The sequence below is a fragment of the Flavobacterium cutihirudinis genome, from assembly GCF_003385895.1.
Taxonomy (GTDB): domain Bacteria; phylum Bacteroidota; class Bacteroidia; order Flavobacteriales; family Flavobacteriaceae; genus Flavobacterium; species Flavobacterium cutihirudinis.
The window spans coordinates 953,725-1,011,395 of sequence record NZ_QRDQ01000008.1 but is presented as its reverse complement, the minus strand read 5'-3'; the positions used below and the strand labels follow the sequence as shown (position 1 = coordinate 1,011,395).

Annotated in this window: 45 protein-coding genes and 1 tRNA gene (2 of these 46 only partly in view); 21 read left to right on the top strand and 25 right to left on the bottom strand. The window is 33.1% G+C overall.

The features are described from left to right. From BD847_RS10090 to rpe, 6 genes are all read left to right on the top strand, one after another. Positions 1-622 carry the 3' end of a TonB-dependent receptor gene (locus tag BD847_RS10090; RefSeq protein WP_115888138.1) on the top strand. 2,162 nt of this gene lie to the left of the window's left edge, so the window shows 622 of its 2,784 coding nt (coding positions 2,163-2,784); its start codon lies beyond the left edge, outside the window; its stop codon occupies positions 620-622. Between the two features lie 16 nt (positions 623-638). After that, the gene (locus BD847_RS10085) at positions 639-1,817 is read left to right on the top strand and encodes a DUF4249 domain-containing protein (protein ID WP_115888137.1); all 1,179 of its coding nucleotides are present in this window, start codon (positions 639-641) and stop codon (positions 1,815-1,817) included. Between the two features lie 51 nt (positions 1,818-1,868). Beyond that, complete coding sequence (locus tag BD847_RS10080) at positions 1,869-3,044, top strand: DUF4249 domain-containing protein (protein WP_115888136.1); 1,176 nt, start codon at positions 1,869-1,871, stop codon at positions 3,042-3,044. Beyond that, entirely contained in the window at positions 3,032-4,756 is a 1,725-nt protein-coding gene (locus BD847_RS10075) for a hypothetical protein (protein ID WP_115888135.1), read from the top strand. Before BD847_RS10080 ends, BD847_RS10075 begins: the two co-directional genes overlap by 13 nt. A 155-nt stretch (positions 4,757-4,911) precedes the next feature. Next, a complete protein-coding gene (locus BD847_RS10070) occupies positions 4,912-5,775 on the top strand; it encodes a sigma-70 family RNA polymerase sigma factor (RefSeq protein ID WP_007804760.1) in 864 nt (287 codons plus the stop codon). A 310-nt stretch (positions 5,776-6,085) separates the two neighbouring features. Further along, a complete protein-coding gene (gene rpe, locus BD847_RS10065) occupies positions 6,086-6,748 on the top strand; it encodes a ribulose-phosphate 3-epimerase (protein ID WP_115888134.1) in 663 nt (220 codons plus the stop codon). Here the strand turns inward: rpe and BD847_RS10060 are convergent. Next, a complete protein-coding gene (locus tag BD847_RS10060) occupies positions 6,725-7,513 on the bottom strand; it encodes a DNA/RNA non-specific endonuclease (protein ID WP_115888133.1) in 789 nt (262 codons plus the stop codon). The two genes, rpe and BD847_RS10060, sit on opposite strands and share 24 nt — an antisense overlap. A 95-nt stretch (positions 7,514-7,608) precedes the next feature. Next, positions 7,609-9,792 (bottom strand): carboxy terminal-processing peptidase, encoded by a 2,184-nt coding sequence (locus tag BD847_RS10055; protein WP_115888132.1) that lies wholly within the window; start codon positions 9,790-9,792, stop codon positions 7,609-7,611. Positions 9,793-10,004: 212 nt separating this feature from the next. On the opposite strand from BD847_RS10055, the gene surE reads away from it, so the two are divergent. The 5 genes from surE to BD847_RS10030 all read left to right on the top strand — a co-directional run bounded on the left by surE (position 10,005) and on the right by BD847_RS10030 (position 14,802). Continuing rightward, on the top strand, positions 10,005-10,784 hold the full coding sequence (gene surE, locus BD847_RS10050) for a 5'/3'-nucleotidase SurE (protein WP_115888131.1): 780 nt from the start codon (positions 10,005-10,007) through the stop codon (positions 10,782-10,784). Beyond that, entirely contained in the window at positions 10,777-11,049 is a 273-nt protein-coding gene (locus BD847_RS10045) for a hypothetical protein (protein WP_115888130.1), read from the top strand. Before surE ends, BD847_RS10045 begins: the two co-directional genes overlap by 8 nt. A 64-nt stretch (positions 11,050-11,113) precedes the next feature. Beyond that, positions 11,114-12,232, top strand: coding sequence for a lipid-A-disaccharide synthase (gene lpxB / locus BD847_RS10040; RefSeq protein WP_115888129.1), 1,119 nt, complete (start codon positions 11,114-11,116; stop codon positions 12,230-12,232). A gap of 10 nt (positions 12,233-12,242) precedes the next feature. Continuing rightward, positions 12,243-12,728, top strand: coding sequence for a C40 family peptidase (locus BD847_RS10035; RefSeq protein ID WP_115888128.1), 486 nt, complete (start codon positions 12,243-12,245; stop codon positions 12,726-12,728). A gap of 40 nt (positions 12,729-12,768) precedes the next feature. After that, positions 12,769-14,802, top strand: coding sequence for a ComEC/Rec2 family competence protein (locus BD847_RS10030; protein WP_115888127.1), 2,034 nt, complete (start codon positions 12,769-12,771; stop codon positions 14,800-14,802). A gap of 21 nt (positions 14,803-14,823) precedes the next feature. Here the strand turns inward: BD847_RS10030 and BD847_RS10025 are convergent, their stop codons facing one another. From BD847_RS10025 to BD847_RS10005, 5 genes are all read right to left on the bottom strand, one after another. Then, positions 14,824-15,279, bottom strand: coding sequence for a thioredoxin domain-containing protein (locus BD847_RS10025; protein WP_115888126.1), 456 nt, complete (start codon positions 15,277-15,279; stop codon positions 14,824-14,826). A gap of 220 nt (positions 15,280-15,499) precedes the next feature. Then, entirely contained in the window at positions 15,500-15,967 is a 468-nt protein-coding gene (locus BD847_RS10020) for a thioredoxin family protein (protein WP_115888125.1), read from the bottom strand. Between the two features lie 52 nt (positions 15,968-16,019). Next, positions 16,020-17,504 (bottom strand): peptide MFS transporter, encoded by a 1,485-nt coding sequence (locus BD847_RS10015; RefSeq protein ID WP_115888124.1) that lies wholly within the window; start codon positions 17,502-17,504, stop codon positions 16,020-16,022. Positions 17,505-17,600: 96 nt separating this feature from the next. Further along, positions 17,601-19,277, bottom strand: coding sequence for a peptide MFS transporter (locus BD847_RS10010; RefSeq protein WP_115888123.1), 1,677 nt, complete (start codon positions 19,275-19,277; stop codon positions 17,601-17,603). Between the two features lie 36 nt (positions 19,278-19,313). After that, positions 19,314-21,485, bottom strand: coding sequence for a S9 family peptidase (locus BD847_RS10005; RefSeq protein ID WP_115888122.1), 2,172 nt, complete (start codon positions 21,483-21,485; stop codon positions 19,314-19,316). 180 nt (positions 21,486-21,665) lie between these two features. On the opposite strand from BD847_RS10005, the gene BD847_RS10000 reads away from it, so the two are divergent. Together BD847_RS10000 and BD847_RS09995 are read left to right on the top strand one after the other, a co-directional pair. Further along, a complete protein-coding gene (locus BD847_RS10000) occupies positions 21,666-22,979 on the top strand; it encodes a hydroxymethylglutaryl-CoA reductase, degradative (RefSeq protein WP_115888121.1) in 1,314 nt (437 codons plus the stop codon). 106 nt (positions 22,980-23,085) lie between these two features. After that, positions 23,086-23,994, top strand: a complete 909-nt coding sequence (locus BD847_RS09995; RefSeq protein WP_115888120.1) for a GYDIA family GHMP kinase — start codon at positions 23,086-23,088, stop codon at positions 23,992-23,994. Positions 23,995-24,000: 6 nt separating this feature from the next. Here BD847_RS09995 and BD847_RS09990 read toward each other — a convergent pair whose 3' ends face one another. From BD847_RS09990 to BD847_RS09960, 7 genes are all read right to left on the bottom strand, one after another. Continuing rightward, positions 24,001-24,444 (bottom strand): hypothetical protein, encoded by a 444-nt coding sequence (locus BD847_RS09990; RefSeq protein WP_115888119.1) that lies wholly within the window; start codon positions 24,442-24,444, stop codon positions 24,001-24,003. Between the two features lie 325 nt (positions 24,445-24,769). Next, on the bottom strand, positions 24,770-26,869 hold the full coding sequence (locus BD847_RS09985) for a peptidylprolyl isomerase (protein ID WP_115888118.1): 2,100 nt from the start codon (positions 26,867-26,869) through the stop codon (positions 24,770-24,772). 108 nt (positions 26,870-26,977) lie between these two features. Beyond that, positions 26,978-28,237 carry a hemolysin family protein gene (locus BD847_RS09980; protein ID WP_115888117.1) on the bottom strand — a complete coding sequence of 420 codons (1,260 nt, stop codon included), beginning with the start codon at positions 28,235-28,237 and terminating at the stop codon, positions 26,978-26,980. A 3-nt stretch (positions 28,238-28,240) separates the two neighbouring features. Beyond that, positions 28,241-28,435 (bottom strand): hypothetical protein, encoded by a 195-nt coding sequence (locus BD847_RS09975; RefSeq protein ID WP_115888355.1) that lies wholly within the window; start codon positions 28,433-28,435, stop codon positions 28,241-28,243. Between the two features lie 10 nt (positions 28,436-28,445). Continuing rightward, on the bottom strand, positions 28,446-28,997 hold the full coding sequence (gene lptC, locus BD847_RS09970; RefSeq protein WP_115888116.1) for an LPS export ABC transporter periplasmic protein LptC: 552 nt from the start codon (positions 28,995-28,997) through the stop codon (positions 28,446-28,448). A 50-nt stretch (positions 28,998-29,047) separates the two neighbouring features. Beyond that, the gene (locus BD847_RS09965; RefSeq protein ID WP_115888115.1) at positions 29,048-30,277 is read right to left on the bottom strand and encodes a hypothetical protein; all 1,230 of its coding nucleotides are present in this window, start codon (positions 30,275-30,277) and stop codon (positions 29,048-29,050) included. Continuing rightward, positions 30,274-31,005, bottom strand: coding sequence for a type III pantothenate kinase (locus BD847_RS09960; RefSeq protein ID WP_115888354.1), 732 nt, complete (start codon positions 31,003-31,005; stop codon positions 30,274-30,276). Before BD847_RS09960 ends, BD847_RS09965 begins: the two co-directional genes overlap by 4 nt. A 99-nt stretch (positions 31,006-31,104) precedes the next feature. Between BD847_RS09960 and BD847_RS09955 the strand changes: the two genes are divergently transcribed. The 3 genes from BD847_RS09955 (at position 31,105) to BD847_RS09945 (ending at position 33,223) form a co-directional block, all read left to right on the top strand. Continuing rightward, positions 31,105-31,177: transfer RNA gene (locus BD847_RS09955), tRNA-Phe, on the top strand. Between the two features lie 313 nt (positions 31,178-31,490). Continuing rightward, on the top strand, positions 31,491-32,984 hold the full coding sequence (locus BD847_RS09950; protein WP_115888114.1) for an MFS transporter: 1,494 nt from the start codon (positions 31,491-31,493) through the stop codon (positions 32,982-32,984). Positions 32,985-32,998: 14 nt separating this feature from the next. Continuing rightward, the gene (locus tag BD847_RS09945; RefSeq protein WP_115888113.1) at positions 32,999-33,223 is read left to right on the top strand and encodes a DUF6814 family protein; all 225 of its coding nucleotides are present in this window, start codon (positions 32,999-33,001) and stop codon (positions 33,221-33,223) included. A 147-nt stretch (positions 33,224-33,370) separates the two neighbouring features. On the opposite strand, the gene BD847_RS09940 is transcribed toward BD847_RS09945, so the two are convergent. From BD847_RS09940 to BD847_RS09890, 11 genes are all read right to left on the bottom strand, one after another. After that, positions 33,371-36,247, bottom strand: a complete 2,877-nt coding sequence (locus tag BD847_RS09940; RefSeq protein ID WP_115888112.1) for an alpha-amylase family glycosyl hydrolase — start codon at positions 36,245-36,247, stop codon at positions 33,371-33,373. 190 nt (positions 36,248-36,437) lie between these two features. Beyond that, complete coding sequence (locus tag BD847_RS09935; RefSeq protein WP_115888111.1) at positions 36,438-37,736, bottom strand: HlyD family secretion protein; 1,299 nt, start codon at positions 37,734-37,736, stop codon at positions 36,438-36,440. Between the two features lie 22 nt (positions 37,737-37,758). Further along, on the bottom strand, positions 37,759-39,954 hold the full coding sequence (locus BD847_RS09930) for a peptidase domain-containing ABC transporter (protein WP_394336443.1): 2,196 nt from the start codon (positions 39,952-39,954) through the stop codon (positions 37,759-37,761). Then, positions 39,951-41,540, bottom strand: a complete 1,590-nt coding sequence (locus tag BD847_RS09925; RefSeq protein ID WP_115888109.1) for a vitamin K epoxide reductase family protein — start codon at positions 41,538-41,540, stop codon at positions 39,951-39,953. Before BD847_RS09925 ends, BD847_RS09930 begins: the two co-directional genes overlap by 4 nt. Further along, positions 41,537-42,919 carry a DUF6734 family protein gene (locus BD847_RS09920; RefSeq protein WP_115888108.1) on the bottom strand — a complete coding sequence of 461 codons (1,383 nt, stop codon included), beginning with the start codon at positions 42,917-42,919 and terminating at the stop codon, positions 41,537-41,539. The genes BD847_RS09925 and BD847_RS09920 overlap by 4 nt, the downstream gene beginning before the upstream one ends. 5 nt (positions 42,920-42,924) lie before the next feature. After that, the gene (locus BD847_RS09915) at positions 42,925-44,094 is read right to left on the bottom strand and encodes a DUF6625 family protein (protein WP_115888107.1); all 1,170 of its coding nucleotides are present in this window, start codon (positions 44,092-44,094) and stop codon (positions 42,925-42,927) included. A gap of 90 nt (positions 44,095-44,184) precedes the next feature. Continuing rightward, positions 44,185-44,385 (bottom strand): hypothetical protein, encoded by a 201-nt coding sequence (locus tag BD847_RS09910; RefSeq protein WP_115888106.1) that lies wholly within the window; start codon positions 44,383-44,385, stop codon positions 44,185-44,187. A gap of 94 nt (positions 44,386-44,479) precedes the next feature. Then, the gene (locus BD847_RS09905) at positions 44,480-44,680 is read right to left on the bottom strand and encodes a hypothetical protein (RefSeq protein ID WP_115888105.1); all 201 of its coding nucleotides are present in this window, start codon (positions 44,678-44,680) and stop codon (positions 44,480-44,482) included. Positions 44,681-45,145: 465 nt separating this feature from the next. Further along, positions 45,146-45,961 (bottom strand): SusE domain-containing protein, encoded by an 816-nt coding sequence (locus tag BD847_RS09900; protein ID WP_115888104.1) that lies wholly within the window; start codon positions 45,959-45,961, stop codon positions 45,146-45,148. A gap of 24 nt (positions 45,962-45,985) precedes the next feature. Further along, the gene (locus tag BD847_RS09895) at positions 45,986-47,593 is read right to left on the bottom strand and encodes a RagB/SusD family nutrient uptake outer membrane protein (protein WP_115888353.1); all 1,608 of its coding nucleotides are present in this window, start codon (positions 47,591-47,593) and stop codon (positions 45,986-45,988) included. Positions 47,594-47,630: 37 nt separating this feature from the next. Continuing rightward, a complete protein-coding gene (locus tag BD847_RS09890) occupies positions 47,631-50,612 on the bottom strand; it encodes a SusC/RagA family TonB-linked outer membrane protein (RefSeq protein WP_115888103.1) in 2,982 nt (993 codons plus the stop codon). A 235-nt stretch (positions 50,613-50,847) separates the two neighbouring features. Here BD847_RS09890 and BD847_RS09885 point away from each other — a divergent pair, with 235 nt between their 5' ends. The 5 genes from BD847_RS09885 to BD847_RS09865 form a co-directional block, all read left to right on the top strand. Continuing rightward, the gene (locus BD847_RS09885; RefSeq protein WP_026726869.1) at positions 50,848-51,879 is read left to right on the top strand and encodes a LacI family DNA-binding transcriptional regulator; all 1,032 of its coding nucleotides are present in this window, start codon (positions 50,848-50,850) and stop codon (positions 51,877-51,879) included. Between the two features lie 177 nt (positions 51,880-52,056). After that, positions 52,057-53,574: an MFS transporter gene (locus tag BD847_RS09880; RefSeq protein ID WP_115888102.1), complete on the top strand. Its 1,518-nt coding sequence runs from the start codon at positions 52,057-52,059 to the stop codon at positions 53,572-53,574. Continuing rightward, positions 53,567-54,226 (top strand): beta-phosphoglucomutase, encoded by a 660-nt coding sequence (pgmB, locus tag BD847_RS09875; protein ID WP_115888101.1) that lies wholly within the window; start codon positions 53,567-53,569, stop codon positions 54,224-54,226. The genes BD847_RS09880 and pgmB overlap by 8 nt, the downstream gene beginning before the upstream one ends. A gap of 45 nt (positions 54,227-54,271) precedes the next feature. Beyond that, entirely contained in the window at positions 54,272-56,575 is a 2,304-nt protein-coding gene (locus tag BD847_RS09870; protein WP_115888100.1) for a glycoside hydrolase family 65 protein, read from the top strand. Positions 56,576-56,603: 28 nt separating this feature from the next. Then, a protein-coding gene (locus BD847_RS09865) for a glycoside hydrolase family 97 protein (RefSeq protein ID WP_115888099.1) crosses the window boundary here: on the top strand, positions 56,604-57,671 show its 5' portion. 1,047 nt of this gene lie beyond the right edge of the window; the window shows 1,068 of its 2,115 coding nt (coding positions 1-1,068); the start codon lies at positions 56,604-56,606; its stop codon lies beyond the right edge, outside the window.

Here is a 57,671-nt window from a genome sequence, read left to right as displayed (position 1 = left end):
AAACATCCTTGATTACAAAGTTGGTGCTCAGCTTTTATTAAACGAAAATGTTGAAACCGAATTGCTTCAAGGTGAAGGAAAAGCATACGGAGTTGAATTGTTATTAAAGAAAACTACAGGAAGACTTAACGGTTGGATTGGATACACGTATTCTCGTACTTTAATCAAACTTGATAGTCAGTTTAGTTCAGAAACTGTAAATAATGGTAATTTCTTTCCGGCAAATTTTGATAAACCACATGATTTAAGTGCTATTTTAAATTATAAATTTACAAGACGTTACAGTCTTTCGACTAACTTCTTATATCAAACGGGAAGACCAATTACATATCCTATTGGAACATTCCAATATGGAAATGCAGAATACACTTTATATAGTGACCGAAATGCTTATAGAATTCCAGATTACATCCGTTTAGATATTGGAGTAAATATTGAAGGAAATCACAAAATAAAAAAATTAGCGCACAGCTTCTGGAACATTTCTATTTATAATGTATTAGGAAGAAACAACCCTTATTCAATTTATTTTGTAACTGAACCTGATGGAAAAATAAAAGGATACAAAACTTCTATTTTCTCTATACCTGTACCTAGTATCACTTATAATTTTAAATTCTAATTTAAAAAGTAACGCTTTGAAAGACTTTAATTTAAAAAACATTATTCTTTTTCTGGGTCTGGCTGTTACATTTAATAGCTGTACAGAACCTTTTCCTCTAATTACTAATAATTATGAAGAGGCTTTGGTGGTTGATGCGACAATTACAAACGAACTGAAAAACCAGGTAATCAAATTAACTAAAACAAGTAGATTTGAAGATGAAGGAGTTACGATAGAAACCGGAGCTGAAGTTTATATAACAGATGATACAGGCACTAAATATGAATTTGAAGAAAATGATGATAAATATTCTTCATTAGTAGAATTTCAGGCTGTAGCAGGCAAAAAATACCAATTGCATGTTAATACACGCGACGGCAGATCTTTTGAATCTTCTCCGGAAACACTTACGACTGTAAATCCCATGGAAAGTGTAACTGCAGCTGCCGAAACAAAGGATGATATATTAGGAATAGGCATTCGAATTAAAAGTTTTGATGCCAGTGGAAAATCAACTTATTACAGATTCGAATACGAAGAAACCTATAAAGTTGTTGCTCCTAAATGGGTAAACACAAAAGCAACATTGGGACCTGATGGTAATCTGATATTTTCTCAGAATACAACTGATACCAAAATTTGTTATGGCGGTAAAAAGAGCTCTGATCTGATGCTCGCAAATAATAATGATCTATCTGAAGATCGTATTAATTACCTGATTCGCTTTATTAATTCACAGGATTATATCACAACAACAAGATATAGTATTTTGGTAAGGCAGTATGTAGAATCTTTAAATGCTTATACCTATTATAATACTTTAAAGAAAATGTCGAGTTCTGAAAGTATTTTATCACCAAATCAACCAGGACTTTTGGTTGGGAATGTAAAATCAATAAAAAATCCCGGCAACAAAGTCGTAGGTTATTTTGATGTAGCTTCGGTTTCAACAGAAAGGATTTATTTTAATCATGAAGATATATTCCCACATAAGCCATCACCGCCTTATGTTACAGATTGTACGCAATTTTGTTATGGAGATGAAACCCAGATCCCTGAACCTTGTACACATGCACTTCCTTATACAGATGACTTGGTCTTAAGAAAAATAACATACTTTTTAACTGGTGGTTTCTATTATTGGGTAGAAGCACCATGCGGAGATTGCACAACAATTGCATCAAGTATAAAACCGCCATTTTGGACCGATTAAAAAGTCCTTCATTATTGAAAATAAAAAAAACGATCAAGTAAAATATAAGCAGTGAAAATTCATAAAACAAAAAATATAATCCTTCTTGCTTTTCTGTCTCTATTCTTAAATGGATGTACAGAAACCTATCCGCTATTAACCAATACATATGAAGAAGCAGTCGTAATTGAAGCCACTTTAACAAATGAGTTGAAGACACAAGAAATAAAAGTAACCAAAACTTCCAGATTCGAAGATGATGGAGTTCAAAGCGAGACTGGTGCAAAAGTTAGTGTAAAAGACGATCAAAATAATGAATATTTATTCGTAGAAAATGCCGGCACATACAAATCTCAGGCACCTTTTCAGGTAGTCGCAAACAGACAATATACGTTGCAGGTTACTACAAAAGACGGAAAAATCTATCAATCGGCTACTCAAGTCTTAACAACTGTAAACCCAATTGAAAGTGTTGTTCCAGCGCTTGCAACGAATAAAGAAGGAGAAACTGGCGTTCAAATTACTGTAAACAGTTTTGACCCAACCAGTACTTCAAAATATTATCGATACGAATATGAGGAAACTTATAAAATTGTAGCGCCAAGATGGTCTTCTTTAAAAATTATAACCACAGGTCCACAATCTGTTGCATTAATAAATAATGACCCAAACACCAAAACTTGTTATTCGACAAAAAATTCACTTGATATTATTTTAGCAAATACAAATGACCTAAAAGAAGATCGTGTTGCTTTGCCAATTCGATTTATTGAGGAGGATAATTTTATCATTGGTCACCGTTACAGCATTTTGGTTAAGCAGTATATAGAAAATTTAGATTCTTACACTTTCCATAAAACATTGAAAGAAATGTCTGGATCTTCGAGTATTTTATCTCCAAAACAGCCTGGACTTATAGCAGGAAACATCAAATGTATAAATGATTCGAATGCAAAAGTAATTGGCTTTTTTAATATCGCTTCTTATTCAGAAATGAGAATCTTTTTTAACTATCAAGACTTTTTCCCAAATAAACCTGCTCCTTATTTCAACACCTGCGAAGACGTTCCGTTTTTGTTCTGCTTTGGCGGAATTGACTGCGAGGGAGAAACTATGATTTATAATATTAATCGAAATTTAATGACATACCTTTCAAACAGCGCATTAAATTATAAACTTGTAGACAGCGAATGCGGAGACTGTACAACTTTTTCATCTAACATAAAACCACCATTTTGGACAGAATAAAACAACTTATTGTATTGCTTGTATTTATAAATACACAATTCAGCAGCGCTCAAGAAAACATTTCATTAGACGAAACTGTTTTCATTCATTCAAACGCTACAACTTTTGTTTCAGGAGAGACAATGTTGTACAAAGTTTATTGTTTAAAAATATCAGACAAAACACCAAGCAATATTAGTAAAGTTGCTTATGTTGAACTTGTCGATAATACCAAAAAATCTGTTTTTAAGACTAAAGTTTTCTTAGAAAACGGAAATGGACAAGGCGATTACTTTTTCCCTACAACATTAAAAACAGGGAATTATAAGCTTATTGGTTACACCAACTGGATGCTTAACAGACCAATTACCGAATTATTCCAAATGGATATTAATATTATCAATCCTTATAAAGTAACGGAAAAGGTTGATGCAGAAAATCTATTGGCAAATGCTTCAAACCAAGCAACAGAAAACAGTTTGAAAAATGAAAATTTAGTATTAAAACTAAACAAAACGACTTTTACAAATCGTGAATTAGTTGATTTGAAAGTACAGTCTTCAAATAAAAATTTTCAAGATGGAAACTATTCTCTTTCTGTGAGAAAGGTGGATAATATCCCCGCTAAAAATCAAATCTCTGCGGTTAAATTTGCTGCATCAGGTTCTTATCCAACTGCTCTGAATGTACAAGATCAGAATACTAAAATAATTCTGCCGGAAATTCGAGGCGAAATTATCTCAGGAAAAATTACAGCAAAAAACAATAGTGACAAAGTTGGTAATATTTCAGTAGGATTGTCGATTCCTGGAAAGTCATTTGCTTTTAAAGTAGTAGAAACAGATGATAACGGAAATTTTATCTTTAACATCAATGAAGCATTCTATTCTCCAAACATAATTATTCAGATTATAAATGAAAAAGCCAATAATTATGATCTTGTAATCGATAATGCTCCCGAAATTGATTATGCTAATGTATCTTTTGACAAGAACACTAATTTATCTTATACCATAAAAGAGAATTTGTTAGAAAGATCAATTTCAAGTCAAATTGAAAATGCCTATTTCCATAAAAAAGCAGATAATATCGAGAAAGCCCCATCTTATGATGCGTTCTATTATCCGATTGCAAAAGAATACATTCTTGATGATTATACCCGATTTAAAACTTTAAAAGAAACAACAACAGAAGTTGTAGTTGACGTTTATCACAAACAGAAAGATGACAAATTATATCTTCACGTAAACGATCCGTCAATTTTTCCGCAACTTCCGGATCCAGCATTAGTTTTAGTCGACGGTTTGTATCTGGAGAATCAAAACGATCTTCTAAACTACAGCATGAAAAGTGTTTACAAAATTGAAGTTATTATTGGTCGTTATTATGTTGGATCAAAATCATTTAATGGTTTAATTAGTTTTACCACTTTTGACAAAGATTTCAAAAGTACTCAAAGTGGTTCCTGGATTGCAAAACCAACGGTTCTAAGACCACAGCCAAAAAAGGTTTACAACAAAGTAAAGTATGAAAACACAGCTGATAACGCAAGAATTCCTGATTACAGAAATCAATTATTCTGGACTCCTGAATTAGACACAAAATCAGCAACTTCTTTTTATACTTCTGATCTTTCGGGAACTTTCGAAGTTAGACTTGAAGGTTTTACTAAAGATGGAATTCCTGTTTCTCTAAAAGAAAACATAGAAGTAAAAAATACAACTTCAAATTAAAATTAACTACACTAAATAACGTAAACCTGCCTACTCAAATAGGCAGGTTTTTTTATTTTAAAAATATTTTTAAATTATTTTTAAAACAATTGTAACTTTTTTGATACTTCGTACGTATAACCATTTGTACACTTAAAAATTGAGGAGACAAAAACATGAGACAACTTAAAATCACCAAGCAGGTAACTAATCGTGAAACTGCATCGTTAGATAAATATCTACAAGAAATCGGAAAAGTTGACCTAATTACCGCTGATGAAGAGGTAGAATTAGCACAAAGAATTAAAGCAGGTGATCAAAGAGCATTAGAAAAATTAACAAAAGCCAACCTACGTTTCGTTGTATCGGTTGCTAAACAATATCAAAATCAAGGATTAACTCTTCCTGACTTAATTAATGAAGGAAACTTAGGTCTTATCAAAGCTGCACAACGTTTTGATGAAACTCGTGGATTCAAATTTATCTCATATGCCGTTTGGTGGATTCGTCAATCGATTCTTCAGGCATTAGCAGAACAATCTCGTATTGTTCGTTTACCTTTAAACAAAATTGGTTCTATCAATAAAATCAACAAAATGTATGCTTTATTAGAGCAATCTAACGAGCGTCCACCTTCTGCTGAAGAAATTGCAAAAGAACTTGACATGACTGTAAATGACGTAAAAGAGTCTATGAAAAACTCTGGTCGTCACCTATCTATGGATGCACCTCTTGTTGAAGGAGAAGATTCTAATCTTTATGACGTTTTACGTTCTGGAGAATCTCCAAACCCAGACAGAGAATTAATTCACGAATCTTTACGTACTGAAATCGAGCGTTCATTAGAAACATTGACTCCAAGAGAGGCTGATGTAGTTCGTTTGTATTTTGGTCTTGGCGACCAACACCCAATGACTTTAGAAGAAATTGGAGAAACTTTCGACTTAACTCGTGAGCGTGTACGTCAGATTAAAGAAAAAGCAATCCGCAGATTGAAACACACTTCTAGAAGTAAAATCCTTAAAACATACTTAGGATAAACAATATTTGTTTCAGGTTTAAAGTTTCAGGTTGTTTTTGTAACTTGAAGCATGAAACATGAAACCTTGTAAAGCAAACAACAGTTTGATTGACTGTTCGTTTTTTGATTGATGATTGAAACTCCGGCTGATTACCGGAGTTTTTTATTTTTATCTTTTTTTTAAACCACAGAGTACACAAAGATTTTTCGCAAAGTTCGCAAAGAAAATTATAATGGTTATTCTCTAAGTATTCAAAAGACCTCAAAGCTTTGTGTACTCTGTGGTTAAAAAAAATTATCTTTGCAAAAAAACTACACACAACTACAAAATGAAAAATACACTTATTGCTCCTTCTGTTCTTGCAGCAGATTTTGCTAATCTACAGCGTGATGTCGAAATGATCAACAACAGTCAGGCTGATTGGTTTCATATCGATATTATGGATGGCGTTTTTGTTCCGAATATTTCTTTTGGAATGCCCGTTTTAGAAGCAATTTCTAAGCATGCAAAAAAAACAATTGATGTGCATTTGATGATTGTTGATCCAGATCGCTACATTAAAACTTTTGCCGATTTAGGAGCGAATAATCTAACGGTACATTACGAAGCCTGTACACATTTACACCGAACTTTACAAGCTATTAAAGCCGAAGGAATGAAAGCCGGAGTTGCTATTAATCCGCATACGAATATCGATTTATTAGAAGATGTTATCAATGACATTGATCTAGTTTGCATTATGAGCGTTAATCCAGGTTTTGGAGGTCAATCATTTATTGAGAATACCTATGCAAAAGTTCAAAAATTAAAAGCTCTTATTACACGTAAAAATGCTTCAACTTTAATTGAAATTGACGGTGGTGTAACAAGCAAAAATGCAAAACAATTAGTAGAAGCCGGAGCCGATGTTTTAGTTGCGGGAAGCTTTGTCTTTAAAGCCGAGAATCCAACTCAAACTATTGAGGAATTAAAAGTTCTGACTGCTTTTTAAGTTTTTCAGATTCGGAAAAAAATCAATTCCGGTCATTTTTTCTAAAGTTTCAATAGAAACAACGAAATCATAAATCGATTTGTTACTGTCTTCATTCGGAACCAAAAAAGCAATTGCTTTATGCTCTTTTCCGGATTTAGCCAAAACAATTTTATAAAAATATTTAGGGACAGCAACATTTTCTGTCCCTATTTTTTTGTCTGAATCTTTCAGAATTCCACCTGTTACCACATAAATATCATTGTATTTTCCTGCCCAATAACGTGTTTTTTGCTCAATTCTATTCCAGATTCCGCTATTGAAATCGTGCTTTTGAGGCGAAATATTTGAAGTATAGAAAGTATCATTATACGCGTCTTTGTTAAACTCCATATCTCCAGCCGGACAAAGATGGCCTTTGTCATATCCTGAATTTTTATAATTCCTCCAGTCTGCAGAACCTGTAGTCACTTTTGGATCCTCAATAAAATACGGACGTTTGTAATCGTTATTTTTTAAATTTTCTTTTTTTAATTCGTAAGCAACCCATTCTGCCTGTTCGAATTTTTCATTATAGGAAAGCGTATAATATTTATGCTTTACAATTTGCCCTGTAGTTGAAGTTGGTAAATACGAAACCGTATACAAAGAATCTACAGCATTTTGAGCCGAAACCGAAGTAAAAGACGCAGGTTTTTCCTGAACCACTTCTTCTTTTTTTGAATTCTCTTTTTTACAAGAAAACAGTACAAAACCAATCAAAATCAAAACAATATAATTCTTCATCTTTAAACTTTATTACGAATTAAACTTACAAAAAAATGCTCCATAAATAATATATCTATGGAGCATTTTAATAACAAATTAATTCTCTTTTTGAATTAAGATTTTACCAGTTTATCCTTTTTCATTTTAGGAGCAACTGCATTTTTTGCATAACCTTTAGTCTGCAAATCATCTAAAACATTTAAAGCTTCTTCTACATAAACATCTTTAGATAATGCTTGGTGCCAAGCCTCTCTTTTTTCTTTTAATGTAGCATCATTATTCATTTCAAGTTCTTCATAAGGCAAAGATTTAAAAACCAGATTGTTTTTGTAATCTGCAATTGGTTTGTATTTTTTACCTTCATTTTCAACCTGTTCCTGAGTCGCTTTAAAGTTTTTGATATTCAAACTATAAGTATTCTCTTTATTTTTAACATCAATCCATTTCGCGTTATCTTCAATCAGTTTAAACTGATCATTATTTGCGATTCTGGTTTTACTGTTTGCAATTGCCTGATTGAATTTTTCGTTTGAATTCCATGTGCTGTAATCAGCTGGATCAATTTTATCCCATGGCATTGCGTTATCAATATCACGCTCACCCATTTTTAAGTAAGCATAACGATCCGGCATTACAACGTCACTATGAACTCCTTCTAATTGTGTAGAACCACCATTGATTCTATAGAATTTTTGACCTGTAATTTTCAAAGCTCCAAGATCACCATAATTGGCATTTCGTACAAACTGATTTAAATCAAGAACATTTTGTACAGTTCCTTTTCCGTAAGTTTGTTTACTTCCAATGATAACACCACGTTTGTAATCCTGAATTGCAGCAGCCAAAATTTCTGAAGCCGAAGCCGAGAAACTGTTTACCATAATTACTAACGGTCCGTCCCACTCGATTTTTTTATCTTTATCGTATAAAACTTCTTTCTTTTTACCAGCAGATTTCACCTGAACAATTGGCCCTTCTTCAATAAACAAACCTGCGATATCAACAACTGTAGAAAGAGATCCTCCACCGTCATCACGAACATCAAGTACAATTCCGTTTACATCTTCTTTTTTCAGTCTCTCAACTTCTAGAGCAATATCTTTTCCGGCATCACGGCCATCTTTATTTTCAAAATCAATGTAGAATTTAGGCAAATAAATAACTCCGTATTTCAAACCATTCTTTTCTACAATACTAGATTTAGCATACGTTTCTTCAATTTCAACTACATCTCTAATAATTGAAATTACTTTAATTGTTCCGTCAACTTTTTTAACTGTAAGCTTAACTTCAGTTCCTTTGTGACCTTTAATTTTTTTCACAACATCATCAAGACGCATTCCTACAACATCCACTGGCTCTTCGTTTCCTTGTGCCACTTTCAAAATCATATCACCCGCTTCAAGTTCTTTACCTTTCCAAGCTGGACCTCCTGAGATCAATTCATCAATTTGAGTAAAGTCGTTTTTCTTCGTTAAACGAGCTCCAATTCCTTCTAATTTCCCACTGATATTAACATCAAAACGATCTTTATCTTCAGGAGCAAAATAACTTGTATGAGGATCAAAACGTGTCATAATTGAGTTTACATATACAGAAAACCAATCTTCCTTATTTAGATCTTTCATTAAACCGAAAGTATCATCCAACGATTTTAAAGAGCTGTCACGAGTTTCTTTTTCTAATGTCTCAAAAGATTTTTCTTTATAAGCAGGATCTTTTTTCTTTTTATCCTCTTCAATTTTTTGTTTTGTTACAAGAGATGAAAGTGTAGATAATTTAATTTGTTTTCTCCATCTTTCATTGATTTCAGTAGCGTTTTTAGCGTACGGAAGATTTTCGTAATCGGCATTAAAAGTCTCATCAACAGTATAGTTGAAAGGCTGAGCTAAAATAGTTTTATAACGTTTTTTGCTTTCTTCCATACGTTTCATTAATCTGGTATAAGTCAGGTTAAAAAACGTAAGATCTTTGTTCAAAAACTGATCGTCCAATTGCAGCTCATATTGCTTAAATTCATCAATATCAGACTGCAGGAAAAACCTTTTTGAAGGATCCAGTGCATCGATATAATCTTTAAAAATCCCTTTAGAAAATTCATCGTTTATTTCAGCCGGACTGTAGTGTCCTTTTTCAATAACAAATGCCAGTAATTCTAAAAGTGTTTTGTCTCTATTTGGGTCCGGATCTATAGACTTATCAGCGTTTAATTTAAACGCAAACAAGGTCAATGATAAGCATAATACGGCTATAAGTATTTTATAATTTCTTTTCATAAACTTAATAATAGCATTCATCAAATTTTTTAATCTAAGTTACTGCAAAACTATGCCAACAAAGCCAAGTTGAATATAATTTTTTGTTAAAGATATAAAAATGTTTTTTGTTCAAAAACCCTTTAAGATTTAGTTTACAATTTTTATTTATTTGTTAGTATTCTACCAAAATCTGTTGCTACATTTGCCTAAAGAAGCCTTAATTTTGACAAAACAAAAAATCCCAACACCACATGAAAGATGAAAAACCACTAATATTAGTAACCAACGATGATGGAATTCTTGCTCCGGGAATCAGGGCATTAATAAGTGTAATGGAAACTATTGGTGAAGTTGTCGTTGTCGCTCCGGACAAACCTCAGAGCGCCATGGGGCATGCCATAACAATAAATAACACCTTATTTTTGGATAAAATTTCGAAAGAAGATGACACTGTTACCGAATATAGCTGCTCCGGAACGCCTGTTGATTGCGTAAAACTAGCCGTAAATGAGATTTTAAGAAGAAAACCAGATCTTTGCGTTTCGGGAATAAATCACGGCTCAAACTCTTCGATCAATGTCATTTATTCGGGAACTATGAGCGCCGCTGTCGAAGCCGGAATTGAAGGAATTCAGGCAATAGGATTTTCTCTTTTGGACTTTGACTGGAATGCCGATTTTGAACCAATCAAATCTTTCGTAAAAAAAATAACACTTGAAACCCTTGCCAATAAATTACCTGCTGGCGTCGTTTTAAATGTAAATTTTCCGAAACTAAAAGAAAATGAAATAAAAGGAATAAAAATTTGCCGTCAAGCGAAAGCGTATTACGCACAGAAATTTGACAAACGACAAACCCCTTTCGGAAAAGACTATTATTGGCTTACCGGAAAATTTACTAATGAAGATAAAGGTGAAGATACTGATGAATGGGCTTTGGAAAACGGATATATTTCTGTTGTTCCCGTTCAGTTTGATTTAACCGCACATCATTCAATGCAACAACTTAACACCTGGAAATTAAATGAATAAATTAGACATCCTGATTGGTTTTATTCTCGGAATCATTACTTCCCTTATCGGAAGTTATCTTTTTATAAAATTATTTACCTCATTCGATATTTCAAACGGTCTTCAAACCATAAAACAATACGGATATTTAGGAAAAGTAATTACTTTAGGAACTGTTTTAGACCTTCTTTTATTTTTGTTTCTGCTAAAGAGGAACAAAGAAATAATGGCTCGAGGAGTTGTTTTTGCTGTGATTGTATTAGCAATTTCAACTTTATTTATTTAAATCCTATCTTTGTTCTTGCAAAAATGCTGCGTTTCAAAACACAGCACATTTTAAAAAATTCAATATGAAATACTACATAATAGCTGGCGAAGCTTCCGGAGATTTACATGGTTCTAACTTAATGAAAGCTTTGTATGAAGAAGATCCTCAAGCTGAAATCAGATTTTGGGGAGGTGATTTAATGCAAAAAGCGGGCGGAACTTTAGTTAAACACTATCGCGATTTAGCTTTTATGGGATTTGTTGAAGTTATCTTCAACCTGAAAACCATTTTGAATAATATTAAAATTTGCAAAAAAGATATTTCTGAATTCAAGCCGGATGTTTTAATCTTTATTGACTATCCGGGCTTCAATATGCGTATTGCAAAATGGGCTAAAGCTTTAAATTATAGAACACACTATTATATTTCGCCACAAATTTGGGCGTGGAAAGAAAACAGAATCACAGCGATAAAGCACGACATCGACAAGATGTTTGTAATTCTTCCTTTCGAAAAAGGTTTTTACGAAGACAAACATCAATTTCCTGTTGATTTTGTTGGCCATCCGTTAATTGATGCCATTCAGAATCAGCCGCCATTTGACGAAGCTGTTTTTAGAAAAGAAAATCAATTGGGAGAAAAACCTATTATCGCTCTTTTACCAGGAAGCCGCAAACAGGAAATCACAAAGATGCTGAGTGTTATGCTAAGTGTAGTTGATGATTTTCAGGACTATGAATTTGTAATTGCCGGCGCTCCAAGTCAGGATTATGAATTTTATCAGCAGTTTATAAAAACACAAAATATTGCATTTGTTTCTAATAAAACTTACGATTTACTTCGTTCTTCAACAGCAGCTTTAGTAACTTCTGGGACCGCTACATTAGAAACAGCTCTTTTTAAAGTTCCCGAAGTGGTATGCTACAAAGGAAGTTCTATTTCTTATCAAATTGCAAAACGCATTATAACTTTAAAATATATTTCTTTGGTCAATTTAATTATGGATCAGGAAGTTGTAACCGAATTGATTCAGAACGAATGCAATAGCAAACGAATTAAGGAAGAACTTCAAAAATTACTAGAACCTCATTACCGCGAAAAACTGCTAAAAAATTACGATATTTTAGAAGCAAAATTAGGAGGAGTTGGCGCCAGTAAAAAAACCGCAAAACTAATCGTAGCCGACCTTAAACAAGCTTAATTTTTAGATTTTGAAACGAATAATCATTTTACTTCTTCTTGCCATCAGTTTTACTTCTTGTAAATCTGGTTCAAGCGCTGTAAGCAAAAAAGAAAGTAAAAAAGAAAACAGATATATTGTCAATCATTTAATCGAAACCGCAACCGATAATGTCGGCGTACGTTATAAGGCAGGAGGAACTACGAAAAACGGTTTCGACTGCTCTGGATTGGTTTATACTACTTTTGAAACCGAAAACATAAAATTACCCCGAAGCTCATTTGAACAGGCAAAAATTGGTGCAATAATACCACTAAAAGAAGCTCAAAAAGGCGATTTGATTTTCTTTAAAACCAATAAAAGCAAACAAATCAATCATGTTGGCCTTATTACAGAGGTAAATTCTTCCGAGATTAAATTTGTTCATTCTTCCACTTCAAAAGGCGTAATTATTTCCTCTACAAAAGAGCCTTATTATCAAAATTCATTTGTGCAGATCAACAGAATAATCGAGTAAAATTTATTATTTTTCTTACAAAATTTAATACTTTTGATTTATGAAAGTATTCGATTTTCCGTTGGTTAAAATTACGATTTGGTTTCTTATTGGTATTTTGGTTTTCTATTATGCTCCAATTAATATTGTAATTTCCATTTTTGCTTTCGTAATAGGAATAGTTGCATTTTTTATACTTTACCTATTAGCGAAAAGAAACAAAAAAACTATTCCACTTTTTGGAGTAACCACTTATTTTATTTCATTTTTTATCGGAGGATTAACGCTACTTCTTCACACAGATTCATTTCAAAAAACAAATTATATACATTGCGAAAAAGCCTTCCAATCTGCACAACAAATAACTTTTACGTTACGCGAAAAACTTAAAAGCAACACCTATAATGACCGATATACTGCAATAATTAATAATATCAATGGTACAAATTATTCCGGAAAAATTATAGTAAACATCTCAAAAGACAGCTTACAACCTCTTATAATTGGAAACATCTTAAAAGCTGAAACTAAATTAATTTCAAACGCTCCAAGTAAAAATCCCAACCAATTTGATTACAGTAAATACTTATCTGACAGACAAATATTTACTCAGATTTATGTCGACAAATCTCAAATCAGCATCAATAAAAATATCAAAAAAGATATTTGGTATTATTCAGATTGTTTACATCAACGGATAATTTTAAATCTTAAAAAAGCACATTTTAATGACGCCGAAATGAATGTTGCACTTGCTCTGATTTTAGGACAACAACAAGAAATCTCAAGCGAAATTATTCAGGATTATCAATATTCGGGAGCAACACATATTTTATCCGTTTCGGGATTACATGTCGGATTTATTATGTTGTTTATTAATTTTATTCTAAAACCAATTCCGAATACTAGAAAAGGTTCATTTATAAAACTTAGTTGTATAGTACTTGCTCTTACATTATTTGCAATAATTTCCGGATTGTCACCTTCTGTTTTACGATCTGTTGTTATGTTTTCCTTTGTCGCAACGGGAAATCATTTAAGAAGAAGCGGAAATATTTATCATACATTATTGGTTTCCATTTTTCTTATTTTGCTTTTTGAACCTTACTTTTTATTTGATGTTGGTTTTCAACTGAGTTATATTGCTTTGTTTTTCATTCTTTGGCTACAGCCGCTTCTAAATAAAATATGGGCGCCAAAAAACAAATTTCTAAATTATATCTGGAATGCGTTGACAGTTTCATTTGCTGCACAAATAGGTGCTTTTCCGCTTTGTTTGTATTACTTTCATCAGTTCCCAGGATTATTTTTTGTTACCAATATTGCAATAATTCCTGTTCTTGCTTTTATAATGATTGCAGGAATTATTGTAATGATTTTAGCTACTTTTATAACTCCGCCACAAATAATAATCAATGTTTTCGAAAAAAGTATTTATCTGCTCAACTACATTATTCATTATGTTGCTTCATTTAAATCGTTTGTTATACTTGATATCAGTTTTAATTTTTACTACTTGATTAGTTTTTATCTTCTGATTATTATCGCTATAATTTGGTTTCTTAAACCAAATTTCAACAAACTTGTTTTGGTTTTAATTTCAATAATTCTTGTTCAGTTTTCATTTTTGTACACTAAAAGAGAAATTGAAAATCAAAATGAATTTATTGTTTATAACGCAAAGAAAAGAACAATCATCAGTTCAAGAACCGGGCAGAAAATAACGGTTTTTACAAATGATACTCTTCTTTTACACGGCACAAAAAACAACACATTAAACTCTTACTTAATTGGAAATTACAGCCATCTTGAGTCAGTAAAAAAAGTAGAAAATCTGTTATTTTATAATGGCAGAAAAATTTTCATAATTGATAGTACCGGAATATTTAGGGACAATATTCAGCCTGATATTTTAATACTGACTCAAAGCCCAAAACTAAATATGGATCGCGTATTAGAAACACTTCATCCGAGTATTGTAATTGCCGACGCGTCAAATTCAATTTCCATTCAAAAAAGATGGAAATTGACATGTAGCAAAAAAAAGATCCCTTTTCATGCAATTGCCGAAAAGGGATTCTACAAGATAAATTAAAATAAATTAATTTAAAACTTATCATTCGCTAGGATGCAAAAGCGCATTTGATTCTGCAATCCATGCTTTCGCGCCTCCGGGTTTATACGCTATTTTACCCAAGGCGCTAAAAGTTGTTTTGTTTTTTCGCATTGAAGCACTTGCAAAACAAACCTGAGGCAGTTCTTCAACTCCAAAAGCATTTTTTAGTTTGACATTTTGTTCTTTGTCACTATCAGACGCTGAATTGTCCGACAAATCCAGTTTTACCAGAATTACATTGTCTCGCGACCAAACCGCAAAATCGGGAGTTTTGAATATTTCGTTTTGAAGATTTTCCGGTACACCTGAGGCAGTGAATAGAATTAACATTGGTTTTCTTTGTTCATTACTTATTGCAATGGCATCAGTCATGTTTGTTCTCCAAACTAAATTATTCTGCGCCTGCATAAAAAACGAACCTAAAAAGAACAGTAGGATAAGTAGTTTTTTAATCATATTATATTGGTTTTGGTTAGATTATCGAAACGAAATTAACATTATATTTTAATTATCCAATTTTTATTAATACAAAAAGTATTGAATATGTTTTTTTACTAACAAAAAAATATCAAATATACAATTTCATCATAATTCGCAGGAAATTTTCTTACTAAACAAAAAAAAGCTCCTTGTACAAAATACACAAGGAGCTTTAATTAATATGATTTTTAAGTACTTACGACTTCTTCGGATTCACAATTCCATTAGCAACCGTTAGCCATGCAGCTGGACCACCAGCAACATATCCAGTTTGACCTAATCCTTTGAAATTTACTTTTCCTTCTTTTTCCTCTGCACTGGTGAAATATATTGTTGGAAATCCCTGAATCCCGAAAGCTTGTTGCAATTCATTATTCTGATTTTTCAATTCAGGAGTTTGCGGTGTTCTTCTCGGATAATCAAGCTCAACTAACACAACATTATCTGTCGCCCATTTTTTGAATTCTGCTGTCTTTAAAACTTCGTTCTGCAATCGAATACACCAACCACACCAGTCGCTTCCAGTAAAAAACATCAACATTGGTTTATGAGTAGTATTACTCACTGTTATTGCCTCTCTAACGTCCGTATACCATTTAAGTTCCTGCGCCTGAGAAGTAAAAGCTCCAATAAAAAATAAAGCGATCAAATAAAACTTTTTCATATTCTATATTTTTCAACAAATTTAAACAAAAAAGAAATCAGAAAAACAATCTCTATTTTACTTCTTGCATTAATTTTTTGATCAACGGCATCGCAATTATGAAAGCAACACCAGCCACTACTGCATAAATAGCTAATTGATAATAACCATCAGTATAGGCAATCAACTTAGACATTAAAGTAGTTCCCGTATTTGCATTTGACATTTCAGCTCCTAATTTACCAGCAGCAAATTGCCCAAACGCACTAGACAAGAACCATAATCCCATCATCATTCCAAACAATCTTTTAGGAGACAACTTAGTAATTACAGACATTCCGATTGGACCAATACACAATTCTCCAAGTGTATACAGAAGGTATCCTAAAGCAAAAACATCTAGAGAACTTAACCCGTCTTTATTAACAAAAAATCTTGCAGCATAAAAAATAAAGAATCCCGCCGCTAATAAAAGGAATGACAAACTAAATTTAATAATCGTATTTGGCTCAATTTTTCGCTTCGCCATATATATCCACAACAATCCAACAAGTGGACTAAAGATAATTACATACATCGAATTTATACTATTATTAACTACGTTTGGATCAATATTAAAAAACAACAAATTGCTTGATAAATTGTCTTTTGCAAATAATGACAGCGAACCTCCTGATTGCTCAGAAATAGCCATGAACATAAAATATGCAAAAATAAAGATAAAAGCTGCCAACAGCTTAAGTTGCTGTTTTCCTTCTTTAATCATTATTAATTCATATATAAAATATACTAATGCCAAAATCCCTATCGTATACATAAAATACTCTGTATAATCAGAATTTATAACCATTATGTAAACAAGCGGAATTACCAGTATAGAACCAGCATAAACTGCGATTTCGTAAAGACTGCGTTTTTTAGGCGTCTGTTTTTCTAATGGAGAATTTCCTATTGGAGCAAGATGCTTTTTAGTCAAAAGAAATGTTACAACCCCAATAACCATAACAATTGCAGCAGAAAGGAAGCATAAACTCCATGAATAATTTTTCCCTAAATAAATAGGAATAGCTCCTCCTAGCATTCCGCCAATATTTATTCCCGCATAAAACAATCCGTAACCTGCGTCACGGCGTGTGTCATTTTCATGATACAATTCACCTACCATTGAAGAAACATTTGGCTTAAAAAAACCTGTTCCAATAATAGAAAGTGTTATTCCGTAATAAAAGAAATCATGCGGATTTGCAGCAATAAGCAAATTCCCCAAAATCATAACGATTCCTCCAAAAAGAAGCGACTTTTTAAAACCTAAAACTTTATCAGCAAAAATTCCCCCAATAAATGTAAAAGCATAAACGAAAGCCTGTACAGCACCATATTGAAGATTTGCTTTTCCTTCAACCAAACCTAATTGGTCTACCATGAAAACTGCTAAAACCCCTCTCATTCCGTAGAAACAAAAACGTTCCCACATTTCAACCAAAAACAAATACCACAATTGTTTTGGGTATTTGCCTTCAAAATTTTGAATTTCTTCTAAACTTAAATTCTTTTCCATTATAAATTTTCTATTTTTTAAAAGTAGATAAATAAAAAACATCATCTTTCGGTATAATCCAAAAGATGATGTCTTGTTTTATTCTATCCAATTAAATTATCTAACACCGTGCATCATTTTTTTCAATAATGGAGTCAACGCAAACAATAAAACTGCCGCAACACCAGTAAGAACAACGAATACCATAAAGAATTCGTTTAAGTTATGAATTTCAAATCCAGCAAAAATTGGATTTTGAGCACTAATTTGATGTTTATCCAACAACGCTAATTGCTCAGCAGTTGGTGTAATTGTTTTATTTAATACCGCATGAAGATCGATTCCTAATTCTTTTGCTTTAGCAAATTTATCACCAGTAGCCGGCAAAATAGATCCTAAAGTACCTCCTAATGCATATCCTGAAGCATTAGACAAGAAAAATACTCCGTAAAGTAATGAAGCAAAACGTTTTGGAGATAATTTACCTACTAATGACAAACCAATTGGAGACAAACATAACTCGGCACACGTATTTAAGAAATATAATAAAATCAACCATTTAACTAATAACAACCCTGTTGTTCCAATGTAAGAAACCTGAGTTGCAATCATGAAGAAACTTATCGAGATAATTACTAATCCTGCAGCTAATTTTACTGGCGAAATAGGTTCTTTATCTCTAGCTCTCAAGAAATCCCAAAGAATACTAAACGGAACTGCCATTACCACAACAAACATTCCATTAAAAATCTGAACCATTGAAGGTGGCATATTATAACCAAAGAAATGACGATCCGTTTGGTTATCAGCAATAAAAGTTAATGAAGAACCAGCCTGTTCAAAAGCAGCCCAGAAGAAAATGATAAAGAACGAAACGATGTAAATAACAAAGATTCTATCTCTCTCCACTTTTGTCAAAGATGTATCTGAGATAATCAAACCTGCCAATGACAATCCACTAGAATAAATTAAGGTATAGATTAAATTCTGACCTACAACATAATGGAAAAAGAATCCTAAAGCAATAAAAGCAAGACCTGCAATTGTCAAAGATTTACCAGAAAAATTAGCTGTTTGCGCTTCTCCTTCTTCAAAATCTTCGGCAACATTTTTAGATGGTAAACCTCCTAATGGTCTTCCTTCAGGAGAAACCACATATTTATTTTTCAAAAAGTAGAAAAGAACTGTTCCAATAAGCATCGCAGCAGAAGCGGCCATGAAACCCCATCTAAAAGCATGGATATCTCTAATTCCGCCAGCATCTTTTACATCTCCTAACAAAGGACAAATTGACTGCCCAAGAAAAGCACCAATATTGATACCCATGTAGAAAATAGTAAATGCCGTATCTAATTTTGTTTTTTCCTGTTTAGGATACAAACTACCAACCATACTTGAAATGTTTGGTTTGAAAAATCCGTTACCAAAAACAATAACACCTAGCGCGGTATACATAATGGTTTTTGCTAAACCTAAGTTTGATTCAAAAACACTTCCACTTGTAAACAACAGCATTTGACCAATCGCCATCAGCAATCCTCCCAATAGGATACAATTTCTGTTTCCTAAGTAGCGGTCAGCAATAAATCCTCCCAACATTGGAGTTAAATAACAAAGTCCAAGGAAACCTCCATAAATTAATGAAGCTTCTTCTTCCTTCATCAATAATGAGTTCACAAGAAATAACGTCAATAAAGCACGCATTCCATAAAAATTGAATCTCTCCCACATCTCCGTTCCAAACAATACCCAAAGCCCTTTTGGATGCGCAGTTTTTACTTGAGTTTCTCCCATATTATTCCGTATTTGTTATTAGGTTATAAAGTTGTTTTATAGATTTTCTTTGATAAAGTTAGTCATTTTATTATATAGCTGAACTCTCGTTTTACCGCCGTAAATTCCGTGGTTTTTATCTGGATAGATTTGAGAATCAAATTGTTTATTTGCCTGAATCAAAGCTTCCATCATTTGCATAGAATTCTGTACATGTACATTATCATCACCAGAACCGTGAATCAATAAAAACTTACCTTTCAATTTGTCAACGTGATTTATAGGAGAGTTTTGGTCGTAACCACTTGCATTTTCCTGTGGAGTCTGCATGTATCTTTCCGTATAAACACTGTCATAAAATCTCCAGTTTGTAACCGGCGCTACAGCAATTGCCATTTTGAAAACGTCGTTTCCCTGAAAGATACAGTTTGAAGCCATAAAACCACCATAGCTCCATCCGAAGATTCCAATTCTTGAAGCATCAACATAAGGATAAGCTCCAATTACTTTTGCAGCGTCGATTTGATCTTCAACTTCAAATTTTCCTAATTCTTTCTGCGTTACTTTTTTGAAATCAGCACCTTTAAAACCAGTTCCTCTTCCATCAACACAAGCTACAATATAACCTTGTTGTGTAAGCGATAAAAACCAGTAATCATCGCTGTTATTCCAATCGTTGTTTACTTGCTGTGATCCTGGACCAGAATATTGGTACATGAAAACAGGATATTTTTTAGATGGATCAAAATCTTTTGGTTTTAAAATCCATGCATTCAATTCGTTTCCTTTTGCAGTTTTTAAAACGAAGAATTCTTTTGCAGGAAGATTATACGCTTTCAATTTATCAGCAAGAGCCTGATTGTTTTCGATAACCTGAATTTCTTTTCCTGATTTTGCCTCGTTTAAAGTATACGTTGTAGGCTGTAAATTACTTGAGAAAGTAGTAATAAAATATTGGAAATTAGGGCTGAAAGTCGCAGCACTTGTTCCCACTTTTGAAGTTAAACGTACTTTATTTTTTCCGTCTAAACCAATTCTGTAGATATCTCTGTTGATAGAACCATTTTCAGTAGACTGATAGAAAATAGTTTTTGTTTTTTCGTCGAAACCGTAGTAAGAAACAACTTCCCAGTTTCCTTTTGTAACCTGATTTTTAAGTTTTCCAGCTTTATCATAAACATAAATATGATTAAAACCGTCTTTTTCGCTTGTCCAGATAAAACTGTTGTCTTTCAAGAAAGTCAAATTATCAGTAATATCTACATAAGCTTTATCTTTTTCATTCAAAACAACTTTTGCAGCAGCTGTAGTTCCATCTACAAATAACAAATCAAGATTATCCTGATGACGGTTTAAAACCTGAGCAGACAACACATTGTTATCATTTGTCCATTGCATTCTCGCAATATAAAAATCATTATAATTTCCTAAATCAACTTTTTTAGTAGCATTTGCAGCAGCATCATAAATATGTAAAGAAACTACTGAATTTTTCTCTCCTGCTTTAGGATATTTAAAAGTTTCAATTGTTGGATATAAATCTTTCTTGAAAATTGACATTGAAAATTCTGGAACAGCACTTTCATCAAAACGAATGTAAGCTAGTTTTTTACTGTCTTTACTCCAGTCGAATGCACGTACAAAAGCAAACTCTTCTTCATAAACCCAGTCCGTAATACCATTGATCACAGCATTTTTCTTTCCATCTGTTGTAACTGCAGTAACTTTTTTAGATGCTACATCATATACATAAAGATTATTCTCTCTCGCATATGCAATTTTAGTTCCGTCAGGAGAAAAAGTTGGTTCTTGAATTTGAAAATCAACCAATTTTGCCAAAGATTTTGAAGCGATATCGTATAAGAAATAATCTGCTGTAAAAGAGTGACGGAAAATTTTGTTAGAATGAGAAGCAATTAAGATTTTTTTCTCTGAAGCATCAAAAGTATAGCTATCGATCCCGTCTGCAAGTGCTGAGTGGTTTTTCGTATCAATTAGATTTGATACTTTTTTAAGGGTTGCAAAATCATACAAATCAATCTGCATACTTCCATTTGCTTGATCAACATTTAAAACAGTGTATTGATTTGTGTTTTTTAAAGATTGCAGCTCATCCATCCCCTTTGCACGAAATGCGCCACCATAAATGTTCTCGACAGTTATTTTTTGTTGGCCAAAAACCGTTGCCACTAAAAATAAAAGTACAACAGTAATTTTACTTGTATTCATTAGAATTATTTTAAATATAAAAAGAGCCCAATTTTAGTAAAAAAAATAAACATAATACACATTTTAAGTGTTAAATGTTAAAAAAAATAACGATTGCGTAGTTTCATCTCGCAAATAGATTGCAAAGAAAACTCTTAAAATAGTATCTTTGCTCCAACAATATTATTTAATATACTGAGAATGAACAACGCTGTTGCCGGATTTTCTAAATTATCCAAAAAAGAAAAAATCAACTGGATTGCCAATGAATATTTTTCGACTCCTGAAGAAGCACTAAATATTATAAGAAATTACTGGAATTCAGACGAAAAGCTCCAACAACTGCATGACGAATTCATCGAAAATACCATTTCAAACCTATATATTCCACTAGGAGTTGCTCCTAATTTTTTGATAAACGGAAAATACAAAACTATTCCGATGGCAATTGAGGAAAGTTCTGTAGTTGCAGCGGCATCAAAAGCAGCAAAATTCTGGTCAACACGCGGAGGTTTTAAAACCACAATAATCAATACCGAAAAAATTGGCCAAGTGCATTTTACTTTTAATGGTGACGCCGAAAAATTACAATCTTTTTTTCAGGTTATAAAACCAAAATTTTTCTCTGAAACCCAAAGCATTACCAAAAACATGCAACAGCGCGGCGGCGGTATTTTGGATATTCAGCTGAAAGACAAAAGAAATTTACTTGAAAATTACTTTCAACTTCATGCCACATTTGAAACCAAAGACAGCATGGGTGCCAATTTTATCAATTCTTGTTTGGAACAATTTGCTTCTACATTAAAAGAGGAATTTCACAATGCTCAATTATTTTCTGCAGATGATAAGCTGGAAGTAATTATGAGTATTTTATCTAATTATGTACCGCATTGTCTTGTAAGAGCCGAAGTTTCTTGCCCAATTGAAGATTTATCCGAAAAACATATTACAAATCCTCATGAATTTGCGGAGCGTTTTGTTCAAGCTGTTCAAATTGCCGAAATTGAGCCATTCAGAGCCGTAACGCACAATAAAGGAATCATGAACGGCGTTGATGCTGTAGTTTTAGCAACTGGAAACGACTTTAGAGCTATCGAGGCCGGAGTTCACGCTTATGCTTCAAGAAATGGCCAATATTCAAGTTTGTCGCATGCAAAAATCGAAAACGGAATTTTTTCTTTTTGGATGGAAATTCCATTAGCTTTAGGAACAGTTGGCGGATTAACATCTTTGCATCCCTTGGTGAAATTGTGTTTAGAAATACTTCAAAAACCTTCAGCAACAGAATTAATGGAAATTACTGCTGTTGCCGGTCTGGCACAAAATTTTGCAGCATTGCGTTCCCTAACTACAACAGGAATTCAGGAAGGTCATATGAAAATGCACTTAAACAATATCATTAATCAGTTTGAAGCAACTGATGAAGAACGCCATTTAATAAAAACTCATTTTAAGAAAACTGCCGTTTCGCATAGCGCCGTAGTTGAGTTTATCGAAAATTTAAGAAAATAAAATAAGTAAAAAATTCCAAAAATTTAAGCCTCAAATAAAATTCCAAATCCCAACTAAAATTGGAATTTGGAGTTTGAAATATTGGAATTTATCTAAAAATTGAAGTATGTCAACAACCTTTTATAGCAACGGAAAACTTTTCATCTCTGGAGAATATTTAGTTTTAGATGGTGCAGACGCCTTTGCACTACCAACAAAATTTGGACAGAATTTAGTTGTCGAAAACACAAAAGACAAAACTATTGACTGGAAAAGCTATGATTATGATAATACGCTTTGGTTTGAAAATACGATTTCATTTGATGAAATTATAAATAATAATGCTTCCGAAATTGAAACTGTAAAAACAACCTTGATTAATATTCTGCATGAAGCATACTTGTTAAACCCTGATTTTATAGACAATTCAGAAGGGTATAAAATAACTACAAACCTTACTTTTCCAAGAAACTGGGGTTTAGGAACTTCATCAACATTGATTAATAATGTAGCGCAGTGGGCAAAAATCAATGCTTTTACTTTGCTTAAAAATAGTTTTGGCGGAAGCGGTTATGATATTGCATGTGCGCAAAACGACACTCCAATTCTTTATAAAATCGAAAATAACAGCGTTCAGCCTGTAACTTTTAATCCGGATTTTACAAAGAATATTTTCTTTGTTTACCTTAATAAGAAACAAAATAGCAAAACTGCAATTCACGCATACAATAAGCACAAAGATCAGAATCTAACCAAAAGTGTTGCCGAAAACAACAAAATCACCAACGCAATTTTACACGCTAAGACACTAAAAGAGTTTGCATTTGCAGTTGAAAGACATGAAAACCATTTGAGCAACATACTTGAAATTAGCACGATCAAAGAAATCGCTTTTCCTGATTTCAATGGTACAATTAAAAGCTTGGGTGCCTGGGGTGGTGATTTTGTGATGGTATTGTCAGAAGAAAATCCAAAGGCTTATTTTCAGTCAAAAGGATATGAAACTATGCTAACTTATGAAGAGATGATCCTATAAAACACCTTAAGAATTTGCTATTTTATCCTCAATTGGATTTGATTGCAGATGGCGAATTTTTTGACTTTCCAATTCATTGGATTCAATAAGCGCATTATGAAGTCGTTCAGCCATTTTTTCAATGCTGTTGTTAATAGAATCGTAAACCAATTCCATTCTACGATGTTTTTCTTCTTTTACAGCTCTTAAAACATCTTCAACAAATACTTTATCATACTTTTCAGCTACAGAATCACGTGTATTTGTTAAGCGAATAACATAATCGTTACTTAAGATCGTCACTTTAAAGTGTTGCTCTTCATTACTTAAATAGTATTTTCCACCCAACTCATCAACATTGATGTCTGTACTGCTTACTTTTAAAAGCTCAATTATTATTCCATAAATATGATTCTCTATTTTGGAATAAACCCTAGGTTTTCTTTTAAAAATATTAAACGAAAGAAACATTAAACATCTGATTATTAAGATATATACTCATTTTTTATTCACTATTTTTAAACACAAAGGAAATCTAAATTTATTTTGTTTTACTAAAAATTTTAACAAATTAAATGTAATAATTTCAATAAGCAAAATTATTTAATCATATTCCTATTATTCCTATATAACGCACAGAAAAAGAACGAACAATATTACAAACTCCAATTTATAGGCAATACTAATTTCATCAACCTTCCTCTTTTAAAACCGATTTTAAACAGAAAATCATAGAAATAAAAAAAGCCGAAACATCTAAATGTTTCGGCTTTTATATTTTTTACTTAACTAAAAACTAGTAGTTAAATTGCAATCTGTTATCTTCAATTTTAGCATTGTTTTTCAACGCTGGTAAAATTCTGGTTCCGTCAGACGCACTTTGAGCTTTTACTTTAGCAACATACTCAGCGTGATTAGCAATTGCAGGTGCTTTTACTGTACTAATGTTTTTAACAACATATACTCCAGTATTTCCTTCAATTGGAGCAGAAACTTTGTTTGCAGCAAGTGCAAATGCATTTCCAACAACTTTAGGCTCTTGTCCAACTCCACCAGGTAAAACTGGATTATCCATAGTTACATCTGTTGCCTGTTGAACCGCTACACCAGCGCTTTTAGCAAGAGCTTCGATAGTTGAACCGTTGAATTTAGCTTTTAAGATTTCAGCTTTTTTCTTGTTTTTCAAGATAGACTCAACATATGGTCTAGCCAAACTAACAGATACTAAACCTGATTTGTTTTCGCTTTTGTATTGTGCAATTACGTGTCCGATATTTGCCAATTCAAAACGTTTTACGTCTCCAATTTTAGTTTCTTTATCGAATGCCCATCTTACGATGTTACGTTGGTTTCCTAGAGGACCAAACGCTTCATCCATAGCTTTAGCCGTTACCGGAGCAGCGATTTTTAATCCTAATTCTTTTGCTGTAGCAGCAAAATCTTTATCAGCAGCATCCATTTCGAATTTAGTTGCCAATGTAAATACTTTATCAGAAGTAGCTTCAGAAGGCTCAATTTTTTGAGCGATAGTAGCTAAACGAATTCCATCTTGTTTATCAGTAATTTTGATAACGTGGAAACCGAATGGAGTTTCAACCAATCCAACTTTTCCAATTCCGTTGTTGAATACAAAATCATTGAATGGTTTTACCATTTGGCCTTGACCAAAATACCCTAAATCACCACCTTGTTGTGCAGATGAATCATCAGAACTTGTAAAAGCAAGCATCATGAAACTATCTGGATTAGCCTGAACTTGCGCTAAAATTTCTTCAGCTTTAGCTTTAGCTTCTTCTTTAGTTCTTTTTTCTTTAGCATTTGGTGTTTGAGATCCATCATAAGCAATTAAGATGTGACTTGCTTTTGCATTTACTCCAGCTTTAAATCCTAAAGATTTAGAGATTGCAAAGTATTTTCCGTAAACATATGGTCCGTAAATCGCTCCAGCAGGCAAGCTGAATAATTTGTCAGCATCAACAGCTGGCAAAGCATTTTTAGGAACATACGTTGAATCGTAAGGAACATCAGAATTTGAGTTTACAAATTCAGCAATGTTTGTAGCATTTTTAAAACCAGCTAAAGTATCATTTTTACCAGTTTTAGCATTGTATACAACACTACCGTTTAATAATCCAGTGATTTTAGCTTTAATTTCAGCTTCGTCTTCTTTTGAAGCTTTATCTTCTACTAAAACGTATTGAATTTCACGAGTTTCATCTGCTTTGAATTTTTTCTCGTTTTTCTTCATATAATCAACAATCTCTGAATCAGAAATTTTAACATCACTATCTTTAATAGAAGAGTATAATGCTGCAGCATAACTAAAGTTTACTTTGTTAGCTTCCATTTCATACTTCAACTTTCCTTCACTAGCAGTAGTGTAAAGTCCAGATTTGATTAATGTATTATAGATTTGATACTTAGCATTCAATTCAGCATCTTTTTCTTTGCTTGAAATGTACTGAGCAGCTTCAGGATTTGATTTGAAGTATTCTTTAAACTTTGCAATATCAAAGATTCCTGCTGCATTTAAGAACATTGGGTTTTTACCAATATTTGGATCTGTTTTCAAAACTTCGATTAAGTGTTTTTCTCCAACTCTTAATCCTAATTTATCAAACTGCGCAGATAATAAAGCGACTGAAACTTCTTGATCCCAAACTCTGTTTGCAGCTTCAGTGGAAGTAATTCCTTGTCCACTTTTTTCAACATTACTAACTTTAACTCTAAAGTCTTCAAATGAAATATCTTTTCCATCGATGCTTCCTACATCTTTTGAACTTTGACTAAATGTTCCTCTTGTAAATAGATCTTGTATTATAAATGCAAATAATGCAAGTGCAATAACTCCTATCAATAAAGCGGAACGCTGTCTAATTTTTGCTAAAACTGCCATTTTTATTATCGTTAATTTTATATTCAGTTTGCGAAAATACAATTATCTAGTTAATAACAATACAACTAGCGTTTTATTTTCAACAATTTTTTTAATAATTAAAAAAAATCACTCTTTTATAGTCATTTTTACCAATTCTATTTTCTTATTTGTAGCCTCTTCTATGATGAAACTAAACTTGTCAATCACGATTTTGTCACCTTTTTGCGGGATTTCCTTCGTAGAATTCACAATAAAACCACCTAAAGTCCCATATGAATCTTCCTCCGGAATATCCAATTTGTAGGTTTCATTCAAATACTCAACATCTAATCTAGTAGAAAACAAATACTTACCCTCACCTAGTTCTTGTTCAATTAATTCTTCGTCTAAATCGTGCTCATCTTCTATCTCTCCAAAGAGCTCTTCGACAATATCTTCTATGGTAATAATTCCGGAAGTCCCGCCATATTCATCCAGAACAACAGCAACGTTTTTCCTTTTTTTGATCAAAAGATTCAAAGCGTCTTTAATCAAAATTGTTTCAGGAACAAACTCAACTGTCATCAATACTGATTTTATCGTTTTTGGTTTTTTAAACAAATCAAATGAGTGCACATAACCCACAATATCGTCAAGCGAATTCTGACTTACCACAATTTTAGAATAACCCGTTTCTATGAAAAGATCCTTAAGCTCCGTAACAGTCTGAAACAAATCAATATCTACAATTTCTGTTCTCGGTGTCATAATATCGCGTGCTTTTACACCCGAAAATTCTAATGCATTTTGAAAAATCTGAATTTCAGAATCGACTTCCTCGTCATCTTCAACAGCATTCATTTGCTCTGTTATATAATTTCCAAGTTCAATTTTGCTAAAATACAGCTGAACCTGATCGCCTTCGGTCTTAAAGAATTTTCGCAAAACGAAATCTGAAATCCAAATAAAAAAGGTCGATATATAATAGAACAGACGATAAAAAAGATACGCCGGCAGAGCAAAAAACTTAATCAGCGAATTGGCATAGATCTGAAAAAACACCTTCGGCAAAAACTCCGCAGTAAGCAAAACAATAAAGGTGGACAAAGCAGTCTGAATAACCAAACTGGTAAGGCTAGAAAAATGAAATCCTAAGTTTACAATACAACTTAGGATTAAATCGCCCATGTAAAACCCATAAACAACCAATGCTACATTGTTACCAATAAGCATTGCAGCTATAAACTTGGAGGGATTTCCGGTAAGTTTAACGAGGATTTTTGATAGAAAGTTTTCTTGTTTCTTTTCTATCTCAAGATAAATTTTATTGGAGGAAATAAAAGCTATTTCCATTCCCGAAAAAAAGGCTGATAGTATTAAACATAGTATTATAATACTAATTTCCATTTTTTACTGTTTTTTGTTACGGTCGTCAAATCTCTTGACAAATCTTCTTCTAAAGAAAAACATAAAAATTGCCATTCCCGCGATTACAAAACTTAGCGGATAACCTTCGTTGTTTTCGTTTAATTTTGTTACTCCGTCATAGATAAAGTAGACAGCAAACAAGATGTAAACGTATTGTGTATATTTTAAATAACTCATAATATTATTTTTATTCGTTGGATTCAATTTCACCGCTGATTCGCTGTGAATTAATCACCTTAAAGTCTTTACTGAAATCTATACCTTGACCGTTTGAAACTCCTTTAGCATCTGTAAGCTTGAATTTTCTCTCGGTATAGAACCATTCATTTTTTTGGTCGAAATAAAGCTGCTCTGTCTCCAAAACCTGCCCTTCTTCTGATGTGATTCTTACTTTTCCTTGTAAATCTATTATTCCGGTAGTTTTGTACGACACAGCATAATTTGATCGGATAAAAGTTCGCTTTTGCTTTTTATCATACAATGTCACATCGATACCTTTTGGAAAATCTGTAAAAGGAAATTCGAGGTTTGAGTAATCCAGCATTTTAGGACTTTTCAGAACACCTGTAATTCGGCCAGAATCCGTATACTTAATATTTACAGTATCAGCATCACTTCCTGGAACAAATTCTGAAAAGTTTATTTTCTGAACTTCTTTAAAATTGCTTTCGCATCCAAAAAACAGCGTTACCGCCAGAACTGCAAGAATATTTATACTATATCTTTTTGGTAAATTCATTCGCCAAATGTAGTAAATTGTAATGAGCTTAAGAAAAGATAAATAACTGTCTAGTCAATTTTTCTTTTCACGAACCATCTGTCGTTGAAAGAAAAACTCACGTTCATATTAAAGTAATTTTCCTGAATTAAGCCAGCAGCTGTAGTTCCTTTTTTACCAAATTCAAGCCCAACGTTTACGTTAGAAAAAGTACCCGTAATTGGAAAACCAGCTCCAACAGTAAGTCCAACATCATTGATAGACTCATTATTAACAATCAGACCCAATTTTTCATATTTAAAACCGGCTCTGTACGTAACTCTGCTGAAATAACTTGTAAATGAAGTATAATTTGGAATATAGTAACCTCCAACAGCATATTTTGAATATTTTTCGTAACGAACATTATCTGCAGAATTATAATAATTCGCATATTCTCCATCACCCTGAAAAGCCAATGTAGTACCTACAAGCCATTTTCTAGCATGACCAATACCAGCTCCAAAAGTCAATTTGTTTGGTAATTTTAACTTCGTATCTTTTACATCCGGAAGGTACGGATCAGGATCTGAAGAAACTACAATAACACGTGTATTTGTAGAATTTAATGTGCTTCCGAAAGTATAATTTAAACTTGTATAAATATTAAGTTCTTTTGTTATTTTCTTTTGATACATCGTACCAATATTAAAATTAACACCAGACAACTCAGACAAATTCGTTTCAGTTGAGAAACTCTGAACATTGGTAATCCCTTCAACACTCTGAGTGGTAATTTTTCCGAAGTTGTACTGCATATCAGCTCCAATATTCCAGTTTGGCATAATTTTATAACCTAAACCAAAGAACACTTTATTAACTCCTCCTTTTCCTTCAAACTGACTATTTACACCATCAGTAACAGCACTATTATCGTCGACGATTTTATATCCAACAGAAGACAACGGAACCAAACCAATAGCCGCGCCAAATTTACCCATCGGAATTCCCAATGCTAAATAATCAAAAGTTGCTCGTTGCGCTTTCGAAGATTCGTTATCTGTCTTTAATGTAGATGTTCCAAAAGATCCTCCGACAGAAAAAGTAGTTTGTCCTAAACTTGCATAACTAGCAGGATTATCGATATTCAGGTGAATACTGTCCTGCTCAACGGCAACTCCTGCCATAGATCTAAACTCAAGAGTTCCTTTAAATCTTGAATCTCCAATTCCGTAAAAAGAATACGGTGATGCAGTACCTTGCTGAGCGAATGAAACGAATGAAACAAGTAGACAAGCACTTATTATAATTTTTTTAATCATTGTCGGTTTTTATATTGAAATGTTTGGTCCAAACTCTCCAGTAAGAAATTTGAATTGGCAAATATGGTATTTTTTAATCGTTTAGCCAAAAATTCTGCATCACCTCCCGTTAAAATTATTATAAAATTTGAAAAGTTTGCTTTATATTCATCGATAAAACCGTCTATCTCATAGACGAATCCGTTTACAACTCCTGAATGTATCGCCTGTGAAGTTGAATTTCCTACATATGAATCCGGCATTTCCAATTCAAGCAAAGGCAGTCTGGCTGTGAAATTATGAAGCGCTTCATATCGCAAACGAAGACCGGGAGATATTGCTCCACCTAAATAATTATCATTTTCGTCGATAAAATCGTAGGTTATGCAAGTGCCGGCATCAATAACTAATCTGTTTTGCTTAGGAAATTGCAAAGTTGCTCCCGCTGCAAGAATCATTCGGTCAATGCCTAATGTTTTTGGGGTTGCATATTTATTATGAAATGGAAAAATATCTTCATGAGTAAAAAAATGAACTTTAACGAGGTTTTCGAAACTCAAAAAGGCTTCTTTTTCAATTTTTCCCACCGAAGAAACAACCAAATCTGAACAAATTGGAAATTTATTTAAAATAGTTGTGATTTTTTTTTCGAGTTCATTTTTATCAAAAACAAAAACTTCTAAAGCGGTACCACCCTCAAAGACAGCAGCTTTAATTCGGGTATTTCCAACATCAACCGTTAAAATCATATTTACTTTTTTGTTTATGCGAAGATACGAATTGATTTTTTTAAAAAAATGTTTTGCATAAACCAAAAATGGTTATATATTTGCACCCGCAATGAGCACGGTACCTTAGCTCAGATGGTAGAGCAATGGACTGAAAATCCATGTGTCCCTGGTTCGATCCCTGGAGGTACCACGAAACCCACTCAACTGAGTGGGTTTTTTGTTTTTATACCTTTTTCGTTTTACCACAAAGAACACTAAGATTTACACAAAGGCTCACAAAGTTTTGTTTTTTAAGTTTTAAGAACCGTCGCACTTTCTACTTTGTATACTTTCAGTTATTCTAACTTTTAACTGCTTTATAATCCATATACTACTAAAAACACAAAAGTCAATAAATACATTCCTTTTGTTAAAAAAGTATTAAGTGAATAACAAATTATCTTCTATATTCGTAAAACTATATTTTTACTATTTAATTAATATTAAGTATACAAAACAGTTTTATGAGCAAAACTTCTACTAAAGGTATTTGGAAAGTTATTTCGGCTTCTTCAATGGGAACGATGATTGAATGGTACGATTTTTACATTTTTGGAAGTTTAGCAGTTGTTATCTCGACAAAATTTTTCCCGAGCGATAATCCAACCGCGGCATTTTTATCGACTTTAGCCACTTTTGCTGCTGGTTTTGTAGTACGTCCTTTTGGTGCTTTATTTTTTGGACGTCTTGGTGATATTATTGGCCGAAAATATACTTTTATGGCGACCTTATTATTAATGGGTGGCTCAACCTTTTTAATAGGCTGTATTCCGAGCTACGAGACAATTGGTTTTATGGCACCACTATTAGTATTGATCTTGCGTTTATTACAAGGACTAGCATTGGGCGGAGAATATGGCGGAGCAGCCACTTATGTTGCAGAACATTCCCCTGCCGGACAAAAAGGATATTGGACTTCGTGGATTCAGACTACAGCAACTGTCGGATTATTTATATCCTTAATGGTCATTTTGGCCACGAAAAATATTCTATCTGCAGAAGATTTTGACACTTGGGGCTGGCGTGTTCCTTTTTGGGTTTCGATTGTAATGGTTGGTGTCTCGTACTTGATCCGCAAAAATATGGATGAGTCTCCGGTTTTTGCGAAAGCGAAAAAAGAAGGAACAACAAGCACAAATCCGCTGAAAGAAAGTTTTGGAAACCGATATAATCTAAAATTTGTTTTGCTGGCTTTATTTGGTGCCACAATGGGTCAAGGTGTTGTTTGGTACACTGGGCAATTTTACGCCATGAGTTTCATGAAAACAGTTATGAATATTGACTCTTCACAAGTTGATGAATTGCTCGGAATTGCATTATTGATAGGGACTCCTTTTTTTATATTTTTTGGGTGGCTAAGTGATAAAATTGGCCGAAAACACATTATGATGGGCGGAATGTTGTTAGCAATTTTATTCTACAGACCAATCTACAAAGCAATGTACAACACAACTGACATTCTGCAGAAAACAGAAATTGCTGAAAAAACAACTCAAAAGACTGAAATTAAAAATAACGACACTGTAACTACAATTTCTAAAACCTTTACGGACGGAACTTCGTATATCGAAAAGAAAACAGATTTTACCGATAAAAAAGAATCTCAAAGCAGCATTACTGTCAAAATAAATTCTGAAGACGAATGGACGTTGATTTTTTTGGTTTTCATTCAGGTTTTATTTGTTACAATGGTTTATGGACCAATTGCAGCATTTTTGGTTGAGATGTTTCCAACGAAAATTAGATACACTTCGATGTCTCTTCCTTATCATGTTGGAAATGGGATTTTCGGAGGCCTACTACCTGCAATTTCGACCTATTTTGTAACACATGCCAAAGCGAATGAAAAACCAGAGTTTTATCTTGAAGGCCTTTGGTATCCTATTATTATCGCTTCAATCTGCTTTGTAATTGGAATGATTTATATTGACAATAAAAACAAAACGAATCACCTTTAATACCTACATATAATATGAATACAGTTAAACAAATTTTAGGTGTTTTGTGGATTATACTATCCATTGCAGCCGCTTACTTTTGTGTGTTTGAGTTTGGTCTTCCAAAATTTTTATCAGACAAACAAGATGACTTGGTTTTTGGAATTATAATTCTTTTCATTCTCACCCCATTAATCGTTTTAGGCTTGGGAACTTTTGGTTATTTTTCTTTGATTGGAGAATACAACGAGAAAAAATAACCAAAACTACTTAAATTAAAAGGGGCTGTCTATATAAAATAGACAGCCCTTTTAACTACTAACTTAACCAAATTTTAAATACCTTTTGCGACTCAGTAAACAAAAACACAGTTTTTTTGTCCTACTAAAAATCCTTCAAAACTGTATTTATTTTTTAATGAATTTCATTACCTGAATTGCATTGTTTTCGTCGTACGCTTTGACAACATACATTCCGGTACTTAAATCACTTACTCCAAACTGAAAATCTATATTTCCATTTGAATTAAAACTTTTCACCAATTGACCCGTTAACGCATACACCTGAACTTTTGATGCAGCAACATTCAATTTAAAATAATTACCTACCGGATTTGGATATAAATTAACAGAGCTTCCTTTTTCAAAATCAGGAATTGCCAAATTGGCCGTTTTGTTTCCATAAATTCTATATTCTCCAGGAGCTAAACTTATCGTAGCATTCACATCAGTAACGCTTAAAGTTGTATTATCCATTAAATTGTACCAAGTTCCTGTATATTGAAAACCTGTTGCAACATTTTTCGCCGTAACATCAAGATTGGCAATTATCAAAACATCTTTTAATTGTGTAGTTGCCAAACTACTGTTTGTTATTTTAATGTTTATTGTTAATGTATTTGCATTTGCCATTGTAGCTGTTCCTAAAAATACCGGTTCAGTTACTTTCAGGTTAATCATTTTTGACCAATCGTTATAGATTTTATTACGATTTGTATCTCCAAGCCAATTCTCAGTCCATTGTGGTTGCGGTTTAGTATCTAATTTGCAATCTCCTCCAATAGTGGTAGAAGTATCATTTATAGTTCCGTTACTACAAGTGTAAATTGAATCATCCCAACCTAATTCTCCAAAATGCCAAATCATTTTTGGACCAGGAATTAATAAAGAAACCGCTCCAACTGCAGACATTCTTGAAAGCGCAGTATTTAATGTTTTCACATTATAACTTCCTGCTGAAGCTCCATATTGCAAATTTCTGTACATTAAACGTTCTTCATCATGACTTTCAGCATAACCCATCAAACGATTTGCAGTGAAACCACGACTAGCACTTGTCATTCTTGTAATGTTACTATTTGATGCATATCCCATTGCCAATTGGCTGTACTGATCAGTCATTTTCCCCCACATCATTACTCCTTTACTTGGCGTTTCATTCACTCTATAATTTGCCCATTGTTGCTCTTCTGTATCATCATTTCCTAAATGCTCGAAAATAGTATAATGCGTTGGATCAATGCCCCATGAATAATCGGCATATTTTCTTAGAACATCTACTCTGTCTTGCTGGTAACGATTGGTACAACTTTCGTCTGAAGCAGTACAAGCTTGTGTAAAACCTTTTGTTAAATCCCAACGGAAACCATCAATTTTATACTCTTCAATCCATTGTTTGATTACGCGCTCTACATAATATTGTGTTTTTAACGACTGATGATTAAAATCTTCTCCAACACTATATGAATGTTTTGCAACAGTATTAAAATAAGGATTTTCAGCTGTAGGCGAACCAAAACCATCTCCATCAGGATCATTCATCCACATTCTTACCATTGGGTTTCTTCCAAAAGCATGATTTAATGCCACATCCAGAATTACTGCAATTCCGTTTTGATGACATAAATCAATAAACTCTTTTAATTTATCCGAAGTTCCGTAGAATTTATCTAAAGCCATATGAAAAGAAGTATTGTAACCCCAGCTTTCATTGCCTTCAAATTCCATTACCGGCATTAATTCAATTGCATTTATTTTAAGATTTTTAAAATAATCTATTTTATCAATTAGATTTTGATAACTTCTATTTGCATCAAAATCACGAACCAAAACCTCATAAACAACTAATTTATCTTTTTCCGGCTTTTCAAAATTGGTTACCTGCCAATTGTATGGTGTCTGTCCTGTTTTAAGAACAGTAACTTCAAAATTTTGTCCTGCTGGATAAGCTGGTAAATTTGGATATGAAGATGCAGGAATGTAAGGATCATCATAAGGTGACAAAACCAAAGTCGAATAAGGATCTGCTGTTTTTACCATTGAAGGCGAATTTGCAAGCGGAGTATTGTCTACAACCCAATATTGATAAGTGTTATTTGCGCCGGAAACCAAACCCGTCAACTCTAACCAAAATTTCTCTGAAGTCGGGTCTTTTTTCATTGCATAAGCTGTTGTAGGCTGCCAATTATTAAAACTTCCTGCAACATATACAAAGTCCTTTAAAGGTGCATCTAAAACCAAAGTGGCTTTTGTTGCATCTGCAGCATTATAATTTATTCCGTCAACCAAACCTGCTGGCATAGCTTCTAAAACCGTATTCGGATTTACAACAACCGAAAACTTTTTACTAATTGTTGTCGCTCCTTGAACTACTGTTAGCTCATAGCTTTTATTTTCTGTAATATTCGTGTCATTAAAACTATAGCTAGATGTACTAGCATTTGTATTGATCGTAGTTCCGTTTGCCTTTAAAGTATAACTTGCTGCACCGTTTGTATTTGTTGCCGCAACATTGAAATTAGCACCCGAAGCCAATATTGTAGTACTGTTTTCTATCGGAGAAGTCAATGTTACCTGAAAAGAACCAACTTCTACCAGAATATCCTGTGATTTTTTATCGCCAGTACCATTTTTAGCTTTTATCAAAAAACCTATCCTACCAATTCCTGTTATATTATAATAGGTAGTTGGTGTAATGGTTTTTGTATAAGTGTCTGAAGCCGCATTGTAAGTAAACTTGCTTGCATCGCTTGAAGCTTCCCATGTACCAACATTTGGTGTTCCTTTTTGGGTAGTATCATTGGTATCAAACGCCCATGCCCACATATAAAGAGCGTGATCTGTAACTCCCCAAGTTGCTTCGTTTACACTGCTTCCGTTGATTGTTATTGTTATTGAAGTGTTTTCTTCGAAAGTAGCCGGACTCACAGAATACGTAACTGTTTGCTGCTGCGCAAAAAGCATTCCGGATAACAAAAGAAAAAATGAGAGTAAAGTTTTTTTCATAGTTTAAGTTAAGATAGTTTAAAGCAAAAATTGAGATAATTAATAAAGGTATCTTATTAACTGTAAATCTACTAGAGCATTTTTGAAATTGCTTTACGACAACGTTGTAGTGTTTAAAACTTTATTTCAAATCAGCGAAATTTATTATAAAAATCACTTTTTTTAACGGTTTTATAAAGCAAATAAATATTTATCTGTGAACTAATTTTCTAAATTGATAAAATATTCGTTCAACTAGCCGAATTTCATCAGTGATGATATCGGCTGATCCTGTAAGTTCCTTATCAAATTTTATTTCTTTGTCGTAACTTGTCTTTAGCCCTTTTGGCATTATTACTTCTACAAAATAATTCCCTTCCTGATCTGTTATAGTTGACATAGTCTGAATTCTGCCTTCTAACATTCCGTATTCCTGAAAAGGAAAATTATCCAACTTTATTAGTACTTTTTGATTATGAAGAATTTTACCTGAATTCTGCAGTGGCACTTTCAAACTACCAAAATACTGCGTTTGGTTCAAAGGCAAAATTGTAGCAAAAAGCTCTCCTGTTTTTATTAGTTGATTTTCTTTCCATGAATTTTGAAATTTAAAAACCCCATCATAATTCGCCTCAAAAAGATAATTTTGCTTCCAGATATGAATATTTCTTTTTAATTCATCTAATGCCTGAAACAAGGATGCTAAATTAGTTACATCTGCTTTTTCCTGAGAAATCTCACTGGCTACAACTTGTTTTTTTGCCTGTTCTATTGCTTCTTTTTGTTGAGAAATAGAAGAACTAATTTGGTCGTAAGTCTGTTTTGCCTGCAAATTATTTGCCTTTTGAATATCAAGATCGTATTTTGAAATAACTCCTTTTTCAAACAATTGCTGTGATCTTTTGTATTGCACATCGCTTAAAGAAAGTTTTACTTTTTCAAGTTTTTGTTGCTCGTACAATGCTGATAATCTATTGCGATTTTCATTTTGAGAACTCTTTCCTGCATTTATTTCTTCAGAATAAGGATGAAGCTTCTGGTTCAGTTCGTTCTCAATATAGGCCTTATGAAATTGACCAAAAGAGGACTGAATATCACCAAGCTGTGCATTACTTATTTCCTTAAAGGGAAAATAAAACATCTGATAATCTGATGGAATGGACGAAATGATTTGATCCAATTTTAAAACATCTTTAAAGTTTGCCGAACTCTCCAAAATCGCAACGACAGTTCCTTTTTTTACCAAGGATGAATTATCTATACAAAGCTTTACAATTCTCGAATTTACTTTAGATTCTAGTCTTTCCGGTGGATGGTGCGAGGTTACTACAATTTTAGCCGATATAACATCAGGGTATTTTATAAACCAACAACCAATTATTAAAAATAAGATTATTACAAAAATAATCGAGATCCCATAACGGACAATCCAAGTTGGAGGGTTTGACAACACTTCCTGCACCGACTCAGAGCGTAATTCTATATCATCTAAAACATTTTTTGATGCCATTTTTCTTTAATTTACAGACTTTTTAATTCCCTAATTCTAACTGATTTTTAACTAATTCGTAGTAGTTTTTTTTAGCTAATATCAATTCTCTGTGAGTTCCTAATTCTACTATTTTGCCTTTTTCCAGAACTACAATCTGATCTGCATTTTTTACTGTAGACAATCGATGCGCTATAATAACTGCAGTTTTGCCCACTAAAAAATCATTCAAATTTTCCATAATTACCTTTTCATTATTTGCATCTAATGAAGAAGTTGCTTCATCAAAAAACAAATAATCAGGATTTTTATAAACTGCTCGCGCGATTAAAAGTCTTTGTTTTTGCCCTCCGGAAATACCCGCTCCTTCGTTTCCAATTTTTGTATTATAGGAAAGCGGCAAACTTTCTATAAAATCTCTAATATTGGCAGTTTCAACAGCATGCAATAGTTTTTTCTTATCGACATAATCTTCTCCAACTGCAATATTGTTTGCAATTGTGTCATTAAAAATAAATCCTTCCTGCATCACAACGCCGCATTTTCCTCGCCAGGCACTTGGTGAAATCGAGCTGAATTTCATTTTGTCAAGAAAAATTTCACCTCCGTTTGGCTCGTAAAATTTCATAAGAAGTTTTAGCAAGGTTGTTTTCCCGCTTCCGCTGGTGCCAACTATAGCTGTAGTTTTTTGTTTCGGAACAAGCAAGCTCAAATCTTCCAAAACGTAATCAGGATTTCCTGCATATCTAAATGACAAATTTTTAATACTAATGTCTGAATGCCCCAGATCATGGATTTTAGGATTCAGCACATCTTCTTCATCTTCTTTATCATGAATTTCCCCCAAACGTTCTAAGCTAATTTTTGCATCCTGAAGTGAACGGACAAAACTTACCATTTGCATTAACGGATTGTTTAACTGGCCAATGATATATTGTACAGACATCATCATCCCTAGTGTCAATTCTCCTTTAACTACTAATGTTGCCGAAAAAAAAGTTATTAATAAATCTTTGAGATGATTAATAAAATTGGAACCGACAGATTGCCATTGTTCCAGCGTTAGCGATTGCATATTAACTTTGAAAAGACGAATCTGAACAAACTCCCACCCCCAGCGTTTTTGTTTTTCGGCATTATGCATTTTGATTTCCTGCATTCCGTTTATCAGCTCAATAACTTTGGATTGTTCATTTGAAACTTGTGAAAAACGCTTATAATCAAGCTCTTTCCTTTTCTTTAGGAAAAATAAAATCCAGGCAAGATATATGATACTACCAATTAAAAACACCAAAAATAACTGAAGATTATAAAACGCAAGCACAAAACTAAAGATGACCAAATTCAACAAAGAAAACATTACATTGAGCGAACTCCCTGTTAGCAATTGCTCAATTCGTCTATTATCGCCTATGCGTTGCATTATATCACCAGTCATACGACTATCAAAATAGCTAATTGGCAATTTCATTAGTTTTATAAAAAAATCCGAAACAAGCGAAATATGAATTCTTGTACTTAGATGGAGCATGATCCATGAGCGAAGTACTTCAATTGCTGTTTGTCCGGCAAAAAGCATTAATTGCGCTAAAAGAATTAAATAAATAAAATTCAGATCCTGAGTCTGAATTCCAACATCAACAATACTTTGAGTCAGGAACGGAAATAATAAAGAAAAGAGACTTGCTGCTGCTAACCCAATTACAAGCTGAATTACTAAACTTTTATAGCGAAATAAGTATTTGGTTAAATAACTGAAACTCTTTCTGGAATTCTCTGTTTCCCATTCGTTCGCATAAAATTCCGGAGTGGTTTCTAATAAAAGTGCAATTCCTTCTTCTGTTTTTTCATGTGCATTTTTACCAATCCAAAACTTGATAAATTCTTCTTTGGAGTACGTTATCAAACCATGACTCGGGTCTGAAACATATACGATGTCTTTTTTTATTTTATAAACAACCACAAAGTGTTGATTATTCCAGTGTACAATGCACGGCAAAGGCATTTCTTTTTGTAGCATTTCAAAATTAACTTTTACACCAAGAGTACGAAATCCCAGTGCTTCTCCGGCATCGCTCAATCCCAGGAGGCTACTGCCCTCTCTTGTTGTTTCAGAAAAATTTCGTATTTGCTGTAGTTCAATTACTTTACCGTAATATTTTGCAATAATGCGTAAACAAGTAGGGCCGCAATCTTTGGCATCCGGCTGTTTGTAAAAAGGGAATATAAATGCTTTCAAAATACTAAGGTTTTCTCTTTTATTAAATTATCAATAAAAAAATTGAGTTCTTGAACTTCATATTCTTTGGGCAGCAATTTCCCATTTAAGATGATTGCGGGAGTATGTAAAATTTTATTTTCGAGACACCAATTATATTGTTGTTGTATTGTTTCTATTCCTGTTTCAGTCTGACCGAATTCCCACTTTGATTTCCAGTTTTCTAAACTCATTCGTTTCACATGCCAGTCATTTAATAATGCTACCACTTTGTCATATTCTCCGCTGAGATACAGGCTCATTGCCTGTTTATAAATAATATTATAAGGATTATTTAAATTCTCTGCATTTATATTAAAAACAAGTTTCATTTTTAAATGCTCAGAATTTTTACTCCATAATTTCATCAGGTTTTCATAGACTTTATGACAATGCATACAAGATGCGCTAAGCACTGCATTTAATGCTATTGGCGCATTATCATGACCTATTACAATTGTATCCAGTTTTTCTAACGCAGTTTCATTTACACTTGTATCAGCATCAGCTAAAGCTTTAAAAACAGCATATTTTCTCTTTAGTTGATTGTATTTTAATTCGATATTTTTATTTGATAAATCACTCTTTATCAAACTTTTAATTTTTATCCAAACAAAATTCATCAAAGCAAAAACGAATAAAAACAGGCTTATTTTTTTTATATCTGATACATTTAAAATAAAATTAAAACCATGAATCGAAACCACTACAATTTGAAGCATTAATGTAATTACAATACCTAAACATAAGATACACCATTTTTTTACTATAAAATATTGAGTAAAAACAGAATACAGTAAAATCGGAATACTCAACAATGCCAACCAATTATAAATAACTAAACTGTTTTGAAACACTGTACAGATTGAAAAAAAAGTTAATACCGAGAAATAAGCGAGCGAGACATCGCTTAACTTTAAATTACCCAGAATTTTTGCACCATTTGAGGAAAGTACTTCGCTGCAACTTGTTCTTTTTGAAGCATAACAGATTCTTGAAATTGTGGCATCATGAAATCCTAAATCTTCCCGAACTAAAAAAAGGCAAATTATCACTCCAACAAGAGAGCATAATGTATAAAAAAGCGATTCTCCAGGATTTGAAAAATTGGTTAAATAAACCTGAAATAAACCCACAACACAAAAACCCAACAAAAACAATACGGCATTTTTAGAAACCATATTACCTTGTCTGTTTTTCTTATTTTCATTTTCTTCAATAGCCACAATCATTCCATTCCATCCCGAAAGATATTCTGCCCTGGAAAGCTTTTGGACAAACCCATTCGCAAACTGAATTTCGAAATCCAGACCTCTTTTTTTTGTATACACAATTTCGCTACCTGTATGTGTACAAAAAACGGAAAGAAATGTTTGCGGTAAATTTATTAGTTCGCTTTCATCGATTCTGGCAGCAACATTTTCAATATCATAAAAATGCAACACATCTACAATTGCTATTAAACTTGGATAATCCGGATGAGATTGCAGTTCAAGGATTATTTTGTCTTCTAAATGATAGTATTTATGTTCGTGAAGGTATTTTTTTAAATAAAAGAAGTCTGTCATTTTGATGAAATTAAATCTGTTTCTTCGACCATTACTTTAAAAAAAAGTGTTTTTTCTACTAAAAAGAATCTGACTCTGTTTTGAATCAATTGAATAAAATTGGCTTTTCCATCTTCTTCTACATCCTCTTCCAAATAAGCCGTCATGTTCAGAATAAACTCTTCGTACAGAATTGGTTTCTCAAGTTCCTGCAAAATCAATTCATCAATTTCGTCAATACCAATTCGCGAAATTCCTTGTCCCAGTTCAGGAATTGCGACCGTTTTTATATTCTCATTTGAAAGTTCATCGAAAAAATTGACAACCTCAATCTCTGATAATTTAACTAATTCAAAAGCTTTATTATGGGAAACTAAATAATCAAATTCCTGCGGAAATTCTAAAGCCATAAAATTTCTTCCGACTAGATATTCATCTGAAAGTTTTTCTTTGATTTCTGATGTATTTTTTAATTTGAATTCCTTTTTCAAATCCACGTTTTTAGCCTTATCAAAAAACATATCATAATGTGAAAAATGAAAAGGAAACAATTTTCTCAAGCGTTCAAAATATTGTGGATATTCTTTAATAACATAGGTTTCGAGATTACTGCAAACACGCACACTTTTTTTATAAGTCCCTAATAAATGAAGATAAGTTTTTTGATTTGGCACTTTATCAAAATCACCAAATCCGATATAATTATTATCGTTTGGCGTATCCGAAAACAAACAGTTGACTTTCTCAGATGACTTTTTTATCATATTATAAAAGAGTACCTGTTCGAAAAAAATATTAAAATTAAATCCGTTGATCGAATTCCAGACCGAAGTATTTTGATCTACAAAATCAGATGAAGTTGCCGCATATTTCTTGAAAAACTCATAATTATGACCTCCAATTATTCCCATATTATAGGCATAATTGTTTTTGTTACTAATATAGTCCTGCATTTCAGCAGGAACATATACCAGATTCGGGTAGATGTCGTTCCACATTTCCTCATAATATTCGGTTGTGATTTCTAAATTCTGAGAAATAAAATCTCCACTCAATAATTCCTCCGAAAATGCTTTCCATATAAACACATCGCCATCAACATGCAAAAACGGTTCGTTTTGTAAGCTATATGTTTTAATTTTTGGCATTGCCCACAAACTTTTATGATAATGATTAAGCTCGTCCAAAACAACATGAACCTTATGATAAGGCAGTTGAAGCTGATTGATTAGTATATCATATCCTTTTTGATCCGTGTAAAGTTCTACCCTATAAAATTTGGCTAATTGATTAGCACTTAATATCCAACTGAGCCAATTATGAGCTTCTGAGAGCCATCCATAATTGTCATTTAATGGATTTTCAAGATTTTGCGACCAAAAGGATTGAATTATTTTCATTGAATTTATGATTTGGAGTATTTAATTAAATTCCCATCAGGCAATACCTCAGAGAAACCGTTTTTTTCGTTTTTATAATATTGTTTGGTGATCCGATTAAAAAAATATCTCTTATGAAACATCATTTTTATTAACTCAAACTGATTTTCAGAATTTTCATATCTCAGATAACATTGTTCATTTCTATTTGCATCAATAAAAATAAACCTGTTCATATAGGAATACTGACCTTTATCTAAATTTTGAATCCATCCTGAACTCAAAAATTTTGACCAGAACATATCAATTTCAAAAAGCTTCTTTTTGAGATTTGGATTGATTGTATCTGTCCATTTAGCACTGAGTCCCCAATTGGTATATTTTCTAATATTGTATTTATCTATAAAATAAGACCGGGGTATTTTTTGCCAATTTTTCGTTTTCGAAAAAACATTATTCTTATAACTGCTAAAATGATAAAGCAGCACTTCATATTCGTTTTTGTAACTTAAAATTCCATCGTCCCATTTTATATTTCCCGGTGTACCTTCGATAATAAACAAATCAAAATGTACTCTGATAGTATTTTGTTCCCGAACCAAAACATGATGAATACTTTCCGTTTTTGTTGGCACATCGAGAATATTTATTCCTGAAATTACTTCGTCATAGGCTCCGCCACATTCGTCAAAGCAATAATTCTCGTTGGATGTAAAGATGAATTCGTAGTCTTTGCTTTTTTTAAAAAGCTGATTGATTGTATCATTATTTCTAAAAAGCAAAAAATAACCGGACGGAAAAGAGTCTTTTACCGAAATCACATCAAATTCGTTCAATAACTCTTCGGTCATGAATTCTCTAATTCTACCGAAAACCAGATCTATATCGCAGACACCCCAAAAATCATAGTTTTCGATTTCGCTTTGAAAAATAACTCCGAAGGCAGGTTTAAAATCACAAATTTTATATGCATTGGTAATCTTTATATCGAGATTAAGTTTCTCTGAAGCCAACTGATTAAACTTTTCCAACGAAAATTTTATCATTTTTACATTTTTCGGAATCTCTCTTACTTTTTCATCATTAGAAAAAATAATAAAATCAACACTTGGATTGGTCGCACAGGATTTTAGAAAAAAATCAAAATACCAAGGCAGTTTTCCTAAATAACAATTTAACAGAACTATTTTATTCATTTCATCGATTAAAAAACAGACTATACTATAATGTTATTTTATAGTATAGTCTTTAATAAAACTCTAACTCAATTAAGCTTTAGATTAAGCCTAGTAGCAGATTCCAGTGTAAGGATCACCTGGATATTGTGGTTTAGGAACACATTTTAAAGCTGGTGCGCAATTAAATATTCCGTGGTTCAAATAACAAAAACTTCCTGCCGGCGATCCGCATCCTGAACCTCCCTGAATCATTCTCATTTCGTCTCTTTTTAATCCTTCAGTAATATTTTTTAAACTAATCTTTTTCATTGTAATAAATTTTTAAATTTTAGTATGTCTACTCATTAGCTTTTCGACTTCCGCTTTTTGGTTGTTTAACAGATTTTTAATTTAAATTAATAACTTAGGAACAAACAGCTGTAAATGTATCTCCTGGAAATAATGGTTTAGGAATACATTTTAGTGGTGCAGCACAATTAAAGACTGGACTATTTGGAATACAAGAATGGCCAAGACCCGCTCCGCATCCGCAGCCACCTTGTATCATGCGCATTTCTTCTCTTTTCATTCCTTCGAAGATATTCTTCAAACTAATTTTTTTCATTGTTTGATAAGTTAAACCAGCCTACTCATAAGCTTTTCGGCTTCCGCTTTTTGTTTTTAAAATCATCTTTTAGTGACATCAATTTCAGGTTCGGTCTTAGGTTGCGCAACCTGTATTTAAAAATCTTTTGATTTGCATTTGCAACTACAAACTAATCAGATAAATAAATAAAAAAACTAGGCATTTTTTAGCAGTAAAAATGCTATTGACTTCTTAAAAATATAAAAAATATCTTACCGTTTAACAGTGGTTTTTCTTCAGAACACACTATAACGTTATAGTGTTAATAAATAATAATTACAATAAAAAATTGGTTAAAAAATTAACAGTTTAAAAAATAAATACATTAATAATACAGAATAAACAATTAGCTTAATTATTTATAGCTTATCGGTGCAGTTTAAAATTTTGCATAAAAAAAGGGCTGTCTTACGACAGCCCTTTCGAATTATTTACTACTAAAAATTAATCTAATGTGATCTTTTTAGCACCATTGTCAATTGTTAAAACTCTTGGTCCTGTTGGTCCAGTATACTTAAAGTTACTATCACCATCACCAGCATTTACTAATTCATCATCGATAGTATAACCGTTTGATGAATAGAAAGTATAATTATGACTTGCATCCCAGTTACCATTACTTGTAAAGTTGTTTCCTAAGAATTCTCTAAATGCTTCTCCGCTTTTAAGAACAATAGTTACTTGGTAAACATCTGTTTTCCCAACAACTAATGGGAATTCAGTTTCTGCATCACCATCCCAAGTCCATCCTCCTGGAGTAGCAGCACCCACTAACCAGTGTGAAGTTGCTAATGGAGTATGATAAGGAGTTGCTTTAATAGTATAGAAATTAGAAAATTGTGATTCAGCCCCTGTTCCAACTGTAGATTTGATACGAATATCAACACTACTTTCTTCTTTTGAAGGAAAACCGGCATTAATTAAAGCTGCATTTAACTCAGCAACTGTCAAAGCTCTGTAACGAGATGTAGTTGTAGTTACTGCAAAAGGAGCAGCAAATTCAGTACCTGCTTTTGCAATTTCAATTGTATAATTTACAACTGTCTGCGTTCCATCATATTTTGCATCATCCCAAATTACAGTTGTTGCAACCTCTTTCTCATTTTCTTTTGTAAGAACAATGTTAAAGTCACTTTGAGGGCTAAGTAATACCGGAGCTGTAACAGGCTCAATTACTGGTCTATCTTCTACATCATCAGCATTACATGACACTGCTAAAACACCAATGAATGCGATTAAAATTTTATATATGTTTTTCATTTTATTTATTTTTTATATGGTTAGTTAGTATCCTGGGTTTTGTTTTAAAGTTGGGTTTGCTTGAATAGTACGTGACGGGATAGGCATCAAATCTCTGAAAGATTCTGTACCGCTACCATTTTTAACGCCACCTTTCCATTGCCATACTTTAGAAGATCCTGAGAATTTTCCAAAACGAATCAAATCTGTTCTTCTGTGACATTCCCAAAACAATTCTCTTGCTCTTTCATCTAAAAGAAAATCTAATGTTAATTCAGAACTTGTAATAATACCTGCTCCAGCTCTAGCTCTAATTTTATTTACATAACCTAAAGCTTTTGCTGCATCACCTGAAGAAGCTCCTCTTAGAGTTGCCTCAGCATACATTAAATATACATCTGACAATCTGTACATTGGGAAATCTGTGTCTGGCATATCAGCTCGTTGTGCAGCAGAGCCATCAGAATTTATGTTTGTAAACTTTCTAACTGCATAACCATTAGTAAATACTCCATAATCAGCGATATCTAAAGTTTGTCCATCTGTAAAGAAAGTACCTCTTTTATCAGAAACTGCATTTACATCAGGAAATAACTGAACAAATTCTGGTCTTACTCTGATACCTGACCAACCACCGTCCATTCCTTGATCTGCTCCTGCCATTTTTCCTCCAATAGATGCGTGCAAAATAAAACTCATACCTCCACCGATTGCTCTAATTGCATTTCCATCGCCAACAATTGGGAAAATAACTTCACTTTGTGCTCCGTTTCTGTTGTTATCTGCAGAAAACAAATAACGGTATGGAACCTCTGCAAATGTATATCCTGAAGCAGTAATAATGTCATTACATACAACAGCAGCTTCATTAAATCTTTCTGTTCCTGTATATACTTTAGAATTTAAATAAATCTGAGCAAGCAAAAATTTAGCAGCAGTTTTATCAACTCTTCCATATTCATTAGTTTTTGAAGGCGCCAAAGTATTATCAATATCTTTCAATTCAGACTCTACAAATGCAAAAACTTCTGCTCTTGTTTTTTGTTCTGGATAAAAGAAACCTACCGGATCATTTTCAGTTGTGATAGGCACATTTCCAAATAAATCCATCAAGTTAACATAAGAGAAAGCTCTTAAAAAACGTGCTTCAGCTCTTAAAGTGGTAACTTCAGCTTTCAAATTAGCGTCAACACCTCTTGATGCTAATTTCTCATCTGTAGTTTGTCTTAAAAATTCATTCGCAACACTAATTTCATAAAATGCTCTAGAAAAAATTCCGTACAAAAACTGGTTACTCGGACTCCATTTTTGCCCATTTATTGCAGGTAAACCATCATCAGACCAAGCCACAATTGCCTCATCTGTTGGGAATTCCTGAGTAACAAACATTAGTCGTAAATAACTACTAAAATCTCCTCCAAGACCAGCGATATCAGCTTGTCCATCACCATCATTACCTCCTACATACAAACCTGCATATAATTTCGCCATTACTTGTTTGTACGATGCCGGATCCTGAAAAAAGGTTTCAGAAAGAAACTCATCATCATCCGTTGGTGTCACGTCTAAGTCACCTGTACAAGACGTAAGTGTCATATTTAATCCTAAAATGAATAGGAGAAAATAAGATATATATTTAAATGATATTTTCATTTTGTTTATTTTTAAAATTTTGTTTTTCAATGTACTACTAGAAATTCGCATTTACTCCAAACAAGAATGTTCTGGCTCTTGGATAAACGTTATTGTCAATACCGTTGAACTTCTCTGGATCTAAACCGTCGTATTTCGTGAATACCAATACGTTTTGAACTCCTGCAGTAAATCTCAATGAAGCTGCTTTTAATAATGTTTTATCAAAAGTGTATCCAAGTACAATATTATCTAACTTGATAAATGAAGCATCTTTAACAAAATAGTTAGAATAATTACGTTGTGTACCATTTGAGTTACTTTCAGTTGTAAATCCTGTATTGTAGTAATCTGTAGTAATATTAGAAATATCACTATCTCTTCTTAAACCTGATTGTACATAACCTTTATCTGAACTTACGTTGTCGAAAATATAATTTCCTAAACTAGCTCTCCAGTTCATTGTAAAATCGAATTTTTTATAATTCAAAGTAGAATACAATCCGAAAAGATAATCAGCTGTTGGCTTATGGAATTTGTAACGATCCGCGTCTGTAATTGCTCCGTCACCATTTCTGTCTGCATAAGCTCCTTGAATTGGTCTTTTGTTAGCATCATACAATTGTTCAAAAACAAAAAATGAATTTGGTGCAAAACCTTCAGAGTGAATAAGAACCTGGTTACCTGTACCTCCCGCAATTACATCTCCTGTAATATATCCTTGGAATCCAGGAACTGTAACTCCTAAATCAGATATTTTTTGATCAATATACGTTACGTTACCAGCAAGATTCCATGTTAATTTATCAGTTTTAATGATATCTGATTGAAGACTAAACTCAACCCCTTTAGTTCTAACACTTCCAATATTGCTATATCCTTGGTTACGAATATTTGCTCCATCAGGAACAGGAATATCTGCCAAAAGATCACTAGATTTTTTATCAAAATAGTTAATAGTACCTGTTAATCTCTCATTAAAGAATCCAAAATCAACTCCTAAGTTCATCTCGGCTAAATCTTCCCATTTAATATCCTCATTATAACCTTCCGGTTTTGCAGCTCTGTATACTACACCATTAAATACATATTGTGTATTAAGTGTACCAAATGTAACTCTTCTTAAGAAATCATATGCAGGTGGAATATCTTGTTGTCCTGTAGTTCCGTAACCAACTCTTAATTTCAAACTAGATAATGTAGAATTATCTTTTAAGAATGCTTCTTCTGCTAAATTCCATGCGAATGCACCTCCAGCAAAATTACCCCATCTGTTTTCTTTAGAGAAACGTGAAGTTCCGTCTCTTCTGTAATTAACAGTTAATAAATATCTACTGTCATATCCTAAATTAACACGTCCAAAATAAGATTGTAAGTTAATGTCCGGATCAGTAGTAACGTCAGCAGGTGGATTTGGTTGTCTAACATCTCCCGAGTTAAACCCTTCACGTTGAAACAACTGATAGTTGTAACCTGCAGTAGCATCAATTTTAAACTTACCAATATCTTTAGTATAATTAAAGTATGTATTTAAGTTTTTGTTCTGACGATTGTCTGTATAATGAGTATAACCTCCGTAATTTACCCAGTTACCTTTATCAAAAGGATTAGGCTGGTATCCTAAAATACTTTCAGTACTAATTGCATTATAACCATCACTATCAAATTTATCGATACCTGCCTCAGCAACGATTCTTAAATCTTCAAAAAAGTGAAATTTATAATCTAATCTAATATTACCCCATTTTCTTGTAGAAGTTGCTCTTCTGTCTTCCTGATTTAATCTCGCAACAGGGTTTCTTGCTGGCAATAATGGTACATTACCATTTCCTTCCAACCATTCGAAGTAACCACCATATCGAGAACCTGCATCATAAACTGATTGTGTTGGATCAAATGTAATAGCAGAACTTACAACCGCACCTTCGTTTTGGAATTGGTTTTTTCCAAAAGATAAATTTCCTGTAATGTCAATTTTCAAGTGGTTATCAAACAAAACCGGGTTTAACGATAACGATGTCGTAGTTCTTTCAAAAGAAGTATTTCTTAAGATCCCAGGATTATCTACATTTCCAACAGATAAACGTACCGGTAATTTTTTGAATAAAGCACCGCTTACAGATATATTATTGTTGGTTGTTAAAGCAGTATGAAAAATTTCATCTTGCCAATTTGTATTTGCTGTACCTAATAAAGCTTTTTGAGCTGCGGTACCTTTTTCATTTACAAGAGCACGATATTGATCTGCATTTAAAACGTCTACTGTATTAGCAACTGTATTGATACCAACCTGAGAACTAAAGTTAACTTTCACGCCACCTTTTGTTCCTTTTTTAGTTGTAATTACAATTACACCATTTGCAGCACGAGAACCGTAAATTGCTGCTGCAGATGCATCTTTCAAAACAGTAAACGACTCGATATCATTAGGATCGATTGTAGACAAAATACTTGTAGAACCACTTGGAACCGCATTACTCATAGGAAGTCCATCAATAACAATTAATGGTTCATTTGAAGCACTTAATGAAGATCCTCCACGAATTCTAATATCAGCTTTTGCTCCAGGAGCTCCTCCTCCAACAACATTAACACCGGCAATACGTCCGCTGATTAAAGTTTCTGGAGTTACGTTAATTCCTTTATTAAATTCTTTAGCAGAAATTTGAGAAACAGATCCTGTTGCGTCTTTCTTCTTAACAGTACCGTAACCTACTTGTACTACAACTTCTTTAAGCTGATTTGTATCTTCTTCTAAAGAAACATTTATTGTTTTTTGTCCATTATAATCAAGGATTTGGGTTACGTATCCAATAAAAGAAACAGAAATCTTGTTACCGTTTTTTACATTAGATAATTGGTAATTACCATCAAATCCTGTTGATGTCCCACCCGGAGCACCTTGAACATTTACGTTTACTCCTGGTATTGGCTGTCCTGTTGCTTTATCAACAACAGTCCCACTTAATGTGCTTTGAGCTAACACAGTAAATGGCAACAATAGGAATAAAAATAACAACTTTTTGTAAATTGTTTTCATACTTTTTGTTTAAATTAGTTTGAGTTTTTGATTGTTAGTTAAGTTTTTAATTTTACTTCGAATTTCAAAATTATGAATTTATTAACACGCTCAACAAGAGGCAATTTTTATTGGTTTACGAAAACGTGGTAGTGTTGAAAACTTTCTATTTTTTGTAATCTTTTAAGTCAAAAATTGTCAATACCAAAAATATTAACCATCTTTATTATCAATTAGATTTTTTCCAAAAAACACCATGAAACGTAAAATAACCTTAAAACAGATAGCAAAAGAACTTGACGTATCTATTTCAACTGTCTCAAAATCACTTAGAAACAGTCTTGAAATAGGTGAAGAAACGCGTTTAAAAGTGCAAGCTTTTGCCAAGTTTTACAACTATAAGCCTAACAATATTGCTCTTAGTTTAAAAAACCGAAAAACCAAAAGTATTGGTATTATCATTCCGGAAATTGTACATCATTTTTTCTCTACCGTAATCAACGGAATTGAGCAAGTAGCCAATGAACACGGCTATAGTGTTGTGATTTGTTTATCAGATGATTCTTTCGATAAAGAGGTTTTGAATATGGAAATGTTAGCCAACGGAAGTATCGATGGTTTTATCATGTCACTTTCTAAAGAAACACAATTCAAAGGCGATTTTCATCATATTACAGAAGTCATCAATCAAGGAATGCCGGTTGTTATGTTTGACCGTGTTACCAATGATATTTTATGTGACAAAGTTATTATTGATGATAAAGCTGCTGCGTATGAAGCGGTTCAAAGCTTGATTGATAATGGAAGAAAAAAGATTGCATTGGTAACCACAGTAGATTATGTAAGTGTCGGAAAACTAAGAACCGACGGTTACGAAAAAGCGCTTTTAGACAACGGAATCCCTTTCAATGAAGATTTAATTATTAAAATTGAAGATGTTGATACTTGCGAAATTACTATTTCTGAACTTTTACATGACCGTGCTTTTGATGCTGTCTTTGCCGTAAATGAGCTTTTTGCCGTGACAATTATCAAAACGGCTTCAAAAATGGGATTAAAAATTCCTGAAGATTTGGCTGTAATTGCTTTCACTGATGGAATTATCTCAAAATACTCCACTCCAAGTATTACAACGGTAAGTCAAAGCGGTGAAAAAATGGGTAACAAAGCAGCCAAAATGCTTATTGAAAGACTAGAAGCCGAACATGACGAAGATGAAGACGAAAACGAAAATTACACTACTGAGGTTATTGAAACTCATTTAATAAAAAGAGAATCTACTGACTAAATTTCTTAAAATCAACCTATTCTAAAGCCATAAAAAATATTTATGGCTTTTTTATTAGCATAAATAAAAAAATAATTAATACTTTTACGCCCGTCAAGGCTTTTACTTTTACTTCGAAAAAAACAGTAAGTTTTGATAAGCAAAGCGCTTATCGTATAATTTTTTCAAATTACGATAATGGAAAAGCGTAAATTAAGTTTCTGGGAAATTTGGAACATGAGTTTCGGTTTCTTAGGAATACAATTTGGTTTTGCACTGCAAAACGCAAATACTTCAAGAATTTTTGAAACCCTTGGTGCTAAAATAGATGAAATCCCAATTTTGTGGATTGCTGCGCCTGTTTCTGGTTTAATTATTCAGCCCGTTATTGGTTATTTCAGTGACAGAACCTGGACTCGTTTAGGAAGACGTCGCCCCTATTTTTTAATTGGAGCTATTTTGTCTTCAATTGCATTATTCATTATGCCCAACTCTCCTACTTTATGGATTGCTGCTGGAACTTTATGGATAATGGATGCGTCGATAAATGTTTCAATGGAACCGTTTCGCGCGTTTGTAGGCGATAATTTGCCAGACGAACAGCGTGCATTAGGTTTTGTGATGCAGAGTTTTTTCATTGGTACAGGCGCCGTTGTAGGTTCTGTTCTACCCTATCTTTTCACAAATGTCTTTGATGTTAGCAATGTTGCTCCAAAAGGAATTATTCCGGATGCCGTAAAATGGTCGTTCTATATTGGCGGAATTGTTTTTCTGCTTTCTGTTTTATGGACTGTTTTCAAAACAACCGAATATACTCCAGAAGAACTTCATGCATTCGAAGCTAACAGCAAAAAAGATGTTGAAGACAGTACTGTTTCAGAGACCGAATCTGGAGTTTCTACAAAAAAACAATTGCTTTTAGGAGTATTGTTTGCTGGTATTGGAGGATTAATTTCATTTTTAATTTTCGAAAACAGCCTTGCTAAAGAGCTATATATTCTTTTTGTAGGCTTGATTTTTATGGGCGTTTTATTTGTAATTGCATCACAATTACGAACTAAAAAAGTTCAGAATGGCTTTACCATCATCATGACCGATTTATTGAACATGCCAAGAACAATGCAAAAATTGGCTTGGGTTCAGTTTTTCTCTTGGTTTGCCTTATTTTCTATGTGGATTTATACCACACAAGCTGTTACACAACACATTTTTGGCACTACAGACACCACTTCAAAAGTATACAATGATGCTGCCGACTGGGTTTCTGTTTTATTTACAGTTTATAACGGAGTTGCGGCAGCCGTAGCTTTCTTATTACCAGTTATTGCAAAAAAAGTAGGCGTTAGAGCAACACATTTATTAGCATTATGTGCTGGAGGTGTTGGTTTAATTTCAATTTATTTTATTGGTGATAAACAGCTGCTTATCCTTCCAATGTTGGGAGTTGGTATCGCTTGGGCAAGTATTTTATCAATGCCTTATGCTATGTTATCTGGAGCTTTGCCTGCAGCTAAAATGGGATATTATATGGGCGTTTTTAATTTTTTCGTCGTAATTCCACAAATTGTAGCTGCTACGATATTAGGATTTGTAATTAAACAATTCTTTAATAATGAACCTATTTATGCTCTAATAATTGGAGGTGTATCAATGATTTTCGCAGGATTATTGACGCTGAGAGTAAATAGTAAAACTAAAATTGAAATCCATGAATAATAAAAAAGCATTCATCTTCGATCTTGATGGAGTGATCGTTGATACCGCTAAATACCACTTTTTAGCTTGGCAGAAAATTGCCAAATCATTAAATATAAATTTTACGCTTGAAGACAACGAACTTTTAAAAGGTGTAAGCCGAGTTCGTTCTCTAGATATTATACTTGGATTAGGCAATGTTCAGGCTTCTCAAGAAGACAAAGACAAATGGCTGATTCAAAAAAATGAAGATTATCTATCTTATTTAGTTGACATGGATGAAAGTGAGGTTCTTCCAGGAGTTTTAAAAATTCTAAAACTATTAAAAGATAAAAACCAAGGAATTGCATTGGGCTCTGCCAGTAAAAATGCAAGACCAATTCTAGAAAAAACAGGGATTCTGTCTTACTTCGATGTTATTGTTGACGGAAATGACGTTACCAATGCAAAACCAGATCCTGAAGTTTTCTTAAAAGCGGCTCAATTATTAAACATTGATCCAAAAAATTCAATTGTATTTGAAGACTCTGTTGCCGGAATTCAGGCAGCAAATATTGCAGAAATGGTAAGTGTGGGAATTGGTGAGGAAACAATTTTGCATGAGGCTGATTTCATTTTTAAAGATTTCACTGTAATGGATGAAAACTTTATCGAATCATTAATCACAAAGTAAAATCAATCATAAATCAATCAATCACGAAAAACACTGTAAAGACAAATGAACCAAGATTATATAAAGCCAGATAACTGGTCAATTATAGAAGAAGGATTTGATGCTGAAAGGGTCAAATCGTCTGAAAGTCTTTTTAGTATCGGAAACGGTGCTATGGGACAACGCGCCAATTTTGAAGAAACATATTCTGCAGAAACTTTTCAAGGAAGTTACATTGCCGGAATTTATTATCCAGACAAAACAAAAGTGGGCTGGTGGAAAAACGGTTATCCGAAATATTTTGCCAAAGTACTTAACGCTCCAAACTGGATTGGAATTGACATTGAAATCAACGAAGAAAATCTTGATTTAAATACGTGTACCGAAGTTAGAAACTTCCGCAGAGAATTGAATATGAAAGAAGGTTGGTACAATCGTTCTTTTGAAGCAATTCTAAAAAACGGAACTGAAATTTCAGTTAATGTTCGTCGTTTTCTTTCATTAGATTTAGACGAATCGGGAATCATTAAATACGATATTACACCTTTAAATAAAGATGCAAAAATCGTTTACAAACCTTACGTTGACGCTGGTGTAACCAATGAAGATGCGAACTGGGAAGAAAAATTCTGGGAACCGCTTGAAGTTAAAAAAGGTACAAATGAAGCTTTTGTTACGGCTCAAACGTTTAAAACGCATTTTAAAGTTACGACTTTCATGCACAATACGATTTTGGCAAACGGAGAAAACATCAACGTTTCGCCATCAACAATCGATTCAACAACAGATAAAGTTCAGTACACATACGGAACTATTATTGCAAAAGGACAAACCTCATCAATTCAAAAAATTGGTGGATATACGGTTTCTTTAAACCATGAAAACACTTTGGCTGGAGCCGAAAAAGTAATCAAATCGGCAGTTGCTTTAGGTTATGACGCACTTCTTCAAAATCAAATTGAAGCTTGGGCAAAAATCTGGGAAATGTCAGATATCACAATCGAAGGTGATGTAAAAGCTCAACAAGGAATTCGTTTCAACATCTTCCAATTAAACCAAACGTATTCAGGAAAAGATTCTCGTTTGAATATTGGACCAAAAGGTTTCACCGGAGAAAAATACGGCGGATCTACTTATTGGGATACTGAAGCGTATTGTATTCCGTTTTACATGGCGACAAAAGATCAGCAGGTTGCGCGTAATTTATTGACGTACCGTTACAATCAATTAGACAAAGCGATTGAAAATGCTAAAGATAATTTAGGTTTCAAAGACGGTGCTGCATTGTACCCAATGGTTACCATGAATGGTGAAGAGTGTCACAACGAATGGGAAATCACACACGAAGAAATCCACAGAAATGGTGCGATTGCTTTTGCGATTTACAACTATTACCGTTATACTGGAGATTACTCTTATATTCCTGAAAAAGGATTAGAAGTTTTAATCGGAATTGCGCGTTTCTGGCACCAAAGAGCTTCTTTCTCAAAAGATAAAAATCAGTATGTTATTTTGGGAGTTACAGGTCCAAACGAATACGAAAACAACATCAACAATAATTTCTACACCAATTATATTGCGAAATGGTGTATTGATTTTGCAGCAGAACAAATCGAAAAAGTTGCTTCAGAATATCCTGCAGACCACAAACGCATTTTAGAAAAAGTTAGCCTTTCGGCGAATGAAATTCAGGAATGGAAAAAAGTGGCTGATGATATGTATTTCCCAATTTCAAAAGAACTTGGAATCTACTTACAGCAAGACGGTTTCTTAGACAAAGATTTAGTTCCGGTAAAAGATTTAGACAAATCACAGCGTCCAATTAACCAAAAATGGTCTTGGGATCGTGTTTTACGTTCGCCATATATCAAACAAGCAGACGTTTTACAAGGTTTTTATTTCTTCGAAGATCATTTTTCGAAAGAAGAATTAAAACGCAATTTCGAATTCTATGAATCATTTACGGTTCATGAAAGTTCGCTTTCGCCTTGCGTACACTCGATTCAAGCTGCAGCTTTAGATAAAATGGACATGGCTTATACTTTCTATTTAAGAACTTCTCGTCTGGATTTAGATGATTATAACAAAGAAGTGGAAGAAGGTTGTCATATTACCTCAATGGCCGGAACTTGGATGAGTATTGTAGAAGGTTTTGGTGGAATGCGTGTTAAAAATGACCAGCTTCATTTCTTTCCAAAAATTCCGAAAGAATGGAATGGTTATTCTTTTAAAATCAATTTCAGAAATCAAATTTTAAAAGTAGCTGTAGATCACAACGAAACAACATTTACTGTCGATGGCGAAAAAGATTTAACAATTATTGTTAACGGAAAGCCTATAATTGCAAGTAAATTTGTACAAATAAATTAAATCACAATACCCTTAAAAACTAAAAAACATGAAAAACTTATTTTTCGCAAGTTTAATCTTGTTTGCTTTTAGCTCAATTGCAGAAGCACAACAATTAAAATCACCCGAAGGAAAGTTCGTAATGGAATTTTCTCTGCAAAACGACGGAACTCCAACGTACAATTTAAAATACAAAAACAAAGAAGTTGTAAAAACAAGTAAACTTGGTCTTGAACTTAAAGATGACAAAAAATCTTTATTGAATGACTTTACAGTTGTTGATACTAAAACTTCGACTTTTGATGAAACTTGGAAACCAGTTTGGGGAGAAGTAGATCACATCAGAAATCATTACAATGAATTGGCTGTTACTTTAAACCAAAAAGGAACGGACAGACAAATCATTATCCGTTTCCGTTTATTCGAGGACGGACTTGGATTTAGATATGAATTCCCAGCACAAAAGAATCTTACTTATTTTGTAATTAAAGAAGAAAGATCTCAATTTGCAATGACTGGAGATCATACTGCTTTCTGGATTCCAGGAGATTATGACACTCAGGAATACGATTATACAAAATCTAAATTATCTGAAATTAGAGGTTTATCTCAAAAAGCATACACAGCAAACGTTTCTCAAAAATCTTTTTCACCAACAGGAGTTCAGACTTCTTTGATGTTAAAAACTGCTGACGGAATCTACATCAACTTGCACGAAGCAGCTTTGATCAACTATTCTTGTATGCACTTGAATTTAGACGATAAAAACTTGGTTTTCGAATCTTGGTTAACGCCTGATGCAAAAGGTGATAAAGGTTATATGCAAGCACCAAGCCATTCTCCGTGGAGAACAATTATGGTAAGCGATGATGCTAGAGAAATTTTGGCTTCAAAAATGACTTACAACTTAAACGATCCTTCAAAAATTGAAAATACTTCTTGGATTAAACCAGTAAAATACGTTGGTGTTTGGTGGGAAATGATTACAGGAAAAAGCTCTTGGTCGTACACAAATGATTTCCCAACAGTTCAATTGGGCGTTTCTGATTTTTCAAAAGCAAAACCAAGTGGAACACACGGAGCAAACAATGCTAACGTAAAAAAATACATTGATTTT

Coding starts and splice junctions, on each gene's coding strand:
- BD847_RS10070 (WP_007804760.1), top strand. CDS start 4,912: ATGAGACAACTTAAAATCACCAAGCAGGTAACTAATCGTGAAACTGCA.
- rpe (WP_115888134.1), top strand. CDS start 6,086: ATGAAAAATACACTTATTGCTCCTTCTGTTCTTGCAGCAGATTTTGCT.
- BD847_RS10060 (WP_115888133.1), bottom strand. CDS start 7,513: ATGAAGAATTATATTGTTTTGATTTTGATTGGTTTTGTACTGTTTTCT.
- BD847_RS10055 (WP_115888132.1), bottom strand. CDS start 9,792: ATGAATGCTATTATTAAGTTTATGAAAAGAAATTATAAAATACTTATA.
- surE (WP_115888131.1), top strand. CDS start 10,005: ATGAAAGATGAAAAACCACTAATATTAGTAACCAACGATGATGGAATT.
- BD847_RS10045 (WP_115888130.1), top strand. CDS start 10,777: ATGAATAAATTAGACATCCTGATTGGTTTTATTCTCGGAATCATTACT.
- lpxB (WP_115888129.1), top strand. CDS start 11,114: ATGAAATACTACATAATAGCTGGCGAAGCTTCCGGAGATTTACATGGT.
- BD847_RS10030 (WP_115888127.1), top strand. CDS start 12,769: ATGAAAGTATTCGATTTTCCGTTGGTTAAAATTACGATTTGGTTTCTT.
- BD847_RS10025 (WP_115888126.1), bottom strand. CDS start 15,279: ATGATTAAAAAACTACTTATCCTACTGTTCTTTTTAGGTTCGTTTTTT.
- BD847_RS10020 (WP_115888125.1), bottom strand. CDS start 15,967: ATGAAAAAGTTTTATTTGATCGCTTTATTTTTTATTGGAGCTTTTACT.
- BD847_RS10015 (WP_115888124.1), bottom strand. CDS start 17,504: ATGGAAAAGAATTTAAGTTTAGAAGAAATTCAAAATTTTGAAGGCAAA.
- BD847_RS10010 (WP_115888123.1), bottom strand. CDS start 19,277: ATGGGAGAAACTCAAGTAAAAACTGCGCATCCAAAAGGGCTTTGGGTA.
- BD847_RS10005 (WP_115888122.1), bottom strand. CDS start 21,485: ATGAATACAAGTAAAATTACTGTTGTACTTTTATTTTTAGTGGCAACG.
- BD847_RS10000 (WP_115888121.1), top strand. CDS start 21,666: ATGAACAACGCTGTTGCCGGATTTTCTAAATTATCCAAAAAAGAAAAA.
- BD847_RS09995 (WP_115888120.1), top strand. CDS start 23,086: ATGTCAACAACCTTTTATAGCAACGGAAAACTTTTCATCTCTGGAGAA.
- BD847_RS09990 (WP_115888119.1), bottom strand. CDS start 24,444: ATGTTTCTTTCGTTTAATATTTTTAAAAGAAAACCTAGGGTTTATTCC.
- BD847_RS09985 (WP_115888118.1), bottom strand. CDS start 26,869: ATGGCAGTTTTAGCAAAAATTAGACAGCGTTCCGCTTTATTGATAGGA.
- BD847_RS09980 (WP_115888117.1), bottom strand. CDS start 28,237: ATGGAAATTAGTATTATAATACTATGTTTAATACTATCAGCCTTTTTT.
- BD847_RS09975 (WP_115888355.1), bottom strand. CDS start 28,435: ATGAGTTATTTAAAATATACACAATACGTTTACATCTTGTTTGCTGTC.
- lptC (WP_115888116.1), bottom strand. CDS start 28,997: ATGAATTTACCAAAAAGATATAGTATAAATATTCTTGCAGTTCTGGCG.
- BD847_RS09965 (WP_115888115.1), bottom strand. CDS start 30,277: ATGATTAAAAAAATTATAATAAGTGCTTGTCTACTTGTTTCATTCGTT.
- BD847_RS09960 (WP_115888354.1), bottom strand. CDS start 31,005: ATGATTTTAACGGTTGATGTTGGAAATACCCGAATTAAAGCTGCTGTC.
- BD847_RS09950 (WP_115888114.1), top strand. CDS start 31,491: ATGAGCAAAACTTCTACTAAAGGTATTTGGAAAGTTATTTCGGCTTCT.
- BD847_RS09945 (WP_115888113.1), top strand. CDS start 32,999: ATGAATACAGTTAAACAAATTTTAGGTGTTTTGTGGATTATACTATCC.
- BD847_RS09940 (WP_115888112.1), bottom strand. CDS start 36,247: ATGAAAAAAACTTTACTCTCATTTTTTCTTTTGTTATCCGGAATGCTT.
- BD847_RS09935 (WP_115888111.1), bottom strand. CDS start 37,736: ATGGCATCAAAAAATGTTTTAGATGATATAGAATTACGCTCTGAGTCG.
- BD847_RS09925 (WP_115888109.1), bottom strand. CDS start 41,540: ATGACAGACTTCTTTTATTTAAAAAAATACCTTCACGAACATAAATAC.
- BD847_RS09920 (WP_115888108.1), bottom strand. CDS start 42,919: ATGAAAATAATTCAATCCTTTTGGTCGCAAAATCTTGAAAATCCATTA.
- BD847_RS09915 (WP_115888107.1), bottom strand. CDS start 44,094: ATGAATAAAATAGTTCTGTTAAATTGTTATTTAGGAAAACTGCCTTGG.
- BD847_RS09910 (WP_115888106.1), bottom strand. CDS start 44,385: ATGAAAAAGATTAGTTTAAAAAATATTACTGAAGGATTAAAAAGAGAC.
- BD847_RS09905 (WP_115888105.1), bottom strand. CDS start 44,680: ATGAAAAAAATTAGTTTGAAGAATATCTTCGAAGGAATGAAAAGAGAA.
- BD847_RS09900 (WP_115888104.1), bottom strand. CDS start 45,961: ATGAAAAACATATATAAAATTTTAATCGCATTCATTGGTGTTTTAGCA.
- BD847_RS09895 (WP_115888353.1), bottom strand. CDS start 47,593: ATGAAAATATCATTTAAATATATATCTTATTTTCTCCTATTCATTTTA.
- BD847_RS09890 (WP_115888103.1), bottom strand. CDS start 50,612: ATGAAAACAATTTACAAAAAGTTGTTATTTTTATTCCTATTGTTGCCA.
- BD847_RS09885 (WP_026726869.1), top strand. CDS start 50,848: ATGAAACGTAAAATAACCTTAAAACAGATAGCAAAAGAACTTGACGTA.
- BD847_RS09880 (WP_115888102.1), top strand. CDS start 52,057: ATGGAAAAGCGTAAATTAAGTTTCTGGGAAATTTGGAACATGAGTTTC.
- pgmB (WP_115888101.1), top strand. CDS start 53,567: ATGAATAATAAAAAAGCATTCATCTTCGATCTTGATGGAGTGATCGTT.
- BD847_RS09870 (WP_115888100.1), top strand. CDS start 54,272: ATGAACCAAGATTATATAAAGCCAGATAACTGGTCAATTATAGAAGAA.